Annotated in this window: 57 protein-coding genes and 1 pseudogene (1 of these 58 cut by a window edge); 30 read left to right on the top strand and 28 right to left on the bottom strand. The window is 70.8% G+C overall.

The genetic code is table 11. The annotated features are described in order from the left end of the window. A protein-coding gene (locus ACWCPM_RS23410; protein ID WP_450978185.1) for a glycoside hydrolase family 3 protein crosses the window boundary here: on the top strand, positions 1-376 show its end. The gene continues 1,130 nt to the left of window position 1, outside the view; only the last 376 of its 1,506 coding nucleotides appear in the window; the start codon falls outside the window, past its left edge; it ends in the stop codon at positions 374-376. A gap of 146 nt (positions 377-522) precedes the next feature. Continuing rightward, positions 523-1,074, top strand: a complete 552-nt coding sequence (locus ACWCPM_RS23405; RefSeq protein WP_450978184.1) for a DoxX family protein — start codon at positions 523-525, stop codon at positions 1,072-1,074. A gap of 67 nt (positions 1,075-1,141) precedes the next feature. On the opposite strand, the gene nagB is transcribed toward ACWCPM_RS23405, so the two are convergent. Then, positions 1,142-1,927 carry a glucosamine-6-phosphate deaminase gene (nagB, locus tag ACWCPM_RS23400; protein WP_450978183.1) on the bottom strand — a complete coding sequence of 262 codons (786 nt, stop codon included), beginning with the start codon at positions 1,925-1,927 and terminating at the stop codon, positions 1,142-1,144. 1,083 nt (positions 1,928-3,010) lie between these two features. On the opposite strand from nagB, the gene ACWCPM_RS23395 reads away from it, so the two are divergent. Next, the gene (locus ACWCPM_RS23395) at positions 3,011-4,477 is read left to right on the top strand and encodes a sensor histidine kinase (RefSeq protein ID WP_450978239.1); all 1,467 of its coding nucleotides are present in this window, start codon (positions 3,011-3,013) and stop codon (positions 4,475-4,477) included. Between the two features lie 238 nt (positions 4,478-4,715). On the opposite strand, the gene ACWCPM_RS23390 is transcribed toward ACWCPM_RS23395, so the two are convergent. Together ACWCPM_RS23390 and ACWCPM_RS23385 are read right to left on the bottom strand one after the other, a co-directional pair. Then, positions 4,716-4,973, bottom strand: coding sequence for a WhiB family transcriptional regulator (locus tag ACWCPM_RS23390; protein WP_016639615.1), 258 nt, complete (start codon positions 4,971-4,973; stop codon positions 4,716-4,718). Between the two features lie 319 nt (positions 4,974-5,292). Further along, on the bottom strand, positions 5,293-6,261 hold the full coding sequence (locus ACWCPM_RS23385; protein WP_450978182.1) for a diacylglycerol/lipid kinase family protein: 969 nt from the start codon (positions 6,259-6,261) through the stop codon (positions 5,293-5,295). Between the two features lie 158 nt (positions 6,262-6,419). On the opposite strand from ACWCPM_RS23385, the gene ACWCPM_RS23380 reads away from it, so the two are divergent. Next, the gene (locus ACWCPM_RS23380) at positions 6,420-6,869 is read left to right on the top strand and encodes a hypothetical protein (RefSeq protein WP_450978181.1); all 450 of its coding nucleotides are present in this window, start codon (positions 6,420-6,422) and stop codon (positions 6,867-6,869) included. Positions 6,870-7,152: 283 nt separating this feature from the next. Here the strand turns inward: ACWCPM_RS23380 and ACWCPM_RS23375 are convergent, their stop codons facing one another. From ACWCPM_RS23375 to ACWCPM_RS23365, 3 genes are all read right to left on the bottom strand, one after another. Continuing rightward, positions 7,153-8,328, bottom strand: coding sequence for an RNA polymerase sigma factor SigF (locus ACWCPM_RS23375; protein ID WP_450978180.1), 1,176 nt, complete (start codon positions 8,326-8,328; stop codon positions 7,153-7,155). Positions 8,329-8,345: 17 nt separating this feature from the next. Continuing rightward, the gene (locus ACWCPM_RS23370) at positions 8,346-8,759 is read right to left on the bottom strand and encodes an ATP-binding protein (RefSeq protein WP_004925829.1); all 414 of its coding nucleotides are present in this window, start codon (positions 8,757-8,759) and stop codon (positions 8,346-8,348) included. Positions 8,760-9,017: 258 nt separating this feature from the next. Continuing rightward, complete coding sequence (locus ACWCPM_RS23365; protein WP_450978179.1) at positions 9,018-9,278, bottom strand: UBP-type zinc finger domain-containing protein; 261 nt, start codon at positions 9,276-9,278, stop codon at positions 9,018-9,020. A 62-nt stretch (positions 9,279-9,340) separates the two neighbouring features. On the opposite strand from ACWCPM_RS23365, the gene ACWCPM_RS23360 reads away from it, so the two are divergent. Then, on the top strand, positions 9,341-10,954 hold the full coding sequence (locus tag ACWCPM_RS23360) for a Na+/H+ antiporter (protein ID WP_450978178.1): 1,614 nt from the start codon (positions 9,341-9,343) through the stop codon (positions 10,952-10,954). Between the two features lie 33 nt (positions 10,955-10,987). On the opposite strand, the gene ACWCPM_RS23355 is transcribed toward ACWCPM_RS23360, so the two are convergent. Both ACWCPM_RS23355 and ACWCPM_RS23350 read right to left on the bottom strand, forming a co-directional pair. Continuing rightward, positions 10,988-11,890 carry a 1-aminocyclopropane-1-carboxylate deaminase/D-cysteine desulfhydrase gene (locus ACWCPM_RS23355; protein WP_450978177.1) on the bottom strand — a complete coding sequence of 301 codons (903 nt, stop codon included), beginning with the start codon at positions 11,888-11,890 and terminating at the stop codon, positions 10,988-10,990. A 23-nt stretch (positions 11,891-11,913) separates the two neighbouring features. Continuing rightward, positions 11,914-12,504 (bottom strand): N-acetylmuramoyl-L-alanine amidase, encoded by a 591-nt coding sequence (locus tag ACWCPM_RS23350; protein WP_450978176.1) that lies wholly within the window; start codon positions 12,502-12,504, stop codon positions 11,914-11,916. Between the two features lie 291 nt (positions 12,505-12,795). On the opposite strand from ACWCPM_RS23350, the gene ACWCPM_RS23345 reads away from it, so the two are divergent. From ACWCPM_RS23345 to ACWCPM_RS23310, 8 genes and pseudogenes are all read left to right on the top strand, one after another. Next, entirely contained in the window at positions 12,796-14,202 is a 1,407-nt protein-coding gene (locus ACWCPM_RS23345) for a family 2B encapsulin nanocompartment shell protein (RefSeq protein WP_450978175.1), read from the top strand. 118 nt (positions 14,203-14,320) lie between these two features. Continuing rightward, positions 14,321-15,466 (top strand): family 2 encapsulin nanocompartment cargo protein polyprenyl transferase, encoded by a 1,146-nt coding sequence (locus tag ACWCPM_RS23340; protein ID WP_450978174.1) that lies wholly within the window; start codon positions 14,321-14,323, stop codon positions 15,464-15,466. A gap of 265 nt (positions 15,467-15,731) precedes the next feature. After that, positions 15,732-15,956 (top strand): hypothetical protein, encoded by a 225-nt coding sequence (locus ACWCPM_RS23335; protein WP_450978173.1) that lies wholly within the window; start codon positions 15,732-15,734, stop codon positions 15,954-15,956. A gap of 18 nt (positions 15,957-15,974) precedes the next feature. Further along, positions 15,975-16,232: pseudogene (locus tag ACWCPM_RS23330) on the top strand (hypothetical protein); the annotation flags it as partial. Next, entirely contained in the window at positions 16,229-16,477 is a 249-nt protein-coding gene (locus ACWCPM_RS23325) for a hypothetical protein (RefSeq protein ID WP_450978172.1), read from the top strand. The pseudogene ACWCPM_RS23330 and the gene ACWCPM_RS23325, both read left to right, overlap by 4 nt. A 223-nt stretch (positions 16,478-16,700) precedes the next feature. Then, positions 16,701-17,855 (top strand): anion permease, encoded by a 1,155-nt coding sequence (locus ACWCPM_RS23320; protein WP_450978171.1) that lies wholly within the window; start codon positions 16,701-16,703, stop codon positions 17,853-17,855. 19 nt (positions 17,856-17,874) lie between these two features. Beyond that, on the top strand, positions 17,875-18,108 hold the full coding sequence (locus tag ACWCPM_RS23315) for a hypothetical protein (RefSeq protein WP_450978170.1): 234 nt from the start codon (positions 17,875-17,877) through the stop codon (positions 18,106-18,108). A 350-nt stretch (positions 18,109-18,458) separates the two neighbouring features. Beyond that, positions 18,459-18,911, top strand: coding sequence for a hypothetical protein (locus tag ACWCPM_RS23310; RefSeq protein ID WP_450978169.1), 453 nt, complete (start codon positions 18,459-18,461; stop codon positions 18,909-18,911). A 106-nt stretch (positions 18,912-19,017) separates the two neighbouring features. Here the strand turns inward: ACWCPM_RS23310 and ACWCPM_RS23305 are convergent, their stop codons facing one another. The 7 genes from ACWCPM_RS23305 to ACWCPM_RS23275 form a co-directional block, all read right to left on the bottom strand. After that, complete coding sequence (locus ACWCPM_RS23305; protein WP_450978168.1) at positions 19,018-19,605, bottom strand: immunity 21 family protein; 588 nt, start codon at positions 19,603-19,605, stop codon at positions 19,018-19,020. Between the two features lie 119 nt (positions 19,606-19,724). Beyond that, positions 19,725-20,507 (bottom strand): S1 RNA-binding domain-containing protein, encoded by a 783-nt coding sequence (locus ACWCPM_RS23300; RefSeq protein ID WP_450978167.1) that lies wholly within the window; start codon positions 20,505-20,507, stop codon positions 19,725-19,727. A gap of 46 nt (positions 20,508-20,553) precedes the next feature. Beyond that, the gene (locus ACWCPM_RS23295; RefSeq protein WP_450978166.1) at positions 20,554-21,084 is read right to left on the bottom strand and encodes an NUDIX domain-containing protein; all 531 of its coding nucleotides are present in this window, start codon (positions 21,082-21,084) and stop codon (positions 20,554-20,556) included. Between the two features lie 75 nt (positions 21,085-21,159). Then, positions 21,160-21,780, bottom strand: a complete 621-nt coding sequence (locus tag ACWCPM_RS23290; RefSeq protein ID WP_450978165.1) for a DUF5753 domain-containing protein — start codon at positions 21,778-21,780, stop codon at positions 21,160-21,162. A gap of 102 nt (positions 21,781-21,882) precedes the next feature. Then, a complete protein-coding gene (locus tag ACWCPM_RS23285; RefSeq protein WP_450978164.1) occupies positions 21,883-22,236 on the bottom strand; it encodes an ASCH domain-containing protein in 354 nt (117 codons plus the stop codon). Further along, complete coding sequence (locus ACWCPM_RS23280; protein ID WP_450978163.1) at positions 22,233-23,348, bottom strand: hypothetical protein; 1,116 nt, start codon at positions 23,346-23,348, stop codon at positions 22,233-22,235. Before ACWCPM_RS23280 ends, ACWCPM_RS23285 begins: the two co-directional genes overlap by 4 nt. Next, on the bottom strand, positions 23,345-23,845 hold the full coding sequence (locus ACWCPM_RS23275) for an ATP-binding protein (RefSeq protein WP_450978162.1): 501 nt from the start codon (positions 23,843-23,845) through the stop codon (positions 23,345-23,347). The genes ACWCPM_RS23280 and ACWCPM_RS23275 overlap by 4 nt, the downstream gene beginning before the upstream one ends. Before the next feature lie 68 nt (positions 23,846-23,913). Between ACWCPM_RS23275 and ACWCPM_RS23270 the strand changes: the two genes are divergently transcribed. Together ACWCPM_RS23270 and ACWCPM_RS23265 are read left to right on the top strand one after the other, a co-directional pair. Beyond that, a complete protein-coding gene (locus ACWCPM_RS23270) occupies positions 23,914-25,287 on the top strand; it encodes a helix-turn-helix domain-containing protein (protein ID WP_450978161.1) in 1,374 nt (457 codons plus the stop codon). Further along, positions 25,284-26,102, top strand: coding sequence for a class I SAM-dependent methyltransferase (locus ACWCPM_RS23265; RefSeq protein ID WP_450978160.1), 819 nt, complete (start codon positions 25,284-25,286; stop codon positions 26,100-26,102). The genes ACWCPM_RS23270 and ACWCPM_RS23265 overlap by 4 nt, the downstream gene beginning before the upstream one ends. Before the next feature lie 2 nt (positions 26,103-26,104). Here ACWCPM_RS23265 and ACWCPM_RS23260 read toward each other — a convergent pair whose 3' ends face one another. Continuing rightward, entirely contained in the window at positions 26,105-27,181 is a 1,077-nt protein-coding gene (locus ACWCPM_RS23260; protein ID WP_450978159.1) for a hypothetical protein, read from the bottom strand. Between the two features lie 144 nt (positions 27,182-27,325). On the opposite strand from ACWCPM_RS23260, the gene ACWCPM_RS23255 reads away from it, so the two are divergent. Both ACWCPM_RS23255 and ACWCPM_RS23250 read left to right on the top strand, forming a co-directional pair. Beyond that, positions 27,326-27,991, top strand: coding sequence for a hypothetical protein (locus ACWCPM_RS23255; protein ID WP_450978158.1), 666 nt, complete (start codon positions 27,326-27,328; stop codon positions 27,989-27,991). A gap of 85 nt (positions 27,992-28,076) precedes the next feature. Next, complete coding sequence (locus ACWCPM_RS23250) at positions 28,077-28,610, top strand: SMI1/KNR4 family protein (RefSeq protein WP_450978157.1); 534 nt, start codon at positions 28,077-28,079, stop codon at positions 28,608-28,610. A 59-nt stretch (positions 28,611-28,669) separates the two neighbouring features. On the opposite strand, the gene ACWCPM_RS23245 is transcribed toward ACWCPM_RS23250, so the two are convergent. From ACWCPM_RS23245 to ACWCPM_RS23230, 4 genes are all read right to left on the bottom strand, one after another. Next, a complete protein-coding gene (locus ACWCPM_RS23245) occupies positions 28,670-30,367 on the bottom strand; it encodes a relaxase/mobilization nuclease domain-containing protein (RefSeq protein ID WP_450978156.1) in 1,698 nt (565 codons plus the stop codon). Beyond that, positions 30,357-30,926 (bottom strand): hypothetical protein, encoded by a 570-nt coding sequence (locus ACWCPM_RS23240; RefSeq protein WP_450978238.1) that lies wholly within the window; start codon positions 30,924-30,926, stop codon positions 30,357-30,359. The genes ACWCPM_RS23245 and ACWCPM_RS23240 overlap by 11 nt, the downstream gene beginning before the upstream one ends. A gap of 315 nt (positions 30,927-31,241) precedes the next feature. Further along, complete coding sequence (locus ACWCPM_RS23235) at positions 31,242-32,498, bottom strand: DUF3631 domain-containing protein (RefSeq protein WP_450978155.1); 1,257 nt, start codon at positions 32,496-32,498, stop codon at positions 31,242-31,244. Between the two features lie 517 nt (positions 32,499-33,015). After that, complete coding sequence (locus ACWCPM_RS23230) at positions 33,016-33,210, bottom strand: helix-turn-helix transcriptional regulator (RefSeq protein WP_450978154.1); 195 nt, start codon at positions 33,208-33,210, stop codon at positions 33,016-33,018. 120 nt (positions 33,211-33,330) lie between these two features. On the opposite strand from ACWCPM_RS23230, the gene ACWCPM_RS23225 reads away from it, so the two are divergent. Together ACWCPM_RS23225 and ACWCPM_RS23220 are read left to right on the top strand one after the other, a co-directional pair. Then, complete coding sequence (locus ACWCPM_RS23225; RefSeq protein ID WP_450978153.1) at positions 33,331-33,831, top strand: helix-turn-helix transcriptional regulator; 501 nt, start codon at positions 33,331-33,333, stop codon at positions 33,829-33,831. A 24-nt stretch (positions 33,832-33,855) separates the two neighbouring features. Next, on the top strand, positions 33,856-35,010 hold the full coding sequence (locus ACWCPM_RS23220; protein WP_450978152.1) for a tyrosine-type recombinase/integrase: 1,155 nt from the start codon (positions 33,856-33,858) through the stop codon (positions 35,008-35,010). 7 nt (positions 35,011-35,017) lie between these two features. Here the strand turns inward: ACWCPM_RS23220 and sodN are convergent, their stop codons facing one another. Then, positions 35,018-35,413: a superoxide dismutase, Ni gene (gene sodN / locus ACWCPM_RS23215; RefSeq protein WP_450978151.1), complete on the bottom strand. Its 396-nt coding sequence runs from the start codon at positions 35,411-35,413 to the stop codon at positions 35,018-35,020. Positions 35,414-35,558: 145 nt separating this feature from the next. On the opposite strand from sodN, the gene sodX reads away from it, so the two are divergent. Next, positions 35,559-35,993, top strand: a complete 435-nt coding sequence (gene sodX, locus ACWCPM_RS23210) for a nickel-type superoxide dismutase maturation protease (protein ID WP_450978237.1) — start codon at positions 35,559-35,561, stop codon at positions 35,991-35,993. Here the strand turns inward: sodX and ACWCPM_RS23205 are convergent. After that, entirely contained in the window at positions 35,897-36,526 is a 630-nt protein-coding gene (locus tag ACWCPM_RS23205) for a CGNR zinc finger domain-containing protein (protein WP_450978150.1), read from the bottom strand. The genes sodX and ACWCPM_RS23205 overlap by 97 nt on opposite strands. 99 nt (positions 36,527-36,625) lie before the next feature. Here ACWCPM_RS23205 and ACWCPM_RS23200 point away from each other — a divergent pair, with 99 nt between their 5' ends. Continuing rightward, positions 36,626-37,384, top strand: a complete 759-nt coding sequence (locus ACWCPM_RS23200) for a class I SAM-dependent methyltransferase (protein ID WP_450978149.1) — start codon at positions 36,626-36,628, stop codon at positions 37,382-37,384. A 67-nt stretch (positions 37,385-37,451) separates the two neighbouring features. Here the strand turns inward: ACWCPM_RS23200 and ACWCPM_RS23195 are convergent, their stop codons facing one another. Genes ACWCPM_RS23195 through ACWCPM_RS23185 form a run of 3 tightly spaced genes read right to left on the bottom strand, consistent with a single transcriptional unit; the run spans position 37,452 to position 40,188 of the window. Next, positions 37,452-38,204, bottom strand: coding sequence for an amino acid ABC transporter ATP-binding protein (locus ACWCPM_RS23195; protein WP_450978236.1), 753 nt, complete (start codon positions 38,202-38,204; stop codon positions 37,452-37,454). A gap of 44 nt (positions 38,205-38,248) precedes the next feature. Continuing rightward, positions 38,249-39,190, bottom strand: coding sequence for an amino acid ABC transporter permease (locus tag ACWCPM_RS23190; protein WP_450978148.1), 942 nt, complete (start codon positions 39,188-39,190; stop codon positions 38,249-38,251). Between the two features lie 38 nt (positions 39,191-39,228). After that, positions 39,229-40,188 carry an ABC transporter substrate-binding protein gene (locus ACWCPM_RS23185; protein ID WP_450978147.1) on the bottom strand — a complete coding sequence of 320 codons (960 nt, stop codon included), beginning with the start codon at positions 40,186-40,188 and terminating at the stop codon, positions 39,229-39,231. Positions 40,189-40,826: 638 nt separating this feature from the next. On the opposite strand from ACWCPM_RS23185, the gene ACWCPM_RS23180 reads away from it, so the two are divergent. The 5 genes from ACWCPM_RS23180 (at position 40,827) to ACWCPM_RS23160 (ending at position 44,929) form a co-directional block, all read left to right on the top strand. Beyond that, a complete protein-coding gene (locus tag ACWCPM_RS23180) occupies positions 40,827-42,050 on the top strand; it encodes an NAD(P)-dependent malic enzyme (RefSeq protein ID WP_450978146.1) in 1,224 nt (407 codons plus the stop codon). A gap of 174 nt (positions 42,051-42,224) precedes the next feature. Further along, positions 42,225-43,190 (top strand): zinc-binding dehydrogenase, encoded by a 966-nt coding sequence (locus ACWCPM_RS23175; RefSeq protein ID WP_450978145.1) that lies wholly within the window; start codon positions 42,225-42,227, stop codon positions 43,188-43,190. Positions 43,191-43,373: 183 nt separating this feature from the next. Then, entirely contained in the window at positions 43,374-43,583 is a 210-nt protein-coding gene (locus ACWCPM_RS23170; RefSeq protein ID WP_393105425.1) for a helix-turn-helix domain-containing protein, read from the top strand. After that, the gene (locus ACWCPM_RS23165; protein ID WP_450978235.1) at positions 43,583-44,164 is read left to right on the top strand and encodes a Clp protease N-terminal domain-containing protein; all 582 of its coding nucleotides are present in this window, start codon (positions 43,583-43,585) and stop codon (positions 44,162-44,164) included. Before ACWCPM_RS23170 ends, ACWCPM_RS23165 begins: the two co-directional genes overlap by 1 nt. 126 nt (positions 44,165-44,290) lie before the next feature. Further along, entirely contained in the window at positions 44,291-44,929 is a 639-nt protein-coding gene (locus tag ACWCPM_RS23160) for a hypothetical protein (RefSeq protein ID WP_450978144.1), read from the top strand. A gap of 69 nt (positions 44,930-44,998) precedes the next feature. On the opposite strand, the gene ACWCPM_RS23155 is transcribed toward ACWCPM_RS23160, so the two are convergent. The 3 genes from ACWCPM_RS23155 to ACWCPM_RS23145 all read right to left on the bottom strand — a co-directional run bounded on the left by ACWCPM_RS23155 (position 44,999) and on the right by ACWCPM_RS23145 (position 47,525). After that, entirely contained in the window at positions 44,999-46,054 is a 1,056-nt protein-coding gene (locus tag ACWCPM_RS23155) for a helix-turn-helix transcriptional regulator (protein ID WP_450978143.1), read from the bottom strand. A gap of 1 nt (position 46,055) precedes the next feature. Further along, entirely contained in the window at positions 46,056-47,000 is a 945-nt protein-coding gene (locus ACWCPM_RS23150; RefSeq protein WP_450978142.1) for a DUF4097 family beta strand repeat-containing protein, read from the bottom strand. A 345-nt stretch (positions 47,001-47,345) separates the two neighbouring features. Continuing rightward, a complete protein-coding gene (locus ACWCPM_RS23145; protein ID WP_003992906.1) occupies positions 47,346-47,525 on the bottom strand; it encodes a DUF6104 family protein in 180 nt (59 codons plus the stop codon). A 126-nt stretch (positions 47,526-47,651) separates the two neighbouring features. On the opposite strand from ACWCPM_RS23145, the gene ACWCPM_RS23140 reads away from it, so the two are divergent. From ACWCPM_RS23140 to ACWCPM_RS23125, 4 genes are all read left to right on the top strand, one after another. Continuing rightward, on the top strand, positions 47,652-48,002 hold the full coding sequence (locus ACWCPM_RS23140) for a CU044_2847 family protein (protein WP_450978141.1): 351 nt from the start codon (positions 47,652-47,654) through the stop codon (positions 48,000-48,002). Continuing rightward, complete coding sequence (locus ACWCPM_RS23135) at positions 47,999-49,963, top strand: VMAP-C domain-containing protein (RefSeq protein ID WP_450978140.1); 1,965 nt, start codon at positions 47,999-48,001, stop codon at positions 49,961-49,963. Before ACWCPM_RS23140 ends, ACWCPM_RS23135 begins: the two co-directional genes overlap by 4 nt. Positions 49,964-50,421: 458 nt before the next feature. Beyond that, positions 50,422-51,462, top strand: coding sequence for an AAA family ATPase (locus ACWCPM_RS23130; protein WP_450978139.1), 1,041 nt, complete (start codon positions 50,422-50,424; stop codon positions 51,460-51,462). Positions 51,463-51,465: 3 nt separating this feature from the next. Further along, complete coding sequence (locus ACWCPM_RS23125) at positions 51,466-54,717, top strand: SAV_2336 N-terminal domain-related protein (protein ID WP_450978138.1); 3,252 nt, start codon at positions 51,466-51,468, stop codon at positions 54,715-54,717. Positions 54,718-54,832 lie beyond the last annotated feature (115 nt).

The following is a 54,832-nucleotide window of genomic DNA, read 5'->3' as shown; positions in this document are numbered from 1 at the left end:
CACCGCGGCGCCCTACGTCGCCGCTCTGACGCCCGTCGCCAACATCGCCGTGGGCGACGAGACCCCCTGGGGCGTGGCGGCGGAGCTCACCGCCCTGCTCCCCGGCACGGAAGCGGGCACGTTCGGCGGGCCCGACGCGGGCGCCGACGTCCTCACCGCGGCCGGGGAGCGCCGGATCGTGGCGGTCGTCCGCGACGAGCACCGGCACCCGTGGATGGGCGACGCGCTCGACACGCTCCTGAGGGCCCGGCCGGACACGATCGTGGTCGAGATGGGCGTGCCCCAGGCGGCCCCCCGGGGTGCGCTGCACATCGCGACGTACGGCGCGGCCCGGGTCTGCGGGCGGGCGGCGGCTGAGGTCATCGCCGGGGTGTGAGCCGGGCGGGACCCACCTGGCGTGAGCGGCGCGGCGAGCCTGGTGGGCGAGCCGCGCCGCTCCTCCTTTGGACGTCCTCCGCGCGGGAGAGGAGGATCGGAAGGAGGGGAGTCCCCACCTGGGCCTTGCCCGGAGGTGATGCCGCGATGACGCCCCCTACACGACGTTCACGCCGCCCGACCGATGCCTTCGGGGCGAGACCGGCGCCGCGGGCCATGGGCGCCGCCGACGTGGGAATTCTGCTGCTGCGGCTCGCGGTGGGTCTGATCCTCGCGGGACACGGCGCGCAGAAGCTGTTCGGCCTGTTCGGCGGACGGGGTCTGGACGCCACGGCGCAGGGCTTCGACGCGCTGGGGTACCAGCCGAGCACGTTCTTCGCCGCCCTGGCGGGAATCTCCGAGCTGCTCGGCGGGCTGGGCCTAGCGGTGGGGCTGCTCACCCCGCTGGCGGCGGCGGCAGCGATCGGGGTGATGTTCCAGGCCATGACGGTGGCGCCCCAGTACAGCCTGTGGCCCGCCGGTCCCCCGTCGTTCGTCTACCCCATGCTCATCTGCGTCGCCGCCGTCACCATCGCCGCGGTAGGCCCAGGCCGTATCTCCCTCGACACGTTCTTCCCCTGGCGCGACGGCGGCTGGGTCCCGTTCTGCGTGGCGCTGGGCCTGGGCGTGCTCGGGGGCGCACTCGTACTGGCGCTGTAGGCGCGCGGGACGGTGACCTTGGGCGGCACGAGGCTTCAGGGGCCGGTCACGGCGGTGACGCGGTCCGCTAGATGCCCTGCCACTCCGGCTTGTTGTCGTACGTGTGCCGGAAGTAGTCCGCCAGCTTCAGCTTGGACGCGGCGGCCTCGTCGACCACCACGGTGGCGTGGGGATGCAGCTGCAACGCCGAGGCCGGGCACACCGCCGCGACCGGTCCCTCCACCGTCGCCGCGACCGCGTCCGCCTTGCCCTCACCCGTGGCCAGCAGCACCAGGTGCCGCGCCTCCAGGATCGTCCCGATGCCCTGGGTGATGACGTGGTGCGGCACCTGATCGATGTCGCCGTCGAAGAACCGGGCGTTGTCGACGCGCGTCTGCTCCGTCAGCGTCTTGATCCGGGTGCGCGACGCGAGCGAGGAGCACGGCTCGTTGAACCCGATGTGCCCGTCGGTCCCGATCCCCAGCAACTGCAGATCCACGCCCCCGGTCCCGGTCAGCGCCGTGTCGTACGCCGCGCAGGCGGCGGGGATGTCCTCGGCGGTCCCGTCCGGGCCCATGAACGCGTCCATCCCGATCCCGAGCGGCTCCAGCACCTCACGCCGCAACACCGACCGGTACGACTCCGGATGCTCCGCCGGCAGCCCCACGTATTCGTCGAGCTGCGCTATCCGTACCCGGGACGTGTCCACCGCGCCGGACCGCACCTTGGCCGCCAGGGCCTGGTAGACGGGCAGCGGAGTCGAGCCGGTGGCCACGCCGAGCAGGGCGTCGGGCTTGCGCCCGAGCAGCTGCGCCATTGCCTCGGCGATCAGCTCGCCGCCCGCCGCGGCGTCGGGAACGATGACAACTTCCACGCTGGGCCTGCCGATCTGAAGAGGGGACTCGAGGGCACCCGGAGGGGCATGTGGTTTAGACCAATCTAACAGAGTGGTGTCCCCGTCCCACAGGCGAAGACAAGCCCACCTGGGCGCGACCGCACGCGGTGGGGCGCGCGGGGGAACGGCCCGTGAAGACGCGCCGGAATCCAGGTGAAGGCGCGCCCTCGGAGGCGCCCTTGGGGAGGCACGAGGGGCCGCGGGGGAGTGGAATGGGAGCAGCGGGCACCGGCGCCGGCGAGAGTCCGCCCGTCAGCCGTCAGCCGTCAGCCGTCAGCCGTCAGCCGTCAGCCGGTCCTGCATCCGCGAGACGGCGGGCGGCGGCAGCCGTCCGACGAGCGCCGGCGGCCGACAGCCGACAGCCGACAGCCGGCGACCGGCGAGCAGTGAGCCACTCGCAGGCCACCGGCGACGGACCTCCGGCGCTCCGGCGGAGGACGAACGGAGCCGAGCAACCGGCGGACCCGGCACCGAAGCGCGACAGCGGACCACCTACCGGCCCTCAGCGGCACGCACCTCCCGAACCCGCCGACCCCGCCACCCGACCCCGCCACACCGGGCGCGCTGACCCAGTCGGTGTCCCCACAAGCGTGCGACGGCGTGCGTCGCGCGGAACCGGAGGCTCGCGGGCAAGCCACCACGGCGATCTGCTCCCGCCGGTGAGTCGGGCGGGTTAGGCTGCGAGGCGCCGACAACACACAGTCCTCGACAACGAACCGACCCCGACGCATGGACACCAGTAGTGGTCTAGTCCAGAATGCGGGGGAGGCGCGTAGAAACGAAGAGCCTCCGTCTTCCCCGCACAGGAAGGCGGACCGAGGAACCGGTGCTCTCTGCCCTGACTGCCCCGGCTCCTCATCCTTCGGCCGAGCGGGACCGCACACCCCGTGGCCGATGCTGCTCCGGGCTGCGGTGCCGGGAGGGTTGAGGGTCCCTCCCAGGCGCCGCGGCCCGCGGGTGTTCTCAGCCCCGTACGGTTTTCAGCCCTGTACGGTTTCGGCCCCGTACGGACACTTTTAGGACCTGCACAAACCGCCGGGTACGCTCGCAGACGTGCCCTCCATGAACGAACTGGTCCGCCAGCACACAGCCCTCGACGACTCCGATCTCGAGTGGCTCCATCTGCTGGTCTCGGAGTGGCAGCTGCTCTCCGACCTCTCCTTCGCCGACCTGGTCCTGTGGGTCCCGACCCGCGACGGCACGCGCTATGTCTCCGTCGCTCAGATGCGACCCAACACCGGCCCCACCTCCTACCAGGACGACATGGTCGGCCACCTCGTCCCGCGCGGCCGCCGCCCCATGCTCGACGCGGCGCTCGACGAGGGCCGGATCGTGCGTGAGGGCGACCCGGAGTGGCGCGAGGAGGTCCCGGTCCGCGTCGAGTCGATTCCGGTACGACGGGACGGCCGCGTCCTCGGTGTCATCGCGCGCAACACCAACCTGCTGACCGTCCGCACCCCGAGCCGTCTCGAACTCACGTACCTCCAGAGCGCCTCGGACCTGGCCCAGATGATCGCGGCCGGCGCCTTCCCCTTCGCCAACCAGCAGGTGGACATGGACGCCTCGCCCCGTGTCGGGGACGGCCTGATCCGGCTCGACGCGGAGGGCCTCGTCCAGTACGCCTCCCCGAACGCGCTCTCCGCCTACCACCGGATGGGCCTGGCCGCCGACCTCGTGGGCCACCATCTCGGCCGGACGACCGCCGAACTCGCCCCGAGCCGCGGCCCGGTCGACGAGGCACTGGCCAAGGTGGCCAGCGGCTGGGCGCCGCGCGAGTTCGAGATCGAGGCCCGCGACGGGGTCATCCAGTTCCGGGCCATTCCGCTCAAACCCAAGGGCACCCGCATCGGTTCCCTCGTCCTGCTCCGGGACGTCACCGAACTGCGCCGCCGCGAGCGGGAGTTGATCACCAAGGACGCCACCATCCGGGAGATCCACCACCGGGTGAAGAACAACCTCCAGACGGTGGCCGCCCTGCTGCGCCTCCAGGCCCGGCGCATCGAGTCCGAGCGTGGCCGCGCGGCTCTCGAGGAGGCGGTGCGCCGGGTCGGCTCCATCGCGATCGTGCATGAGACGCTGTCTCAGAATCTGGACGAGCGGGTGGAGTTCGACGAGATCGCCGACCGGGTGCTGGCGATGGTCGCCGAGATCTCGCCCGGCAAGGTCGCCGGCCGTCGCACCGGCCGCTTCGGCATCCTCGACGCCGAGGTCGCCACCCCGCTGTCCATGGTGCTCACCGAGGTGCTGCAGAACGCGCTGGAGCACGGCTTCCGCGAAGGCGACACCGGCACGGTCGAGGTGTCGGCGGTGCGTGGCGGGACGACGAAGGCGACCCGGCTCCTGGTCACGGTGCAGGACGACGGGGTCGGCCTGCCCGAGGGCTTCGACCCGCACACTTCCGGCAACCTCGGTCTCCAGATCGTCCGCACACTGGTGGAGGGCGAGTTGGGCGGCACGTTCGACATGGTCCCGGCGCCGGAGCGCGGCACGCGGGTCATCCTGGACATTCCGGTACGCGCGCAGAAGTGACCGGCCCGCGCGGGGTGAAGCGCCCATGAGTGAAGGGCCCGATCGGTGAAGTGCCGATCGGTGAAGGACCCCATCGGTGAAGGACCCTGGAGAGCAAAAAGTCCCGGACCAGAAGGTCCGGGACCAGTTGCTCGCTGCGTAAGCACATCGGGGGGTACTGCGCGCTGCGGCTCGGGGGCGGGAGATGCGTACTCGCTGTACGCGCCGCCAAGCTCAGGCTGTCAGCGGGGTGGGAATGTCAGGCGGAGGCCTGACGAGCCCGGTTGCGGGCGGCGCGGCGCTTCATCGCGCGGCGCTCGTCCTCGCTGAGGCCACCCCAGACGCCGGAGTCCTGGCCGGACTCGAGCGCCCACTGCAGACACTGCTCCATCACAGGGCAGCGACGGCAGACGGCCTTGGCTTCCTCGATCTGCAGCAGCGCAGGACCGGTGTTGCCGATGGGGAAGAAGAGCTCGGGGTCTTCCTCGCGGCAAACGGCGTTGTGACGCCAGTCCATGGCTGCTACCTCTCCTTGGTATTACGTGAAGATTGCTTGTGAATGTGAACGCTTTCACGAATCCCTCAACAAGTGAAGGGCCGACCACCGAGTCTTCCTCGGCGTGGTCCTTGATTGGAGAGGGGTTCCGGTGATCTGTGGAGGCCGGTGTTGCGGGCCGTCCCGATCGCCATGTAGAGACTCGCAAACCTCGGCGACGGATACAACCCCTTCCGAAAAGTTTTTTTTGATTCCTCGGTGTCGACTAGGTCACAGCCGTACTTCCATGGGGTGGACCCTGGTCTAAACGTTCGAGTGAAAGGACTTTGGCCTCTTCTGCTCACACAATCACACGCAGTGCACGGCGTACGCCTGTGAACGTCACGCTGGTGCGCAGTCCCAGGTGGTCACCGTCCATCTGAAGGGGGAGTGGCGCCTTCGAATGCAAGGTGAACTCATCCAGATCGTGCAGAGACACGGCGTGCTTGCCACGGGGTCCGCGCTCGGGGGACGAAGTGAGCAACTGGGTGCCATACCGGGCGACCGAGGCCGTCGACATCCGGCTGAGACCGAATACGTCGAGTCCGGTGTCGAACGACGCCTCGGGTGAGGCGTACATCGGGCGGTTGCCGAGGAACGTCCAGGGGGCGGTGTTGGACGCTATGCACAGCAGCAGGTCCGTCACCGCGTCCTCGCCCGCCCGCTCCAGGGTGATCGTGCCCTGCCGGCGGCTCGGCTCGCCCAGCAGCTGCCGCAGCACCTGGCGCACATAGAGCGCGTGTGTCGACTTCCTGCCGCGCTCGCGCTGCTGCTCGACCCTGCCGACGACACCGGCGTCGAAGCCGAGTCCGGAGTTGAAGGTGAACCAGCGGGACGGCACCGCCTCGTCCTCGGTGCCCGGCGGGCCCGAGGTGAGACCGAGTCCGACGGTGCGCTCGCGGCCCTCGCGCAGGGCGTCCAGCAGCGCGCCGGTCGCCTCGACGGCGTCGTTGGGCAGCCCCAGGGCGCGCGCGAAGACGTTGGTGGAACCACCGGGGACCACGGCGAGTCCGGGGACGTGGCCGGGGGCGGGACCGTTGTGCAGCAGACCGTTGACGACCTCGTTGACCGTGCCGTCGCCGCCGAGGGCGACCACGAGGTCGATGTCGTCGCTCTCCGCCGCCTGCCGGCCCAGGTCGCGGGCGTGTCCGCGGTACTCGGTGGTGACCGCGTCCAGCTTCATCTCGCTCGCCAGCGCATGGATGAGGACATCGCGCGTACGTGCGCTTGTGGTGGTTGCCGCCGGATTGACCACGAGAAGTGCACGCATGACTCGCAGGGTACCTACTGGGCGGTACCGGGCACAGGCCGGACCGGGTATCCGGTGGAGATCGACACGTGAGCCTGGACACGGGTGACCGGATGTACGCGTGGGACGCGGCCCGGGGTCCTCCGGGGCGGGGACGGGCCGAGGGCTACCCTTCTGGGGTGAGCGCTGAGCAGAACCGCACCGACTCCGATGCCGCGGCCGAAGCCGGTCCCCGTCCCGTCCGGCTGACCGTGGCCGCGGCGCTGGCCGCGCTGGAGGGGCTCGCGCTGGTGGCCGGCGGGGTCTGGGTCCTCGTCCTCGGACTGACCGGGCACCCGGACGACCGGCAGCAGGCCGTCACCGGGGGCGTCACCCTGATGGTGCTCGCGCTGCTGCCGCTGCTCGCCGCGCGCGGGCTGCTCGCGCGGCGCGGCTGGAGCCGTGGCCCGGCCCTCATCACACAGGTCATCTCGTTGCCCGTGGCCTACAACCTGCTCCAGGCCGACAGCATGGCCATTCCCGGCGGTATCGCCCTGGGGGCGGCGGCGGTCGTGTCCCTGGTCCTTCTTCTCCACCCGGAGACGACCCGGGCTCTTGGAATTCGGGGACCTGGAAACGCCGGGAAATAGCGGGCGTCCGGGGCGGGTTGCGTGTGGTTCCGCGGTACCGCCCCATCGCCGGCCCTGAAATTCCGCGCCGTTTCCGGGAGCTTTCCGGGGCGGTGATTTCCCCGCGGGCCGGATCGTGTTCCGCCCGCCTGCGGGATTTCCGCACGGCCGGGCGGACAGCCGATGTGCGCTGTTCACGCTGTCGGCGAATTGTCGCCCGGCAGCCGGGCACGCTTTTCACGCGGGCGGTGAACTCGCGGGCCGTGAACTCCCGATCCGTGAACTCCCGCGCCGTGTCCGGCGCCTACTCCTCCACCAGCAGCTTCTCCCGCAGCTGGGCCAGAGTGCGGGCCAGCAGGCGGGAGACGTGCATCTGCGAGATGCCGACCTCCTGCGCGATCTGCGACTGGGTCATGTTGCCGAAGAAGCGCAGCAGCAGGATCCGCTTCTCGCGAGGCGGGAGATCCTCGAGGAGCGGCTTGAGCGACTCCCGGTACTCCACGCCTTCGAGTGCCTCGTCCTCCGCGCCGAGGGTGTCGGCGACGGCGGGGGACTCGTCGTCGGTGTCGGGGACGTCCAGCGACAGCGTGGAGTACGCGTTGGCGGACTCCAGTCCCTCCAGGACCTCCTCCTCCGAGATCGCCAGTTTCTGGGCGAGCTCGTGGACCGTGGGGGAGCGGCCGTGCAGCTGCGAGAGCTCCGCGGTCGCCGTCGTCAGCGACAGGCGCAGCTCCTGGAGCCGGCGCGGCACGCGCACCGCCCAGCCCTTGTCGCGGAAGTGCCGTTTGATCTCGCCGACGACCGTCGGTGTCGCGTAGGTCGAGAACTCGACGCCGCGGTCCGGGTCGAAGCGGTCGACCGACTTGATCAGGCCGATCGTGGCGACCTGGGTCAGGTCGTCCAGCGGCTCCCCGCGGTTGCGGAAGCGGCGCGCGAGGTGCTCGACGAGCGGCAGATGCATCCGGACCAGCTGGTTGCGCAGCTCGGCGTACTCCGGGCTGCCCTCCTTCAGTCCTCGCAGCTCCACGAACAGGGCGCGCGCACCACTGCGGTCCTGCGGGTGGTGGTGGCCGGGCTGCGTGCCGCGCGTGGTCGCCGGGCCGGGCGCGGCATGCGCGTCGGGCACGTTCTGCACGTCCTGCTCCGCGTGTCGCTCGTGCTCGCTCATCGTCCCGCCCGTCGCCCTTCCCCGAGCCCTCGTCTCCGCTCGGACAGGGGACACTCCGATCCGTCGCTGCGCAGGCGCGCTCTGCACGGCACCGTCCTCGTCCCGCTGCCCGTCGTCCAGGAAGCCGGAATCCGTCGCCCCGGAGTCGTCCTCCGGATGCGGCCGGGCCTGCTCGGGGATGCCGTCGATGTCGTCCGCCGTGCGACGGGCACCGATCTGACCGTCCCCCGAACTCTCGGCGCCGCTCGAGCCGGGGACGCCTCCGGGCATCCCCGCCGGCAGCCCCCGTGTGCCGCGCTCTTCGTCCCGCACCGGCCCGTCCCCGTTCCTCACGCCGGCCCGGGTCCCGCGCCGCGCTGTTTGTAGAGGCTGATCGAAACGGTTTTGTCTTCGTCCACGGCCGAGGAGACCTTGCCTGCCAGAGCGGACAGCACGGTCCAGGCGAAGGTGTCCCGCGAGGGGGCGTGGCCGTCGGTGGTGGGCGCCGAGACGGTCACCTCCAGCGAGTCGTCGACGAGCCGGAAGACACAGCTGAGCACCGAGCCGGGCACGGCCTGCTGGAGCAGGATCGCGCAGGCCTCGTCCACCGCGATGCGCAGATCCTCGATCTCGTCGAGGGTGAAGTCCAAACGGGCCGCGAGGCCGGCCGTGGCCGTCCGCAGCACCGACAGGTAGGCACCCGCGGCCGGCAGCCGGACTTCCACGAAGTCCTGGGTCGCCGGCTCGCCTGCGATCTGGGACACCCTCACCTCCAAGGTGGTACAAGCTCTACGGGGCCGGGGTCGCCCCTCGGGGTAACGCGAAGTGTGTTCTGCGGTGACGCTACCGCGCTCGGAACCTACCTGTCCCCGGGACCCCGACCCCCTGCTGTCACTCATAGTAAACACATGAACACGCACAGTGGCTAGAGGGTGGGCGCCCCCAATTGGGAAGAGCGCGCGCCGGGTTGACGTACCCAGACGTCAGACGCTCGAACCGTCGTCCGGACGCCACGAACCGGGTCAGGCCAGGACGTGGTCCACGAAGCACCACCGCCAATTCTCCCCGGGTTCGAACGTACGCATCACCGGATGACCCGACTCCTTGAAATGCCCCGTCGCGTGCTGTCCCTCGGAGGAGTCGCAGCAGCCGACATGGCCGCAGGTCAGGCACAACCGCAGTTGCACCGGATGCGATCCGTCCGCCAGGCACTCGGGGCAGGTGTCCGTACGGGCCTCGGGTGCCGGGTGCGGCAGCTCGTCGGCGTGCGTGCACTGTTTCATGATTGCCAGGTTACGACGGGCGCGCGGGCAACCGCGCGGAAAACGAGGGTGGGCGAGGAACCATGGACGTGATGCCACTGCTGTTGCTGGTGGCGGGCAGCGCCGTGATCGCCGCGGCGGGCCGACGTACACCGGTACCGGCGCCGCTGTTGCTGGTCGCGGCCGGTCTCGCGTTGTCGTACGTGCCCGGAGTCCCGGAGTACCACCTCGACCCGCACATCGTGCTGCCGTTGATCCTTCCGCCGCTGCTGCACACCGCGGCCACCGAGAGCTCCTACCTCGACCTGCGCGCGCAACTGCGGCCGGTGGCGCTGCTGTCGGTCGGGTACGTGCTCTTCGCGACCTTCGTGGTCGGCTGGGCCGCTTATGTGATCGTCCCTGGCCTGCCGTTGACCGCGGCCCTGGTACTGGGCGCGGTGGTGGCGCCGCCGGACGCGGTCGCCGCCACCGCGATCGCCCGCAGGGTCGGGCTGCCGTCCCGGATCACCACGATCCTCCAGGGCGAGTCGCTGGTGAACGACGCCACCGCGATCACCGCCTACCGCGTGGCCCTCGCGGCGGCCGTCGGTGAGGGCGCGACCTGGGCCGGCGGCATCGTCGAGTTCCTGGTCGCAGCGGTCGGCGGCATCGTCGTCGGTCTGGTCCTCATGGTCCCGATCCACTGGCTGCGCACCCACCTCAGGGAGCCGCTCCTGCAGAACACGCTCTCCCTGCTGATCCCGTTCGTCGCCTACGCCGTCGCCGAGGCGGTGCACGCCTCCGGTGTCCTCGCCGTCGTCGTGGTCGCCCTGTACCTCGGTCATCGCGCGTGGGAGGTCGATTTCGCCACCCGGCTCCAGGAGAGCGCGGTCTGGAAGATGGTCGCCTTCGTCCTGGAGTCCGCGGTCTTCGCCCTGATCGGACTCCAACTGCCGGTGGTCCTGGAGGGACTCGGCGAGTACGAGGGGCCGGAGGCCGCCTGGTACGCGGTCGCCGTCTTCCTGGTGGTCGTCGTGACCCGGTTCGTGTGGGTGTATCCGTCGGTCTGCCTGCCCCGGATGCTGTCTGCGCGGATCCGGGAGCGGGAGGAGGGCGCCGACGGGGAGACGGGCGCCACCTGGAAGGGCGCGTTCATCATCTCCTGGGCCGGGATGCGCGGTGTGGTCTCGCTCGCCATCGCCTTCTCGATCCCGCAGGTCGTGGAGGGCGGCGAGCCCTTTCCCGGCCGTAACCTGATCCTCTTTCTGACCTTCACGACGGTCATCGGCACCCTCGTCCTGCAGGGGCTCACCCTGCCGCCGCTGATCCAGCTGCTCAAGCTGCCCGGCCGGGACGTGCAGGCGGAGACGCTGGCCGAGGCCAACGCCCAGGCACAGGCGTCCCGGGCCGCCGAGCAGCGACTCGACGAACTCCTCGCCGACGACCGCAACTCCCTGCCCGAACCCCTCGCCGCCCGGCTGCGCTCGGTCCTGGAGCGTCGCCGCAACGCCGTCTGGGAGCGTCTCGGCCAGTCCAACCCCGTCACCGGCGAGTCCGCCGACGACACCTACCGCCGCCTGGCGCGACAGATGATCAGCGCCGAGCGCGAGGTGTTCGTCAGGCTCCGCGACGGCCGCTTCATCGACGACGAGATGCTGCGGACGCTGCTGCGCCGCCTGGACCTGGAGGAGGCGGCGGCGTACCGCGAGTCGACCTAGTCGTATTGCCCTGTGAGGTAGGGAACTGCCTGGTCAGGGGAAGGGGCGGCCGGTGACGACGGCCGCCACCGTGCTCCCGCGCGCGAAGGCACCCTCCTCGGCGAGGGCGACAAGTCCGTACAGCATTTTGGCGACATAAAGACGCTCGACGGGCAGCCCGTGCCGGTCCTCGAAGTCCGCTGCGAAGGCGTCGAGTTCCGGGGCGGTGCGCCCGTAGCCGCCGAAGTGGAAGCGGTCGTCGAGATGCCAGTCGCCGCGCGGGCCGCCGAAGGCCGCCTCCTGGAGTGTCCGTATCTCCGCGTTCAGGAAGCCGCCCTTGAGCACCGGTACGCCGAGCGCGCGCCGGCCGGGTCCCAGCCCCGCCGCCAGGCCCGCCAGGGTGCCGCCGGTGCCGCAGGCGACCGCCACGACGTCGGCCTGCCCGCGCAGCTCCTCGCCCAGCGGCCGGCACCCCCGCACGGCGGAGGAGTTGCTGCCGCCCTCGGGGACCACAAGGGCGTCCTCGGCGCCGACCGCGCGCAGCAGGGCGGCGAGCGCGGCCGGGTCGGTCTTGCGTCGATAGGTCGATCTGTCGACGAAGTGCAGCCGCATGCCGTCGGCGGCGCACCGGGCGAGGGACGGGTTGAGAGGCCGGTCGGCCAGTTCCTGGCCGCGGACCACGCCCACGGTGGCAAGGCCGAGAAGCCGGCCCGCGGCGGCGGTGGCGCGCAGATGGTTGGAGTACGCGCCGCCGAAGGTGAGGATCGGGCGGCCGTGCGCCGCCGTGAGGTTCGGCGCGAGCTTGCGCCACTTGTTGCCGACGAGGTCGGGGTGGATCAGGTCGTCGCGCTTCAGCAGCAGCCGTACGCCGTGCCGCCCGAAGCGGTCGTCGTGCACCTCGCGCACCGGGGAGGGGAGCCGCGGGTGCAGCGTGGCGAGTGCGTCTGGGCCGGTCACCCGGCCATTGTCGCTCTTCCGGGCTACTTCAGTCGCTCGGCGATGCGCTCTCGCATCGCGGCCATCGTGAACCCGCGCGGGTCCACCTTTCCCGGCTGCCACTCCAGATGGCCGATGACCGACCGGTGTGTCCAGCCGTGCTGCCGGCAGATCGCGGCGGACGCCCGCTCGATGGCCTCCAGCTGCACCTCGGGCCAGGGATCCTTGCCGTCGCCGAGGTTCTCGCACTCGAAGCCGTAGAAGTGCCGGTTGCCGTCGGTGTTCGCCTCGTTGTCCGGCGGCAGCGCCTTCTCCGCGATCACCGCGCGCAGGACGTCGTCGTCGCCGAGGCCGGCGTGGTTGGCGCGGCCGTAGCCGACGAGGTGGACCCTGCCGTCCTTGGTGATGACGCCGTGGCACAGCGGGCCGGGAAGCCCCTCGTAGCCCTTGCGGCAGATCTCGACGGTCAGGGCGCTGCCCCGGGTCACGGTGTGGTGGATCATGACGCCGTGCACAGGGGCCCAGGGACCCTTGTGGTTGCGGTTGTGTTCCCTCCAGTTGCCCACCTCGACGACGGTGAGGCCCTCGTCCCGCAGGCAGTCGAGGAAACGGTTCGCGGACAGGGGTGAGGCCATCGGTGCCTCCTTCACGGCGCGACGGCCGCCCGGCGCGGCCGCCTCGTACACGCTGCTTGTACCGAACCGGGGGGAACCGGAACCTCCCGTTCGTACAGCGAGCGAGCAGATCCGGCCAGTGCGGCGAACGGATGCCGTTCGAGGCGAAACCCATGTATGCCCAGGGGGAGTTGATCCAATCCCGCTCTTTCGGGTAATAGCACCATCGGGGTCCGTACTGGAAGGCTTCGTCGCGGAGATCGGTGCCCGGGGCAATCCGTTGCCAGGGCATGACCGGGAGGGCAATTCCTTATGTCGGTAGGCGATGAGGTCCGCACGGAACAGACCAAGCCGCAGCAGAGCCTCGGCACGGCGGCCGCGCGGAACCTGGCCACCACCACCAAGTCCGTACCCCAGATGCAGGAGATCAGCTCGCGCTGGCTGCTGCGCATGCTGCCGTGGGTGGATGTACAGGGCGGCACGTACCGCGTGAACCGGCGTCTCAGCTACGCCGTGGGAGACGGACGCATCACCTTCGTGAAGACCGGCGACCGTGTCGAGGTCATCCCCGCGGAGCTGGGCGAGCTGCCGGCCCTGCGGTCCTACGAGGACGACGAGGTGCTGACCGAGCTCGCCCGGCGCTGTGAACAGCGCGAGATCGCCGCGGGCGAGGTGATCGCCGACTTCGGCAACCAGACCGACGAGGTGTACCTGCTGGCGCACGGCAGGGTGGAGAAGATCGGCACCGGCCCCTACGGCGGCGACGAGAGCCTCGGTGTGCTCGCCGACGGCGCCTACCTGGGCGAGCAGGCGCTGCTGGACCCGGACGCCATCTGGGAGTTCACGGCCCGCGCCATCACCCCCTGCACGGTCCTCGTGCTGTCCCGGCAGCACGTCGAACAGCTCGCCGAGCGCTCGGACTCGCTGCGCGAGCACCTGGAGGAGCGGCGCGCGGTTCCGCAGCAGCACACCAACAAGTACGGCGAGAAGGCGATCGACCTCGCGGCCGGTCACGCCGGAGAGCCGGACATCCCGCACACCTTCGTGGACTACGACGCGCGGCCCCGCGAGTACGAGCTGAGCATCGCCCAGACGGTGCTGCGCATCCACTCACGCGTGGCCGACCTGTACAACCAGCCGATGAACCAGACCGAGCAGCAGCTCCGGCTGACGGTCGAGGCGCTGAAGGAGCGCCAGGAGCACGAGCTCGTCAACAACCGTGAGTTCGGGCTCCTGACCAACTGCGAGTACGACCAGCGCATCCAGCCGCACGATGGTGTGCCCGGCCCGGACGACATGGACGAGCTGCTCAGCCGCCGGCGCGGGACCAAGATGTTCCTCGCCCACCCGCGCGCGATCGCCGCGTTCGGCCGTGAGCTCAACAAGCGGGGCCTGGTGCCGGAGACGATCGACGTCGGCGGCAACCGCATCCCGACCTGGCGCGGTGTGCCGATCTACCCGTGCGGCAAGATCCCGGTCACCGAGGCCCGGACCACCTCGATCATCGCGATGCGTCTGGGCGAGTCGGACCAGGGTGTGATCGGTCTGCGCCAGTCCGGCATCCCGGACGAGCTCGAGCCGAGCCTGTCGGTGCGGTTCATGGGCATCAACGAGCAGGCCATCATCAAGTACCTCGTGACGGCCTACTACTCGGCGGCGGTCCTCGTGCCGGACGCGCTCGGCGTGCTGGAGAACGTCGAGATCGGCCGCTGGCGGTGACCTGCCCGATCCCAGTGTTGTGTCCCCGCCCGGCAGGGCGGGTACACCTCGGGGTACGCGCCCGGCCGGAGCGGAAGCGCCGCTGCCCGCAGACTCTCCGAGGGGGGACCTCGTCGTCATGACCGAGTCCGTGACCGAGCCGCAGGAGCAGTCGCCGACGGCCGCCGTGCGGCGCCGGGCCGGTGTACCCGGGAGCCGGAGTGCCGTCGAGCCCCGAACGGACGGCGGTCCGGGGCCGCTCGAAGGTCCCGAGGCGGTGGTGATCCTGGAGCGCGCGCGGGCGTCGGTCGACCCCGAGCTGCACTCGGCGATCGACTCGCTGCCCGCCGCGATGCGCCGGGTGGCGCGCTACCACTTCGGCTGGGAGCACGCGGACGGCAGACCGGCGTCCGGCAACGCGGGCAAGGCGATCCGGCCCGCGCTCGTCCTCGCCGCGGCGTCGGCGCTCGGCGGTTCCCCGGCGCAGGAGAGTGCGGTCCGTGCGGCCGCGGCGGTGGAACTGGCACACAACTTCACGCTGCTGCACGACGACGTGATGGACCGGGACACCACACGCCGGCACCGGCCCACGGCGTGGACGGTGTTCGGCAGCAACGACGCGATCCTCGCCGGGGACGCCCTCCATGCGCTCGCCCTGCGACTGCTCGCGGAGGACCCGCACCCGGCGTCCTCGGCCGCCTCCGCCCGGCTCGCCTCCTGCGTCGTCGAGCTGTGCGAGGGGCAGCAGATCGACACGGCCATGGAGCGGCGCGGGCCCTCGGAGGTCACCCTCGACGAGGTGCTCGCCATGGCCGAGGCGAAGACAGGGGCGCTGCTGGGGTGCGCGTGCGCGGTCGGCGGGCTCTACGCCGGGGCGTCCTCGGCCGACGTCGAGGCGCTGGACGCGTTCGGCCGTCAGGCCGGGCTCGCCTTCCAGCTCATCGACGACGTCATCGGCATATGGGGCGACCCGAGCCGCACCGGCAAGCCGGCCGGTGCGGATCTGGCGGCCCGCAAGAAGTCCCTGCCGGTGGTCGCCGCGCTGGCCTCGGGGACACCGGCCGCCGTCGAGCTCGCCGAGCTGTACGAGGCGCCATACGAGGGCGGTGACCTGGAGCCCACGGTGCTGGCGGTGGAGCGGGCGGGCGGACGGGACTGGGCACAGGTCCAGGCGTCCGAGCGGATGGCGCGGGCGATGCAGGAGCTGGCCCGTGCGATTCCCGACCCTGAGGAGGCGGGCGGACTGCTCGCCCTCGCCGAGTTCGTGACGCGCCGCAGTACCTGAGCGCGCGGCGCGCCATGAGAAGGCCCCGGACCAGCCCGGGCCCTGCGGTTCCTGACCGCACGGCCCGGCCGGTCCGGCTCGGTCGGGTCCCGCACATCCCCACGGTGTGCGGGGCCCGCCTCTGTCCGCGGTCCTGCGGTTCGCCGTGTCTGCCGTGCCCGCCGTGGAGGTTCGCCGCGCCCGCCGCCCGCCGTACTGCGGCGGGAAGCCTCGGGAGGGCGTACAGCGGGAAGCGCTGCGCCGCCGTCCGCCCTACGCTGAGGGCATGGACAGCGCACAACATGTCTGTCCCGACTGCGGACAGCCCGTCGACACGATCGTCCGGCGTCACAAGACGCTGGGCGCGTGGGTCCCGGTGTGGGTGGCCGGACCGTGCCACAACCCCCGATGCGGAGCGCCCGCCACGAAGGGCGCCCCACCCGAGCAGGAGCGGCCGGCGACGACCGGTACCGAGCGCCCCGAAACCGAGACAGTGGCCGAGAAACCCTGAGAGCCTGAGCGGCGGGGCATGGTGCATGGCCCGCGGGCCGGGCTCGCCGCACTGGACTCACTGGACGACGACCTGGGCACGGGTCACCGCCTGGACGCGGTGCGCGCGCATCTGCTGGAGCGTACGGGCGAGTACGAGGCCGCCCGCGCCGCCTACGAGTCGGCGGCCGGAAGGACGCTGAGCCTGCCGGAACAGCGGTATCTCCGGGCACGGGCGGCACGGCTCAAGCGCTGGCGTGCCGTCACATGGGTCGTGGGCGGGGGAGGTTCGGCTTGACGAGGGAAGCCGGTGGCCGGCGTCGCCGGGGGTGGCGGTGGGCCGTGCTGGTGTGGGCGGTGACCGCGGCAGCCGGGGGCGGTCTGACGTTGTGGTTGCAGGACTCGGCGGAGACGCCGGGTCCGTACGGCTGGGAAGAGGCGACGCCGGTGTCGCAGGACCCCGAGGCCGTGTGCCCCGTACCGACGCCGCTGCCGCCCGGCGGCGGCGTGGTCGACTACTCCTGCATCGTCACGGACCCGTAGGCGGTCCGCCCGTCTCCGGGTCCCGGCCGGTCAGCAGGTGCCGCACCGCCGGGTCACGCAGCACCGTCCGGCGGGCGCCGACGGCGACGGACGTGCCCCGAGCCGTTCGTGCACGCCCAGGGCGTCAGGCGGGGGTGCGGGCCTGCCCGGCGGCCCGGGAGAGCAGACACAGCCTTTGCCTTTCGTTCAGCGGCAGTTGGGACAAAGCGGAATACATCGATATATGGACCACATCACGTTTCTCGTGGCGGTCGTCATCGTCACCGCGCTCGCCTTCGACTTCACCAACGGATTCCACGACACGGCGAACGCCATGGCCACCTCCATCGCCACCGGCGCACTGCGGCCGAAGGCGGCGGTCCTGATCAGCGGCGTCCTCAATGTCGTGGGCGCCTTCCTGTCCACCGAGGTGGCGAAGACGATCTCCGGTGGCATCGTGGACGACTCCCTGGTCACCCCAGGGATGATCTTCGCGGGACTGGTCGGGGCGATCCTGTGGAATCTCCTGACCTGGCTGCTCGGCCTGCCGTCGAGCTCGTCGCACGCGCTGTTCGGCGGGCTGATCGGAGCGGTGTGGGTCGGCGCGGGCGCCCACGGAGTCAACTTCGACATGGTGATCGAGAAGGTGATCATCCCGGCGCTGGCCTCCCCGCTGGTCGCCGGCGTCACCGCGCTGGCCGCGACCTACCTCGCCTACCGGATCACCGCCCGCGCCCGCCGCGGCCCGGTCGAGAAGGGGTTCAGGACCGGGCAGGTGGCCTCGGCCTCGCTGGTCTCGCTCGCGCACGGCACGAACGACGCCCAGAAGACCATGGGCGTGATCACGCTGACGCTGATCTCCGCGGGCGCGCTCAGCCCCGGCTCGGGTCCGCCCCTGTGGGTGATCGCCTCCGCGGGCCTGGCCATCGGCCTCGGCACCTATCTCGGCGGCTGGCGGATCATCCGCACGATGGGCAAGGGGCTGACGGAGATCCAGTCACCGCAGGGTTTCGCGGCGGAGACCGCCTCCACCGCCGTCATCCTCTCCTCCGCGCACCTCGGGTTCGCGCTCTCCACCACGCAGGTCTGCTCCGGGAGCATCCTCGGCGCGGGCCTCGGACGTCGACTGGCGGAGGTGCGCTGGGGAGTGGCCGGCCGGATGCTGATCGCCTGGATGGTGACGCTGCCCGCGGCGGCCCTGGTCGGCGGCCTCGCGGCGAGCGCGGTCACGTACGGCGGCAACCTGGGCACCGCGCTGGTCGCGCTGGTCGGCCTGGCCCTCGCCGCCGGCATCTTCGTGCTGTCGCGCCGCAATCCGGTGGACGCCCGCAATGTCAACGAGTCCCACGAGGTGACCGTTCGCGCCGCCTCGCACGACAAGGCCAGGACGGCCACCTGAGTCAGGGAGTTGAGCAACGATGGAACTGCACTGGAGCGCGCTCGGAGAGGTCGCCGCGGTGAGCTTCGGCGCCACCGTGGCGGTGGTGGTCGTCTTCGCCCTCGGCGTCCTCGGACTCGACCGGGTGGAGGACGGCCGCGACAAGGGGCGCGGGACGCCGGTACTGGCTCTCACACAGGCGGGGGTGTGCTTCCTCGCGTGCGCGGCCGTGGTGGCGTACGGGATCTATCTGCTCGTACCGCACTTCCACTGACCGCGACGCCGACGGGGCCCGGCCGCCGGCGCGGTCGGACCCCGTCACTCGCCCCGACCGGCGGCGGTACACCGACCGCCGGCCCTGTGCGGGACTCAGGCCTTCTTGGTCCCCTAGTAATCGGCCAGGTGGGTGACCTGTGGGGATCTTCCCTGTGGGGTGCTGACCTGGCCTTTTGCTGATGGCTGGCGATGGGGTGCGACGGTCTTGATCGGGTGTCCTGCGGACTGTGTGCGGACTGGCCGAGGGTCCGGCACGAGCGACACTATGTTCAGGCTGGCCTGGCGGGCGCAGCGTGGTGGCGGCGAATGCAGATGCCCAGTCAGGTGCCCATCGGGCACGATCTCGGCATGTCTACCGAAGTCAGCGGGATGATTGAGTGTCGACCCGGCGCCCGCCTTTGGGGCCCTGATGACGAGGACTCCGTATGGCAGGCCGCCATCGACCTCTTCCTCCTCAACAACGGCAACGCCTACGACGCCCTCGCCTGCCTTTTCGGCATCCGCAACTCCTTCGGCTTTCGTCCGCTGACCGAAGGCCGCGGCTTTCCGGCTGACGCGTCCGAGGTGCTGCGAACCGAGTACGCCACTTACGGCGGCCCTCCTGACGTACACGGCACAACGTGGATCACCTGGTCCGAGCTCGCCGCCGCTAACTGGAGCGAGACGGACAGTTCCGGTACGCGCAGTCGCGACGGTGTTGCGGGGAACGAGACCGACTGGGGACCGGTCTGGAGCGTGATGCGAACGCTCGGCGAGCTTCACGGAGCGGACCAAGTGCGGCTCGTCGTCTGGTTCCACTGATCGCAAGATTGGCAGCCGGACGGGCCAAGGGGTAAGAGCTCCCGCCTTCTTCACGTCGCCCCTGCATGCCTTCTCCGAATTCTCGCCCCCCGCTGCCTCCAACTGCTCAGTCCTCGACGGCAAGGAGCTGGACCAGGCCAACCCAGTTCTCCTCGTCGGCCTCGGTGTGGGTGGCGCGGACGCTCCAGCGGCCAGGAGGCAGGGAGACTCCTGCCTGTGCAGGAAGTCCACCACCCGGATACTGCACGTTCAGCTCAGCACCTGCTTCGGCGGAGTCCATGAGTACAGCTGGACCGTCCGTGATCCACATCCCGCACTCCTCCCACTGGGTGGCGGGATCTGCGAGGACAGCTTCGGCCGCGGCCTTGAGCCCGGTTTCAGAGTCGGCGGCGAGCCAGCGGAGGAAGGCGTGATGCTCAGGCATGTAACAGGTCGTGGCGGGTTCGTCCCCCAGGACCAGCGCCTGCACCCCGTCCTCGCCGACGGCGATCGCACCGGCCAGATCGTCCACCGCGCAGGCCCTGTCGTAGTCGTCCGGATCGACTCCGCCGCCCACGAGCATCCCGCTCTCCGTGCACCCGCGCCATGCATCCAGCGCGGAGACGGGAATCACGATCAAGGGACCGCCCATCGACTCCACCCAGTCAAAGGGGGCGTGTGACGTCTCGGCTGCGACGGACGAGGAGGATCTCATAGCGGCAGTGTGCACTCAGGCACCGACAACGTTCCTCCGCGGGCACGTGCCGACCGGTTTTGGGCGGCTCAGGCCCGACGCAGTACGTGACAGCCGATGCGTGATTCAGCGGGCCAGCGTTAACTGCCCGCCCCGTCAGCAACGCACAACCGCACCCGGTGACGCTGAAGGTCGACCTCGGCGACCTTCACTGCGATCAGCTCGCCTTCGCGGACGAGTTGGTCAGGGGTCTCAACAGGCTCGTCGGTCAGCTCTGAGATGTGAAGGAGCCCTTCGACCTCCGGAGCAAGCTGCACAAACACGCCGAAGGGAATGATCTTAGTGATCCGCCCTGTGACGACGCGGCCGGCCTGGTCCGCGAAGCGGATGAGTGGATCTTCCTGCAGGGCTTTCCGTGAGAGGGTGACTTGTCCGGATCGCGTCTCGGCGACAATCACCTCCGCCGTGATCCGCTGGCCGGCTTGAACGGCTTCGGAGGGGTGGTCGATCCGAGACCACGTCAGGTCTGGCACTCGGATGAAGCCGGTACACAAGCCATCAGGCTCGCCGTCGAGGTGGACGAAGACCCCGAAGTTGTGCACTTCCGCGACGGTCCCGGTGACAACCTGTCCGCGTTCCATGGCGAGGAGGAAGGATCGCAAGGATGGAATCTCGCATGCCCTGCTAGAGAGATGAAGCTGACCTTCACCCCAACGTCCGATCTCCTCAGCGTCAACCTCTTGGCCGATCTTGAAGAGTTCGGATGGGTGCTCCGCCCGACGCATCGAAGCCTCATGCCTAGGGATCCGACCGATCTCGGCTTTCTCTCCTTCGCCATCCACGAGCTCCACGACGACATCCGCTCCGTCGAACCCGATGACCGCCACCCTTCTTACAGGGCCCGGCCGGAGCTGGTTGGTCAAGGCTTGCAGGCGAGGGTCAGGAGCTGGATCAGGCATGGAGGTGAGCCTAGCTCCAGCCGTTGAGGGAGACCTGTGGCCCGCCTCCGAGATAGCGGTCGAGGGCGCTGGCCGTGGTCTCCACGAATTCTTCGGGGATGGCGGCGGCGTCGACCCAGCGGACCTGGGAGTGCTTGTGGGGTTCGCGGTTCTCTGGTTCGCCGGTCCACTCGTGCGTGGCGAAGACGACGGTGAAGAAGCCGTTGGGGGCCTCCACGCCCCAAGATCCGTGGATGACGTGGGCAACCTTGAGGGACTCGGGCTTCACCATGAGTCCCGTCTCTTCGTGTAGCTCGCGGACCGCGGTTTCGGTGATGGGCTCGCCCGGCTCGCTCTTGCCGACGGGGAGGTCCCACATGCCCTGGGCGAACTTGGCGTTCTCGCTGCGCTGGAGGAGGACGACGCGGTTGGTGGCCTTGTCGTGGACGATGACGGCGGCGACCAGCAGGGTCATGGATTCGAGCGCCGGCTTGTGGGCCTTCGGTTGGCCGTCGGCCTGCTGGGTCACAGGGTTCCCTTCGTCGGACCGGCTGTCGGGCATGTGAGGGGCGGGACGGTCTTGATCGGGTGCGCTGCAGACCGTTGCGGTGCTCCGGCCGCTGGTGTGTCGAGGGGCCTACTGCGGGAGCGGGGTGTTGGTCCAGAAGGAGTGGGCCTTCTTCAGGAGCTGCTCGGCGGCGTCGCCGTACGATGCCGCGCTGCTCAGCGCGGCGAAGGCTTTGTTGTAGAGGTCGAGTTCGCTCTGTTCCGTGATGTCCACGGAGGAGGAGACGAGTTCGACGTGGGCCCGGTCGCCATCGCCGTAGATGTTGAACGCGTGGACGGGGAACAGGTCCACCTGTGCGGTGGAGGGAAGGATCCCGAGGGTGAGAGAGGCCAGGCCGAGCTCTCGCAGGAGGCGCTCGATCTGTTCTTGCATGACTTCGGGTCCACCGATGTTCGTGTAGAGAGCCTGCTCCCCGAGGACGACGTCGTAGTGGTGCTCGCCGTCGTACAGCACTTGCTGTCGCTGCATGCGCTTGGCGACGCCCGCCGGCACGTCGTTCGGGATGCCGAGGAAGTTGACGACCTGGCCGAGGATCACGGTGGCGTACGCCTCGGTTTGGAGCGTGCCCCAGATCACCGTGGGCACGTACGCCTTGCCTTCGCGCGTGCTCTGGTACCAGCGCACCACGTTGTCCTGAGTCGCTTCTGTACCGGTGGACAGACGATCCGTCCAGGGAACTGAACTGGTCACCGCATCCCCTCCTGGGTGGTGCCGCTTGGGCGGCTTCGATGGGCGTTGCCGTTCCGGTCGAGGATGGCTCCGAGTGTCCGATCTTGTAAGAGCGGGAATCGGTCAGGCCATGCGCTTGATCTCGATGGCGAGGGCGCCGAGCGCTTCCTTCTCGGGGCCGTAGATGGTGCGGATGTTGGCCAGCTGCTGGTCGCGGGTGGCGGTCGGGTTGACGTTTGGCGAGCCTTCGCCGTCGAGGAGGGCCTCGAAGTCGGGGTACTCGGTGACGCGGAGGACCGTCACGTCGCAGGTCTCGTCCGTGCCCTTGATGCGGAAGCGGATGGTGTCGCTGGCGGCGAGGTCCGCGAGGTGCGGGTACTTGACCCGCACCTCGATGGTCTTGGTGCCCGCGGCGACGAGTTCGAAGTACTGGCGGTAGAGGTTGAGCTCGCGGACGCGGGCGGTGCGGTCGGTCATCGGGAAGGAACGCTCCTGGGGGACGGTGCGGTGATCAGGCGGCCGATCTCGGCAGCCGAGTACGAGCGGAAGAAGTGGCGGGGGTCGGAGAGCAGGGTCTCAGCCATGGCGAGCAACTGGTCGGCGTACTCGGTGACGGTGCCGGGCCACTGCCGGGTGTCGAGCATCCAAGGGGCGGCGCCCTCGGGCAAGGGGGCACGGCCTTCTCGTATGAGGGATTTCGACAGCTTGGCGCCGGTGTCGGTGACGACCTGGGGGCAGAACAGGCGGGCCGGCAGCTGGGCGCGGGTGAGGCCCACGGCCTGGAGGGCCTCGTCGACGAGGTGGGAGCCGAAGACCCAGTCGCCACCCTTGACCATGACGTGCAGAGTGCCCTGGGGGCTGGTCAGGGCGAGTTCCTTGACCAGGTTGCGGTAGAGGGTGGCCAGGTCGAGGTAGCCGCCGGTGGTGGGTGTGAGGGTGGTCTCGTACGGGCCGTGGTGGAGGCAGACGGCGGAGACTCGCGCGGACTCGGGGCCGACGAGGTGGGCACGCGTGCGTTCGGCGTGCTTCTCCGCCCAGCCGCAGCCGAGGTGCGGGCAGGGGACGCGGAGGTGCGGGGTGCCGGTGGAGGGGGCGAGCCAGCAGCGGGCGGCGTCGATGCGGGGAAGGAGCCGGAGCCAGGTGCGACGGTAGTGCTCGCCGGCCTGCTGCTGGGTGTACGTCTCGATGCGGTGCGGGATGCCCAGGCGCCTGGACAGAGCCGTGAAGAGGGGCTGATAGAGGGCGGTGACCAGGTCGCGCAGGGCCTGCTCGCCGAGGGCTTGGGCGTAGGCGCGCTGGTAGCGGTTGCCGCTGGCGGGGTCGGTGGCCAGCTCGTACGGGGCGTTGTCGAGAGCGCTGAAGAGGACCTCGGCGGGGAGACCGAAGCGGTCGCGCAGTCGGGCCGCCATGGCGAAGGCCAGGGACTGAACGAGCGAGGTGCCGATGTGCGGGGCGCCGTTGATCTGGGTGCCGACGACCAGCACGATCCGCTTGGGCGGGGCAGCCAGGATGCGCGGGGTCAGGACGTCCTCGGCGTGGTGGAGGGCGTTGGCGAGAACGGTGTTCGGCGAGACGGGGTGTGTGGTCATGAGGTGTCTCCCTGGGGGCCGGCGGTGTGGGGCGGCAGGGGAGCGGCCCTGCTCTTGGCACGGTCGAATGCGGCCCAGACGCACTTTCCAGCGCCCGTCCGCTCCTTCACGCCCCAGCTGTCGGCGGTCGCGGCGACGATCAGCAGACCGCGGCCGGCGACGGCGGACTCCTCGGGAACGCGCTTCGTCGGCCTGTTCTCGCCGCTGTCGTGGACCTCGATCCGCAGCTCTGCGTCGAGGGACTCGACCTCTACCAGGACCAGTCGGCCCACGGGCACCCCGTGAAGCACGGCGTTGGTGACGAGCTCCGAGGTGCACAGGCGCATGTCGTCGAGGCGGCTCGTCTCACCCCATTCGGTCAGCGTGGCGGCGACCAAGTCGCGAGCGGTACGCGGGGTGGTCCGGCGGCAGGGGAAGAGCATGGTGCGGTGCCGACCCGTGCCCGGAAGAAGATCAGGGGCGGCGTCGGTCGCCTCGTTGGTGAGTCTGCTTGCCATGGTTAACAGCAAAGCGACTTAACTCATTTGGGTCGGGAGCCAGCACGGAGGCCAAGACGGGGGCCACTATGGGGGCCAGAGGCCACGTGTTCCTGGGGGACGGCATGGGCGACACCGGGATCGGTGCCTTGCTCGTACGGCTGCGTACCGCACGCGGCTGGAGCCAGCAGAGGGTTGCCGACGAGTACAACGTCCTGGAGGGGCGTTCCGCGAAGACCGGCAAGGAGATCGGGCGGTACGAGCGTGAAGCCCGAGTCCCTGTTCCCTACGCCCGGAAGTACCTGGCGCAGGTCTTCGGTATCGATGTCGCCGTGCTCGACCAAGCTGTTGCCGTCAGCAAGAGGCAGCGGGACGGGTCCGATGCCGCTGAGGTCGAGATTGCGCCGCCGGTGCTGCCACCCGAAGACACCCACGGCCGTGGAGACCCACTCACGGAGGACGCGGTGCGTTCGGCGGACTTCGCCCGCTTCATCGCGCAGCGGAACGCCGACGAGTTCGTCGTGGAGCAACTGGAAGCGGACGTCGGCCGGCTCGCTCGTACGTACGTCAGCCACCCGTTGATGGAGCAGTACGTCGAGATCAAGCGGTTATGGGACGGGGTGTTCGAGCTGCTACGCGGGCGTCAGCACCCCTGGCAGACCACCGATCTCTACCTCTCTGCTTCTCGCCTCTGTGGCCTGTCCGCGCACGTCTGCCTCGACCTCGGTGACTACGACTCCGCCGCGACCCACGCCCGCACCGCACGCGCCTGTGCCGAAGCGGCTGGGCACGGGGGGATGCTGGCCTGGGTACGGTCTGTCGAGTCGTTGATTGCGTACTGGACCGGGCGGTACGAGCAGGCGGCGCGGCTGGCGCAGATCGGCCGGCGGCACCGGGCGAGCGGCAGCATCGGTGCACGGCTGGCGAGTCTGGAGGCGCGGGCGTTGGCGATAGTAGGAGATTCGGCAGGTGCACTCGCTGCCCTGTCGGATGCCGAACGATCTCGTGAGGCGATCTCAGGTCGGGACGAGGTACTGGGAGTCTTCGACTTCCCCGCGGCCAAGCAGTTCGCGTACGCCGGAACGACCCTCCTGGCCGTGGCCGGGCAGGAGTACGTCCACCGGGCCATCCTCAGCGCGGAGACGGCGATCCGCCTCTATCGCAGCGCGGACGGAGATGACCAGTCGGTCGGTGACCTGTTCGCCGCGCACCTCGATCTCGCCCGCGGGCACATGCTCCTAAGTGACCTGGACGGCACTGAGAAGATGCTTGGCTTCGTTCTCCAGTCCGCGCCGGAGCGCATGTCGGCCAGTATTGTGCGCCGGCTCACCGTTCTCGGGCGGGAGCTGGAAGGGCCGCAGTACGGTGGAGCCGCGCAGGCGGTACACCTGCGCGACCGACTCCAACACACGGCCGCCCGTGCGTCCCTGTCCGCCGCTCGCCCTCCGGAGTTGCCGACGTGACCGACCTGTCCGACGCCCACAACGCCGCCGTCACCGACCGTGCCCGCCTGGCGGGCAGCGCCTACAACGGAGACCGGGACCTGGCAGCCCGGCAGTCGCTCTACCAGTGGCAGACGCCCCGGTACGACCTGCCCGGCCTCGTCGCTGAGCGGATGGGCGACGTACGCGGCCGGGTCGTCGACATCGGCTGCGGCAACGGCAAGTTCATCCAGCGGCTCCGCCAGGACCGCCCGGACCTGTCCCTGCTCGGCTTCGACATCGCTCCCGGCATCCTTGCCGGCGTCCTCGGCCCGGTCGCCGTGGCGGACGCTACGCGGCTTCCGCTGGCGGCGGGCAGCGTCGACGCCGCTCTCGCGCTCCACATGCTGTACCACGTACCCGACATCCCCCAGGCGGTCAGGGAGCTGGCCAGGGTCGTCGCCCGTGACGGGCTGGTGGTCGCCTCCACCAACAGCGACCGCGACAAGACCGAACTCGACGACCTCTGGCAGCGGGCCGCCGCCGACGTCCTCGGCGTCGAGCGCGGCCCGGCCCGTATCTCGCTCAGCGCCCGCTTTTCCCTGGAGCAGGCTCCGGCCTTCCTCGGCGAGGAGTTCAGCCGAGTGGATGTCGTTGAACTGCCGGGGACCATCACAGTCCGGGAACCCGACCCTGTCATCGCCCACATGACCTCGTACCGAGCCTGGGCAGACCAGCACGACGTGCCCTTCGACGCGACCATCGACCGGGCCCGAGCCCTCGTCGCCGACGACATCGCCCGCAATGGCGCGTACGAGATCACCTGCCTCGGCGGCATCCTCGTCTGCCGCCGGTGAGGTCAGCCCAGTGGCGGCCAGGGCCCGGCGAGCAGGCGGCCTGCCTCCTCGGTGATCTCTTCCGCCAGAGGTTCCCGGTCGCCGCGTTGGATCGCTGCCCAGTCGTTGTAGGCGTCGGTCTTGTCGACCAGGGGTCTGAGTGACTGCGGGTGGGTCAATGCGCCCCATCCTTCGTACGTGACCAGGTCACCGCCGGCGCCGGGGTCCAGGCTGCCGTTCACGATCAGCTGGAGCCACCAGCGGACGAGTTCCCAACGCGCCGCTTCCCATGGGAGGTCGGTGGTGTCGGCCGGGAGGTCCCGGAGCAGGCCGAGTTCGTCCAGCACTTGCTCGAAGAAGGCGTCGGCCTGCGCGTGCTCGGAGCGTGACAGGCCAGCGAGGAGGGGGAGAGACTCCGTCTCGACGTTGAGGACCAGCGCCGTGAGGCCGGCCTCGATGAGTTGCCCTGGGTGGTGCCGACGGCCGATCAGGCGTTCCAGGGCCAGCATCCTGATGCAGCCGACAGCCTCCTGCGCGCTCCTGGCGTACGGCGTGAACGGCGTGGGCAGGGAGACGTCGATGCCCGGACCGCCCTCGACGAAGTACGACCAGAAGTCGACTGTCGTACGAGCGAGGAGGTCGCTCGGTCGGCCGGTGAACTCGTGGTGGAAGTAGTCGGCGAGGTCGTTCCCGTACAGGACGATGTCGGTCTGGTAGACGGATAGGACGGGGTGCCCGTGCTCGCCTGCCGCGCCGGGCAGATAGCGGTGTCCGTAGACCGGGACCAGCTGCGGCACGCTCTCCAGCTCGGTCCTTGCGACCCGTAGTGCCTCGGATGTCTCTGCTGGCCTCGACGGCCAGGCAGGATGCCAGAACACGTTGTGCTCCACGTCGAAGAGCACGCCCTCCACCGGCCACGCCAGTCGCTCGGCCAGGTCTTCTGAGCTGCCGTTTCGCCAGTCGGGCCACCGTGACGAGCCGTGCGGGAGCCCGGCGGCGAGGAAGACGCGGTGGTCTGCGGAGAAAGTGAAGCCGAACCGTGTCTCGACCGCGTCGAGCTCTCGCTCGGTGAGCCCCGGCCCGATCTCGGTTCGGAGCATGCCCTGAAGAGCACGGGCGGCGTCCAGAGTCAGTCGTGGGGTCGACGGCGTGTTCACGCCTGCCAGCGTAGTGAGCGGTACGACCGCACATGCCACGAGGTTGTGAGCATGCTCTCCCCACGGCTACTGGGTAGCGTCCCTCGGGTGAATCTTCACCTCATCAATGATGTGCCCGACGGCCTGACGCGCCGAGCGCGATCCTTTGTCGCGGCGCATGGCGTCAAGGTCGACGTTCGCCTCGTCGAGGGGCACAGGCAGTGGTGGCTTGAGCGGGACATCCCAGCAGCGGTGATCGATCGGATGGCGGCCTACCAGGAGCGATGGGGCGGTCTGCTCTTGCCGCCCGCACCGCAGTACGACGGAGGCCCCAAGTACCTCGATCCGGACTCGCCCGAAGCGGACTCCGCAGGGTGGTGGTTCGAAGCCGGGATGCAGCGGACCGCAGTCCCCTACTCTTTCATGATCAGTCCGTCCGGTGAGTTCGGTATCCAGGCAGACAGGTGGGCACCCCTCCACGCAACCATCGAGGGCTGGGTGGAATCGCTCGCCTTGGCTCACCACGCATCTATGTGGGCAAAACGGGTCACCAAGCTCGTCGGTGATGACGTCGAGGGCGTAGGGCTGAACGGCTATGCGCCGGTGCGCGAGGTGATGGGTCTGGCGGACACCTGGTGGAGAGGGCCCGACTCGCTGGTAGCCCTCTATAGCGGGGAGGCCACGTCACTCGACTTCCCCAGGGGCCGCATCGCAGTGATCTACTCCGGCCTCGATGAGTGGGGACTGCGAGGAGGCGTGGACGATGACGGCTGACCTTGCCGTTTGACCCCATCTCGGCTGGAGGTGGACGTCGGGCAGGCGGTGCTGCCAAGCCCAAACCGATCGCTACTGTCTTCGCATGACCACGAACGGAGATCGCCGGTTCCCTGCCGCGCTCGCCGCTGCCATGGCGGTCCGGCTTGAGTGCATTGGCGAGGACGGTGTCGACTTCGAGCCGTACAAGTCTTTCCTGACTGCTGGTGAGACCACCGAGTGGTTCCGCGCGTGGACGGGTAACGGCGAGCTGATCGGCGACGACTTCCGCGTGTTCGGACAGGACGGCACCGGTGGGTACGCCGCGTTCTGGCTGGTCCGTCCGGGTCGGGAACTGGTGGAGCAGCCCATCGTCTTTCTGGGCTCCGAAGGAGAGACAGGCGTCGTCGCTCGCGACCTGGGTGCCTTCCTGTGGCTTCTGGCTGACGGCTTCGGCCCGTGGGAAGCGGCGACCTCGTATGATCCTGAGCCCGGCTGGTCTCCCCGGGTCAATTGCGACCTGGTGGCCATCGCGGAGCAATTCGCTCCGGGCCGCTGCACGTCGGCGGCGGAGATCATCACGCAGGCCGCGCGCGAGTTTCCTGACTTCGACGACACCGTCATGAGGCTTTGCCGCTGAGCCCAGACTCGATGCCCCGCCGCGACGCGTGGCAGGGCATCTGACCGCGGTGACCGGGGTCACCGGTGGCGACCGCGTTCTTCGGGCTTCATGACCCTTGGCCTGGTCGGAGGGTGTGGCGCGGCGGACGTGGACGATGTGGCGCTGGCGGTGCTTCGCGTGCGAGCCGCTTGCGCCCGCTTGTTCGGTTGAGCGGTGATGCGCCAGTTGAGGACTTCGGCGGGTCGCTCGGCGCTGTCGAGCTCCCGCTGGGAGCCCAATTCGGCCAGGAGGCGTCGGGGGTTGTGGCCGGCGGTTTCGGCTTGGGCGAGGGTTGTGGTCAGGGCGGGCCAAGCGGGGTCGGTGAGGATTCGGTCGGCGTGGTCGGGGAGGGTCGCGTGTATGTCCTGCTCGTAGCGGCGGGCGGTTGCGGCTCGTGGTGCGTGGCGGGTCAGGTCAGCCAGGACGGGTGGGGCGGCCTGCTGGTAGCCCGTCTGGAGGTGGCGGAAGGCTTCCTCGGCCGCTGCGGCTTGCTGCTCGTGACCGCGCTGCTCGTGCCACTTGGCGGCGGCGCGGGCCAGGTGCACGGTGGCGAAGAGCAGGGCGATGGCGAGTCCGCCCGGCTCGCCGGAGGCGTAGGCGAGTTCCTTGGCGGCCTGGCGTAGGGCGGTGGCGGCTTGGTGGTCGGCGCGGGTGGCGGAGCGGCGGGCGCGGTTGAACGCCGTCGCTGCCGCTCGTAGTTCCGCCCGGTGTGGGCCGGTCGTGGCGTCGGCGATGTTGTACAGGGCGTCGCCGAAGGCGGCCAGGTGGCCCTGGGCGGCGGCATCGTCACCGGAGTCGAGTACGGAGCGTGCCGTGTGTATTGCGGTGGTGGTGTGGCGCCATGGGTCGGCGGGGTCCGCCGCATATCGCGGGCGGTCGGTCACTTCCTGGTCGGGGAGGCGTTCGCGTAGGCGGTTGATGGAGAGGTCGGGGGCGAGTTTGGAGCCGCCGTACCAGACGGGTTCGCCGGCTGCGTTGGTGTCGCCGGGTGCGGCGAGGCTGTAGCCGATCACGTCGCCGGTTTTGGGGCCGAGGCGTGTCTTGACCTTGATTCCGAGGGACTGCAGCACGGTGAAGTAGTCGGCTTCGGTTCGTACGGCGGCGGCGACCGCGTACGCCTGCTCGCGCAGCCACTGCCGTGCCGTGACCGTCTGGCCCTGGCGTTCGGCCTTGGCGCGTTCGGCGCCGGTGGGGGTGCGGGGCGCGGTGAGGTCGCCGGACTTCAGGCGGCGCAGGCCGAACTCGGCCTCGATCTTCCGGCACTCGGCTTGGGCCCGCTGTCCGTCGCGGTGGGTGCGGGGGCGGCGCCCGTCGGCGCGGACGGTGGTGGCCATGATGTGGATGTGGTCGCCGGCGTGGCGCACCGCGATCCACCGGCATGCCTTCTCGTCGCCTTCGGGGGCGATGCCAGCGGCGTGAACGATGCGGCGGGCGACCTCTGCCCACTCGGCGTCGGTGAGGTAGCGGTCGCCGGGCGCGGTGCGGACCGGGCAGTGCCAGACGTGCTGCGCGGGCTTCCTGCCGCCGAGTTCGCGGGTGCGCATGTCGACGTGGTGGTCGAGGCGCTTGGCGAGCAGCGTGTAGGTGGCCTCGGGGTCGCCGCCGGGGTCGGGGGCGCCGGCCATGTCCCAGGCGGCGACGATGTGCTGGTTGGTGTGTTCGTCGCGGCGGCCGGGGCCGAAGAGGTAGGCGATCAGTCCGCGGGTGTCGGAGCCGGTGGAGACGTCAGGAACCATGCGCGGTGCCTTCCGTCAGGAGCTGGTCGATCAGTCGGTAGCTGCTCTTGGCCGCTTGTTCGACGCGGTCCAGCACCGCCTCGGCGCGCTCGGGCACTGTTCCTCGGTGGATGGCTGCGGTGATCTGGTTGAGGTTGCCGCCGATGCGGTTGAGAGCGACCGTCTGTGCTTCGACGGCTTCGATCAGCGGGCGGACCGGGTCGTCCTCCGGGCTGCCGACCAGCCCCGCCTTGCCGAGGGCGACGGCCAGGGCGGCGTCGCCGACGAATCCGGCGAACTTCTGACCTCGTTGGTGAGCGGCGGCGCTGATCACGGCGGTCCGCGTGAAGCGGATGGTCTTCTCCTGGTCGCGCTTCTCCACGGTGCGCTTGCGGTTCATCAGTGCGGGCAGGACGGGGGCGTCGGGATCCCGCCAGGAGGGCTGCTCGGCGGGTGGTTGGACATCGGCCGGCGGCTGAGGGCGAGGGGCGACGGAGTCAGTTGCGGGCTGACAGCTGGTCTCGCCTGCACCCTCCTCCGGCTCGGGCGCCCCCTGGCGCTCGGCCTTCTCCTCCGCCACCCCTGGGGCGGGGGCAAGCGCGGACGAAGCCTCGTTAGAGGCTCGTTCGCTCCAGCTTGCTGCTGATCGGCGGGACAGGCCGAAGAATCCCTTGCGGCGGCGAGTGGGGGAGTTGTCGGCGCTCGTTTCGGGCATGGTGCTGCTCCGGTGGTCGTGTGCGGTGAGGCTTCGTCACGTCCGTTGCATCCGTCCCGTAGCTGGTCAGGACAGGTACGGAGGCGGTCGCAGGTACGGAGTGATCCGTATCGGCGAGGAAGTCCGTCCCCGCGCTGACCTGCGCGGGGACGGATGCGACGGATTGATACGGAGCTGGTGTCAGTGCGTGGGCCTGGGGCTGGCAGGAGGCCCGCCAGGCGAGCCGATGGGCGGCGTCCCGGACGGAGGGGCCGGTGGCTTGCCCTGGGCTCGACGTGCGAGCGCGGTCTCCTCTGCTGTGGAAGCCGGTTGGGCAGGGTCGGGGCAGTAGCGGGCCCAAGCGTCGAGGAACTGGTTGCGGGCGTACGCCTTGGCCTGCCTGCCGTTCTCGAAGCGGTGGTTGGCCGGGCTGATGCCGAAGTCGCGCAGCAGGTTGGCCAGGTGGTAGGCGTTCAGGCCCTTGGTGCCGTACTCGGCCCACGGCGCCTCGGCGTCCTGGAGGAGGGCGGCGAGCAGGTCCTGGCTGCGCAGAGCCTCCTTGTTGTCTTCCTGCTCGAACACGCGGCGGATGTCGCGCAGCAGTCGCGTTTTCAGCGTCGTCTGCTCGTCTTGAACCACTTCGTTGCGGGTCATCGCCAGGCAGGCGGCACGGGCCCGCGAGGGCCAGTGTCCGCCGCCCAGGTCGGCGACGATCACCAGGGGCTCCCACGTGTCGGCGGCGCGGTCCTCGACCGGCATCAGTGGCACCAGTCGGTGCGCCGTCCCGCGTAGTGGGGCCAGCCACGCGGTCAGCCGATCGCGCAGCGCGTTCAGTTCCGGGACGGAGTACCGGGAGCGGAAGGCTGCGATCTTCTCACCGGGCTTGCGCTTCTGCATGCGGATGACGACCGCCCGGTCCATGATCGTGTCCGGCAGGTCGCCGATCCCGGCGAGCGCGGCCATGGCGAAGGTGGGAAACGCCGTCGGCTTGTGTTCCGGCCCGGAGATTCGCCAGGCGGGCCGGTTGCGCTGATGCCCGGCGTTCAGCAGACCCCGCAGGTCCTCCTTGTCGCCGGCCTTGGGGCCGAAGATGGTGTCGGCCTCGTCCACCAGCAGCGTCGGTGGGTTCTTGCCGATGACGCGGAACACCACGGCAGGCGAGGTGTTCACGGTCATCATCGGCTGGTGCACGGTTTCATGGAGCACGTCCAGGACGCGGGACTTGCCGCACCCCTTGGTCGGCCCCACCACCGCCAGCCGAGGGGCGTGCTGGAGGGCGGGCTGGATGTGGGAGGCCGCCACCCAGAGGGTGACCGCCGTCAGGGCCTCGTCGCTCGGCAGCACCACATACCGGCCGATCGCCGCACGCAGGTCATCCAGCAGCACGGCTCCTTCGTCGGCCGTCCCGTCGCTCGCGCCGGCGCGGTCCCCGGCCCTCGATCCGCCGTTGGGGACCACGGTCCCCGCAGACGCGTGGGGACCGTGAGCCTCACCATCGGCTCGGACTGCGGTGTGCTCGCCCGTGATTCGGGGACCGGGTTCGGGCACCGGCGAACCGTAAGTCTTCGCCCTGCCCCCGGCTTCCGCTCGGGCGGGACCGGACCCCAGGGTGCTGAGCGGTACGGATGCCGCGCTGGGGGTGTTTCGGTCCCCGACTGGAACACCCGCCGAAGCATCGCCGCTGGCGCGTGCAGCAGGGGATCGTGACTTCGTTCGGTCCCCGCTCCGGTCCCCGTTGTGCCAGGGGATGCCCTGGCCGGGGACCGCGGCGACGGGCCAGCCAACTTCGGATGTGTTCGGGGTGGCGGGGGACGTAGAGTCCTCCATCGACGTTCCTCTCAGGTGAGGGACGGGACGGGCAATGTCCCGCCCCTCACCGGTTCGTTCGTTCAGGGATGGGCGACGTGCAGGGGAATCTCCGGCCCTCGGCGTTGGCGCGCCGGGGGCCGTTGCTGTGTCCGGGGCTGACGGAGGCTCATGAGGCCAGGCCCCACTCGTCTCCGCCGTCGGTCAGCGCGCGCTCGTAGCGCAGCAGTTCGGCCTCGGGGTAGAGCACCCGCTTGCCGACCTTGATGCCGCGCGGCCCCTTCCTCAGCTGGCGCCAGTAACGGACGGTGCTCTCTGCGGTGCGGTAGCGCTCGGCGACCTCGGCGGTGGTCAGGTATCGCATGCGTTCCCATTCGGTTAGGTAGTAATTCGATCTGCATAATCAGTACCTCATGATCGGCGATTAGCCAAAACGGGAAGCCCATGTTTCTATCCGGATAGCGATGGTCGCGATGGAGGTTCGATGGACGACGACATGACCGGGGGCGGCGAAGTGCCCCTGCTCTACAGCGAGGGCAACGTGGCGGGCCGCGTGGCCCTGGAGCGCGAAGTCAGGGGGTGGAGCACGACCGAGCTGGCCGAGCGCGTGACCAGAGCCGGCGTGAAGATGAACCAGACGGCCGTGTGGCGCATCGAGAACGGCTCGCCCCGCCGTCGGATCAACCTCGACGAGGCGCTTGCCTTCTCCCGCGTCTTCGAGCTTCCCCTCGAAGAGTTGATGTCCCCGCCCCTGGAGGGGCTCGACATCGACAGTCGACGGCTCGTCCAGGAAGCCGTTGAAGCGTTCTACGAAACCCGCGACGCCCGGGACCGTCTGCACCGCGCCGTAGTCGCCGTCGCCGACCACATCAAGGCCCACCCGGACAGCTCGCGGGCGATCCACGAGCAGTGCCTCCGCCTCATGGGTGACGAGCGGGACGCTCGCATCCTCAGTGGCGACATCGAGGACGGCGGCCACTACTGACAACCGACATGAAGGAGCAGCCACTTGGCGAACATCCAGAAGCGTCCCAACGGCAAATGGCGAGCCCGCTACCGCGACCTCGACGGCAAGGAGCACGCCCGCCACTTCGACCGGAAGCTCGACGCCCAGCGCTGGCTCGACGAGGTCACGGCCAGCGTGATCACCGGTCAGTACGTCGACCCGCGCGCAGGCCGCCTCACTTTCGAGAAGTACGCCGAGAAGTGGGAGGGCTCGCTCATCGCCAGCGAGGCGGGCGAGCGCATCACCGACAACGCGCTACGGCTCCACCTCGTACCGGCGCTGGGCGCCCGCTCCATGGCGGCGATACGCCGCAACGACATCCAGGTGCTCTTCAAGCACCTCTCCGACCAGCTCGGCCCCGGCAGCGTGCGGAACGTCTTTGACGTCCTCGTACGCCTCATGGCGGCGGCAGTGGACGACAAGATCATTGCCTCCAGCCCGTGCCGCCGGATCACCCTCCCGCCCATGTCGGACGAGGAGGTCACGCCACCCACGGTCGCCCAGGTCGAGGCCATGGCCCGGGCGATGCCGCCATACATCCGCGCGGCGGTCGTCACGCTCGCCGGGTCAGGGTTGCGCATAGGCGAGTTGCTCGGCCTCAAGGTGTCCGACGTCGACTTCAAGGCCGGCACCATCCGCGTCGACCGGCAGCGGCTCCAGTCGGGGAAGACCGGCCCGCCGAAGACAGCGAAGTCCCGGCGTACGGTCCCGGTCGGTGAGGTCGTCACCGACGCGCTCCTCACACACCTCGCCGCACGCCCGTCCAAGGAGTGGCTGTTCACGATGGAGGAGGGGGAGCCGCTCAACTACCGACGGTGGAAGACCGAGTGGAACTGCGCCCGCAGGGAGCTCCAGACGGCGGAGACAGCGGCGGCTGAGCGCGAGGGGCGCAAGCCCGTCGAGCTGCCGCACATGGTGACGCACGACCTGCGCCACTTCTACGCCTCCGCGCTCATCGCCGGCGGCGCGAGTGTCAAGCAGGTCCAGCTGGTCCTCGGCCACGCGTCCGCGGTCATCACGCTGCGGATCTACGCGCACCTGTGGCCGGGCGAAGAAGACCGCACCCGGGCCGTCATGGACGCCGTGCTCGGCGGCCTGCGGACCGGGTGCGGACAGGTAGGCGATGCGACCCGCGTAATCGCAGGTCAGACGGCCTAGCCATAGATCAAGCCTTCTTGGTCTCCCAGAAGATCTTGTCGATCTGGGCGATGTAGTCGAGGGCCTTCTGGCCGGTGGCCGGGTCCGTGGACGCCTTGGCGGCCGACAGGGCCTTCAGGGCGTCGTTGACCAGCTGGTGCAGCTCCGGGTACTTCTCGAAGTGCGGGGGCTTGAAGTAGTCGCTCCAGAGCACCGAGACGTGGTGCTTGGCGAGCTCGGCGCGCTGCTCTTTGATGGTGGTGGCACGAGCCCGGAAGTGCGGGTCGTCGTTGCCGGCCATCTTTTCCTGGACGGCCTTGACCGACTCCGCCTCGATGCGGGCCTGGGCAGGGTCGTACACACCGCAGGGCAGGTCGCAGTGCGCGCTGACCTTGACCTTGGGGGCAAACAGGCGGGAAAGCATGGAGCATTCCTTCCTCGTGATCGTCTTCTCAGGGGGGACATTACTCCCTGACCGACGTGATTTCGCGAGTGCCCCCATGGGCCTAGGACAAAAGTCCGGCGTCAGACTGGGACCGGTGGAGGATCGGACCGGGGAGGTGCCGGGGATGCCGGAGCTGTCGCAGGAGACCGAGCGTGAAGGGGGCGTCCCGCCCTTCGGACTGGCCGAGGTGACCGGGCCGTCGATGGTCCCGACGCTGTACCACGGGGACCGGCTCCTGCTGCGCTACGCCGCCCGGGTCAGGCAGGGTGACGTCGTCGTGCTGCGCCATCCCTTGCAGCAGGACCTGCTCGTCGTCAAACGGGCCGCGGAGCGCCGTGAGGGCGGCTGGTGGGTGCGGGGCGACAACGCGTACGCGGGCGGGGACAGCACCGACTACGGAGTCGTGCCCGACGAGCTGGTCCTGGGCCGGGTGATGTTCCGGTACCGGCCGCGCAGGCCGGGTCAGCGCTCGCCGATGGCGGTGCTGCGGTGGGCGCTCTCGGCGGCCAGGCCCGTCTCGTCCGGCCGGTCCGCCTCCCGGCGTTTGCGCGCCCGGTAGGCGGCCACGTTGGCGCGGGTGGCGCAGCGGTCGGAGCAGTAGCGCCGGGAGCGGTTGGTGGACGTGTCGAGGTAGGCGTTGTGGCAGGGCGCCGCCTCGCACAGGCCCAGGCGGTCCACGCCGTGCTCCGTGAGGTGGAAGGCGAGCCCCATCGCCGCGATGGCCGCGTAGCCCGCCGTCGCGTTGGACGGGTGGTCCGCGAGGTGCATGTGCCACAGCGGGCGGCCGTCGTCGTCGCGGGTGTCGTGGCCGGAGATCTGGGGGCTGACCGGGAACTCCAGCAGCAGGGAGTTCAGCAGGTCCACGGCCAGGGTCTCGTCGCCGCCGTCGGCCGCCTCGAAGACCGCGCGCAGCCGGGCCCGGACCGAGCGGAACCGTGTCACGTCCGCCTCGGTGGCGCGACGGGCCGCGGACTGGTTGGCGCCGAAGAGCCCCCGGACGGCCTCGACCGACGTCAGCGAGTCCTTCCCCCGGGCCGGCTCCTCGCTGTTGACGAGGCGTACGGCGTAGTCCGAGTAATAGGCCAGTTCCACTTGTAGTCCTTACGGAGGGGCTTTATGGTCATGTCTGCGGTGACGTAACAGCCGATCGTGCTTCCAGGGTATTACGCGACTGAGCCGGAGAGGGTCCCCATGACGACGAGTATCGGAACGGACTGGAACGCCTGGCAGGAGAGCTGGGACCGGCAGCAGGAGTGGTACATGCCGGACCGCGAGGAGCGCTTCCGGGTCATGCTCGACATGGTCGAGGCGCTGGCCGGCACCGCACCGCGCGTGCTGGACCTCGCCTGCGGCACCGGCACGGTCACGGCCCGGCTGCTGGCCCGCTTCCCCGACGCCACGAGCACCGGAATCGACCTCGACCCGGCCCTGCTGACGATCGCCCGCGGCACGTTCGACGGCGACGAGCGCGTCTCCTTCGTCGAGGCCGACCTGAAGGACCCCGACTGGCCCGCGCTGCTGCCGCACGAGACCTACGACGCCGTCCTGACCGCCACCGCCCTGCACTGGCTCCACGCCGAACCCCTGCGGGCGCTGTACGGCCGGATCGGCGGACTTGTGCGGGCCGGGGGCGTCTTCATGAACGCCGACCACATGATCGACGACACCACGCCCCGTATCAACGCCGCCGAACGCGCCCTGCGCCACGCGCGCAGGGACGAGGCACGGCGGGAGGGCGCCCTCGACTGGGCCGAATGGTGGCAGCTCGCCGCGAAGGACCCGGCCCTCGCCGGGCCCACCGCCCGGCGCTTCGAGATCTACGGCGAGCACGCGGACGGCGACATGCCGTCGGCGGCGTGGCACGCGGGCGTGCTGCGCGAGCAAGGGTTCGCGGAGACGCGGGCGGTGTGGTGCTCGCCGTCGGACACGCTGCTGCTCGCGGTGAAGTAGGCCCCGCGCACGCGAAGGGGCGGTACGGAGAGTCCGTACCGCCCCTTTTCCGTGGTGCCCGCGTGCCTTACAGCACCTTCGACAGGAAGGCCTGCGTCCGCTCGTGCTGCGGGTTGGTCAGGACCTCGCGGGGGTCGCCGGACTCGACGACCACACCGCCGTCCATGAAGACCAGGCTGTCGCCCACCTCGCGGGCGAAGCCCATCTCGTGGGTGACGACGACCATCGTCATGCCGGACTCGGCGAGGTCGCGCATGACGTCGAGGACGTCACCGACCAGCTCCGGGTCGAGGGCCGAGGTCGGCTCGTCGAAGAGCATCAGCTTCGGGTCCATCGCGAGTGCGCGGGCGATGGCGACGCGCTGCTGCTGGCCGCCGGAGAGCTGCGAGGGGTAGTTCTCGGCCTTGTCGCCGAGGCCGACCTTCTCCAGCAGCTCCCGCGCCCGCTCCTTGGCCTGCCCCTTGCTGACGCCCTTGACCTGGATGGGCGCCTCCATGACGTTCTCGACGGCCGTCATGTGCGGGAACAGGTTGAACCGCTGGAACACCATGCCGATGTCCCGGCGCTGGCGCGCGACCTCGCTGTCCTTCAGCTCGTGGAGCTTGTCGCCCTTCTGGCGGTAGCCGACGAGGTGCCCGTCGACGTACAGCCGCCCGGCGTTGATCTTCTCCAGGTGGTTGATGCACCGCAGGAAGGTCGACTTGCCGGAGCCGGAGGGGCCGATCAGGCAGAAGACCTCGCCGGTCTTCACCTCCAGGTCGATGCCCTTGAGGACCTCGATGTGACCGAAGGACTTGTGGACGCCCTCGGCCTTCACCATCGGGACGGATGCCGAACCGGGGGAAGGCTGCTTCGTCATGTCCGTCATGCCGTGACTCCCTTCGGACGACGCACGGGCAGGACGGCTGCCTTGAGCCGCTGCATGGGCGTCGGGGGCAGAGTCCGGGAGGAGCCGCGCGCGTAGTAGCGCTCGACGTAGTACTGGCCCACGCTGAGAATCGAGGTCATGATCAGGTACCAGGCGGCAGCGAGGAAATACATCTCCACTGTGGAGCCCGCGTTCTGCCCGATGTCCTGAGCCTCTTTGAACAAGTCCGCGAACTGCACCGCCGAGACGAGCGAGGTCGTCTTCAGCATGTTGATGACCTCGTTGCCCGTCGGGGGCACGATCACGCGCATCGCCTGCGGGATGACGATACGGCGCAGCGTCTTGGTGTGGCTCATACCGAGGGCATGCGATGCCTCGGTCTGACCCTCGTCGACCGAGAGCAGACCGGCACGGCAGATCTCCGCCATGTACGCGGCCTCGTTGAGTCCGAGTCCGAGCAGCGCCGTCAGCAGCGGCGTCATGAAGGACGACCAGTAGTCCTTGTAGATCGGGCCGAGGTTGATGTACTCGAAGACCAGGCCCAGGTTGAACCAGACGAAGAGCTGGACCAGGACCGGAGTGCCGCGGAAGAACCAGATGTAGAACCATGCGATCGATGAGGTCACCGGGTTCTTCGACAGGCGCATGACGGCGAGGAGGATGCCGCCCGCGATGCCGATCACCATGGACAGCACGGTGAGCAGCAGGGTGTTCCAGACGCCGTGCAAGATGCGGTCGTCGAAGAAGTACGCTGGAATCGCGTCCCAGTTGATGTTGCCTTGCGCGAAGGCGTAGACGATCGCGCCGAGAATGGCGATCGCGAGAGCCGCTGACACGTAGCGCCCGGGGTGCCGGACCGGGACGGCCTTGATGGCCTCCGGACCGGCGGGCGGCGTGGGGTCTGCGGGACCGTCCGTCTTGTTGACGTCAACAGTCACGGGTGGAGCCTTTCAGAACGGTGGTGCCGAGACGGGGATCAGGAACCGCCGTTGACCTTGGCCTCGGTGATTGCACCGTCTTCGACGCCCCACTTCTTGATGATCTTCTCGTACTCGCCGTTGTCGATGATGGCCTGGAGGGCGGCCTGAAGCGCGTCACGCAGCTCGGTGTCGTCCTTGGACACCGCGATGCCGTACGGGCCCGCCTCGACCTGCTCGCCGACGATCTCGAAGTACTTGCCGCCGCCCGCGTTCTTCACAGCGTACGCGGCGATCGGGAAGTCGGCGGAGACGACGTCGGCGCCCTTGGAGCGCATCCTGGTCTCGGCCTCCGGGTTGGTGGCGAAGTCCTCGATCTTGAGTTCCTGCTTGCCGTCGTCCGTGCACTTCTTCGCCTGGTCCTTGGCGAGGTCGTGCGAGAACGTGTTGCGCTGCACGGCCATCGTCTTCCCACACAGGTCGTCCCAGGTGCTGATGCCCTGGGAGTCGCCCTTGTTGGTGTACAGCGAGACGCCGGCGGTGAAGTAGTCGACGAAGTCGACGCCCTTGCCGACCTTCTTGCCGGTGTCGCCGTCGATGCCCTCCTGGCGGTCCTTCGTGTCGGTCATCGCCGACATGGCGATGTCGTACCGGTTGGAAGCCAGACCGCCGATGAGGGTGTCGAACGTGGCGTTCTGGAACTCGAACTTCACGCCGAGCTGCTTGCCCATCGCTTCGGCGATGTCAGGGTCGATACCCACCGTTTTGCCGGAGTCGTCCTTGAATTCCACCGGTGCATATGCGATGTCGGAACCGACCTTGATGACGCCCTTGCCGGCGATGGCCGCCGGCAGCTTGTCGGCCAGCGGAGCCGAGCTCTCGGTCTCGGTCCCGCTGCTGCCGTCCTTGGTCTGGTCACCGCAGCCCGTGAGAATCAGGGCGCCTGCGACCGCGATCGAGCCGACCGCTGCCAGCCGGGAGCGTGTGGCGGTCGTACGACGGGTGGAGCTTGCGGTCATGGTGGGTTCCTCCGGCGGATGGGTGGAGTTGCCGATGGGGCGGACAGCTGCCGATGGGGTTCGGCAGTGCCGTGGGTCGACGAGTGCACACGCCTTCGAGTGTCGCGACCTTGTGTGATTAGGGCATCTTGCCATTCGGACCGGGCCGTGCAGGACGCCCGCCATGTCAAAATCGGATAACGGGTCACCACCCGAACCACCTCAGGCCGGTACATCAAGGCCGGACCTTCTGCGGGAATCCGCGCTTCCGTCCGAAAGATCTTCGGCGCACCCGCGGGGTGACGTCATCATGCGCGCTCCTCGCGACCGCAGGCGCGTTTCGTGGGAATTGCGTCGATTGCCGTTTATCGGCTTGCGCGCCATGGTGGTTCCGTCGCTCAGTTGTGTCCGATTCGTGTCGTCGGTGGCGGTGTTTCCCCCTCTGTCATGTGATCTTGCGCGTAGGGGACTCGTCGCCACGCCGTCCGTCCGGTAAGAAGGTTCTTTACACCCCTCATCCGGGGCTCAGGGCGCGTGTGCGGCGCGCCCGTCGCGTAGCTGCCCGTACGCATCACCGACCGGGCCTGCGTGGTGCCCGCCCGCTCCTCACCAGGAGTGGAACCCACCCTCAACCATGAACACTTAAGGGGTCAGACAAAGTGGCAGCGGAGATCGTCAATCCTCGCAGCGACGACAGTACGGACCAGGAGGGAGGGGCGGTGCCCCTCGGCTCCTTCGATCCGGCGTTCGCGCTGCACCGCGGCGGCAAGATGGCCGTGCAGGCCACCGTGCCGGTCCGTGACAAGGACGACCTGTCCCTGGCGTACACGCCCGGCGTCGCGAAGGTGTGCACCGCGATCGCCGAGCAGCCGGACCTCGTCCATGAGTACACGTGGAAGTCGTCCGTCGTCGCCGTCGTGACCGACGGTACGGCGGTGCTCGGACTCGGTGACATCGGGCCCGAGGCATCCCTTCCGGTGATGGAGGGCAAGGCGATCCTGTTCAAGCAGTTCGGCGGGGTGGACGCGGTGCCGATCGCGCTCGCCTGCACGGACGTGGACGAGATCGTCGAGACCGTGGTGCGCCTCGCTCCCTCTTTCGGCGGTGTGAACCTGGAGGACATCTCGGCACCCCGGTGCTTCGAGATCGAGCGCAGGCTCCAGGAGCGGCTGGACATCCCGGTCTTCCACGACGACCAGCACGGTACGGCGGTCGTGACGCTGGCCGCCCTGCGCAACGCGTCGCGGCTGACCGGCAGGACCCTCGCCGAACTCCGGGCGGTCATCTCCGGCGCGGGCGCGGCCGGTGTCGCGATCGCGAAGATGCTGGTCGAGGCCGGTATCGGGGACGTCGCGGTCGCCGACCGCAAGGGTGTCGTCTCCCTCGACCGTGAGGACCTGACGCCGGTCAAGCGCGAGGTCGCCGGGTTCACGAACAAGGCCGGCATCTCCGGGTCGCTGGAGGTGGCGCTGGAGGGCGCGGACGTCTTCATCGGCGTCTCGGGCGGCACGGTGCCGGAGGAGGCCGTCGCCTCCATGGCCAAGGGCGCCTTCGTGTTCGCGATGGCCAACCCGAATCCCGAGGTGCACCCCGACGTGGCGCACAAGTACGCGGCGGTCGTCGCCACCGGCCGGTCGGACTTCCCGAACCAGATCAACAACGTGCTGGCGTTCCCGGGGATCTTCGCCGGGGCGCTGCAGGTGCGGGCGTCCCGGATCACCGAGGGCATGAAGATCGCGGCGGCCGAGGCGCTGGCGGGCGTCGTCGGGGACGACCTCGCCGCCGACTACGTCATTCCGTCGCCGTTCGACGAGCGCGTGGCGCCCGCGGTGACGGCCGCCGTCGCGGCGGCGGCGCGGGCGGAGGGCGTGGCCCGTCGCTGAGACGTGCCGGAGTGGCCCCGTCCTTCCGGGCGGGGCCCTTTCCTTTGCCCTCGCGGCCACCCGTTCGGGTGGTCGGGGGCATCGGGAGCCCCGCCGAGGGGGCCTGGCAAGTGGGCATGTGTCACAGGGGCGTGTGGTTCCGCCCGGGCCGGGGCGGAGCCTATCGTCGGGCCCATGTTCGCTGTCTACGCCGCCCGAATCGACCGCGACCGGCCGCTCAGCGGCCTGGAGTCGGGGGAGCGCCCCGCCCCCGGGGCCAGGCCCGGCTGGAGTGTCGTCGACGTCAGGGCCGCCTCCCTCAACCACCACGACCTCTGGTCCCTGCGCGGGGTGGGCCTCGCCGAGGACAAGCTGCCGATGATCCTCGGCTGTGACGCCGCGGGCGTCGACGAGGACGGCAACGAGGTCGTGCTGCACTCCGTCGTCGGCCAGACGGGGCACGGGGTCGGCCCCGAGGAACCCCGTTCCATCCTCACCGAGCGCTACCAGGGCACGTTCGCCGAGCAGGTCGCCGTGCCGACCTGGAACGTCCTGCCCAAGCCCAGGGAGCTGTCCTTCGAGGAGGCCGCCTGTCTGCCGACCGCCTGGCTGACGGCCTACCGCATGCTGTTCACGAACGCCGGGGTCCGCCCCGGTGACTCGGTGCTTGTGCAGGGGGCCGGCGGTGGTGTCGCCACGGCCGCGATCGTCCTCGGCAAGGCCGCGGGGCTGCGCGTGTTCGCGACCAGCCGGGACGAGGCCAAGCGCAAGCGCGCCCTGGAGCTCGGTGCCGTGGAGGCGCTGGAGCCGGGGGCGCGGCTGCCGCAGCGCGTGGACGCCGTGATCGAGACGGTCGGCGCCGCCACCTGGTCGCACTCGGTGAAGTCGCTGCGCCCCGGCGGCACGCTCGTCATCTCCGGCGCCACGAGCGGTGACCGGCCCTCCCACGCCGAACTGACCCGGATCTTCTTCCTGGAGCTGAAGGTCGTCGGGTCCACGATGGGCACCAAGGACGAGCTGGCGGATCTGCTGTCCTTCTGCGCCGTCACCGGCGTCCGCCCCGTCATCGACGAGGTGCTCCCGATGGACCGCGCCCGCGAGGGCTTCGAACGGCTGGAGTCGGGCGAGCAGTTCGGGAAGATCGTGCTCACCAACGGCTGAGGTTCACTGCCGCCCCCACGCGGTGTGCCCGTCGGTACGGCGGCCGGTCCGGAAGCGGACCGGCCGCCTTTCTCTGTCCGGTCACCGTCGGCCGCCCTTCTTTGTCCACCCGTCGGCGGCCCGCGCCCGGCATGGTGTCAACCAAGGTTGACGAGACCCCTGATGTCAACCTAAGTTGACGTCATGACCGATGCTACGGAACTCGCCGAGCGAGCCGGTGATCGCGATCCACGGGTGGGGCTGCGTGCCGTTGCCGCGTTGCGCAGACTGCTGGAGCAGTTGGAGGCCGTGCAGGTGCGCAGTGCGCGCCACCAGGGCTGGTCGTGGCAGGAGATCGCCGCGGAACTCGGTGTGAGCAGGCAGGCCGTGCACAAGAAGTACGGGAGGCGATGATGTTCGAGCGGTTCACGAAGGACGCGCGCGCCGTGGTGAAGGGCGCCGTCGAGCATGGCGAGGAGGCGGGGGCGGGGACCGTCGACGCGGAGCACCTGCTGCGCGCGCTGCTCGATCACGGAGCCGGCCGGGGTGCGTTCGCGCTGGCGGCGCTCGGCCTCGACGAGCGCCGGGACTCCGTGCTCCGGGCGCTGGACGAGGCGCGACGGCGGGCGGGACTGTCGAAGGCCGACGCCGACGCGCTGGCCGGACTGGGGATCGACGTCTCGGAGATCGTCTCCCGGGTGGAGCAGGCGCATGGCGTGGGCGCGATGTCCGGTGACCGGAAGGACCGGCGCGGGGACAAGGAGAAGAGCTGGTGGGGCGCGCATCGCCCGCTCGGCCGGGACGCCCGGGAGGTGCTGGAGAAGGCCCTGCGCATCGCCGTCGCCCGCCGTGAACGCACCGTCGGGGACGAGCACATCCTCCTCGCCCTGACCGCCCGTCCGGGCGTCCCCGCCGAGGTGCTCGCCGACCACGGCGTCACCTACGAGTCGGTGACGCGGGTGATCGGCGGCGGGGGAGAGGTGAAAGCGGGCTGAGCAGGCAGCGCCGCTCGCAGCTGGACGAGCGGCGCCGGGGCCTGGCTGTCAGTGCGGGGTCCTACCGTGGGTGGTGTCGACGTCGATTCCAGGACGTCGCGGCAGTCGCGTCGCCAAGGAGCCTCCATGACCGTGTCCGAGCCCGTGCCGATCGCTTTCGTGCGGACAGGGGACGTCGTCCGGGAAGCCGTGACAAAGGTCGGCGGGCAGCCGGTCTGGCTGGCGGAGCCGCAGTGGCCGTTGTCGCGCACGACCGGCGAACCGATGGAGTTCGTGGGGCAGTTCGCCCTGGAGGGCGGGCGCCTGGCCTATCTCTTCATCACGGGCGACGAGCGCGGGTACATCGAAGGCACCTACGAGCCGGAGGCCGGGGAGAACGCTCTCGTGATCCAGCCCGACGGCCGCGTCCCCGAGTTCCTGACGGTGGACGGACGGGCCGTCGGTCCGAGCGTGGGCACCGACCATCTGCCGCATCCCTCCCCGGACGGCACCGGTGACGACGCTCCTGGTGAGGGCGGCGGGACCGGCGGCACCGATGGCCCGGAGGGCGACGGCGAAGGGCGGCCGCTGCAGTTCCTCGGTGGACCGGGCATCGAGCCGAACTGGCTCCAGGGCGAGGAACTGCCGGGCGAGGGCTGGACCCTCGTCGCCCAGCTGGACTCCTGCGACCTCCCCGTCGCCGTCAACTTCGGCGACGCCGGCATCGGCTACGCCTTCGAGTCGCCGGACGGCACGGAGGGCCGCTTCCTCTGGCAGTGCTGCTGAGGGTTCCCGCCCGGCAGTGCTGCTGAGGGTTCCCTCCTGCCGCGCCAAGGGCCCGGAGGCCGCCCGTTCCTACGCCCGCGGCGCCCGCAGCAGTGCCCCGATGTGCGCCGCCGCCGTCGACAGATGGCTTCGCGCGTCCCGGAGCTGGTCCTGCGTCACCCCGTGGTCGCGGGCCGCGTCGCGGATGTCGTCACGGAAGCGGTCGAGGAGGCGGTCCAGGTCGCGGGCCGGGTCGCCGCCCGAGGAGACCTCGTGGGCCCAGGCCGGCTCGTATTCGGCGGGGAAGTCCTCCGGCGTCGTCGAGTAGTCCGGCGCCGGCCGGGCCGCGCCGCCGCGCCCGAAGCCCAGGTCCTTGCCGAACTCCTTGCCGAAGTCCTTCCCGAAATCGCCGAACTCCTTGGCGAGTTCGGTGAGGCCCTCGCGCAGCCCCGTCGGCCAGTCCCCCCGCGCGAAGTGGTCCTGCACCTGCCGCTGCACCTTCTGGGCGATGCGCTGCACCTCCTCCTGGGCCTGCTCGTGGGCGCGCTCCTGCGCCTCCTTGGCCTGGCGCCGCGCCCGCTGGGCCTCCTCGCGGGCCCGGCGGCTCTCGTCCTTGGCGCGCCGGGCCTGCTCCTTCCATTCCTGCTTGACCCGCCGCATCTCCTCCTTCGCGGCGTGCCAGGCCTCGTTGTCGGAGTGGTCCGGGTCGTCGAAGTGGCCGGTGGCGTCCCCGGCGTCGCCGTTGACCGTGCCGGTCCTGCGGGCCTCGCTCGCCGCCGCGCGCATCTCGCGCCGCAGGTCACCGGCCGCGCCCCGGACGTCGGCGCGGATCTCGGCGGCGAGCTCCGCCACCGACTCACGGATCTCCAGTTCCAGATCGGCCAGTTCACCGCTGCGGTCGGCCAGTTCGGCGCGTCCGGCGTCGGTGATGGCGTACACCTTGCGGCCGCCCTCGGTGGTGTGGGTGACCAGGCCCTCGGCCTCCAGCTTGGCCAGGCGCGGGTAGACCGTGCCCGCCGACGGCGCGTACAGCCCCTGGAAGCGTTCCTCCAGGAGGCGGATCACCTCGTAGCCGTGTCGCGGGGCCTCGTCGAGCAGCTTCAGCAGGTAGAGGCGGAGACGGCCGTGAGCGAAGACGGGGGGCATGTCAGAGCACCTTCTTGTCGGTCGTGCCATCGGCCGGGGCGGCGGACGGGGCCGAGCTCACGCCCGGACCGGAATCCGGATCGTCCCCCGAGGCGGTGCGTCCCTCGGCCGCCGGGGCGGCCCATGGTCCGTCGTCCTCCAGAGGCGGGCGGCGCAGCAGCGCGATCGAGCCGGAGACGGTCGTGGCCTTCAGTCGGCCGTTGCCCGCGCCGAGGCGGCCGGTGATGCGCTTGGCGCCCCACTGGCCGGTGACCCGGAGGTCCTCGAAGGCGTTGGAGACCGAGCCGCTGGCCGTGTTGGCCTCCACCTCCGCGTCGACCGGATGCGGCAGCCGGATCGCGATCTCGCCCGAGACACTGTTCAGGGTGACGTCGCTGGGGCCGCCGGCCGGATCGAGGTCGACGATCATCGAGCCGCTGACCGACTCCGCCTTGACCGCGGAACCCGTGCCCTCGACCACGGTCAGGTCGCCGGAGACCGAGTTGAAGCGCAGATCGCCGCTGAGCGCCTGGGCCTCCACGTTCCCGGAGACGGTGTCCGCGCGGACCGGTCCCGCGAGACCGACGAGCGTGGTGTCCCCGGAGACGCCCCTGACCTCCGCGCGCCCCTCGATCCCGGAGATCACGGCGGCGGCGCCGACGGCGCCGACCTCCACGCGCGTCCCCGCCGGAACCGTCACCGAGATCTCCGCGCTGCGTCGCCAGCCCTTGCGGTCGAGCCACTTGAGGAAGCCCTTCCAGGGCAGGTCCTCATAGGCCACCGTGAGCGTGCCGCCCCGGTGGGTGACGATCAGGGGCGGCCCGACGATCCGGCCGATCTCCAGGCGGGCGGAACCCTCGTCGGTGCCCACCACGTTCACCGTTCCCCCCACGACGCGTACGTGGAGTTCGCTCACGGGCTCGTCGAAGGTGAGCTTCCTCGGCTCGGCGACGGACCATTCGGGCATGGTGCTGACCTCCTCGACCTGCCTGACCGCACGCGGGAAGGGACGGACAGACTCGACACGCCATATCGCGTCTTACGTGATTCACGATATATCGCGGCCGACGGAAGTCAAGACACTCTTCTCGGTGATCGGGCCTCACCGCTTCGGTGATCCGGCGCCACCTCGTTCCCCTCGGGACGGGGCGGACCTGAACGGACGCGCCTGTCGTCCGGGTACGCCGACGGAAGACCTCACGTCGGCGAACGGCCCTTGCGGGCGAGGGTGGGGGCGGGGGCGAGGCGAGGGCGGGGCGGGGGCGAGGCCCCGAGGCCCCTGCCGTCCACGAGCCCCGGTCTGCTGTTCCCGCTACTCGTCGTCCTCGTCGTCCAGTCGCGCCAGCCACGTTGCCAGGCGCTCCACCGGCACCTCGAAGTCCGGGTTCAGGTCGACGAACGTACGCAGCTGCTCGGCGAGCCACTCGAAGGTGACCTCCTCCTCGCCGCGCCGCTTCTCCAGTTCCTCGATGCCTCGGTCGGTGAAGTACATACCCTCAGAATATGCGCCACTCGGTGAGTTGACGGCCTCACCCCCCTGGGCGGTACGGGAGGGTGGCCTCGTCGCACTCCACGGGTGCGCCGGCCGACCGGAACGCAAGCTCGACGGGGGAACACCATGAGTCACATCCAGGACATCGAACTGCCCAACGGCATGGTGGTCACCGCCCGGATCGGAAGCGCGGACGCGTTCGACGACCACGAGGACGTCGGTTTCACGGAGACCGCGCGGGCCAAGGTCGAGCAGCTCCAGGAGCTGATCACCGCGGTGGGCGGCACGGTGCTCGATGCCGCCCGCGCCGCCGGACCCAGTGAGGCCGCCATCACCTTCGGAGTCGAGCTGACCGCCAAGGAGGGCCTGGCCGTCGCCGTCCTCGCCCGGGGTGAGGCCAAGGCATCGCTCCAGGTCACCCTCACCTGGAGTCTCGACCGCGAGGCCGACCGTGCTCAGGGGCCCGCCGGCGCATGACCGAGCCCAGCGAACGCCTGCACGCCCTGGCCAAGGCCGCCACCGTGCACCTCCTCCCGTCCGGCGGCGACGACAGACCCCTGTGGGGCAGCGGGTTCTTCGTGGCGCCGGGCTGGGTGCTGACCGCGGCCCATGTGCTGCGCCAGCACCTGAGGGCGGACCGGGACCTGACCTTCCGGGTGCGCGGCGAGGGCGTCGACGCCGAGGCGCGGCTCGCCGAGTGGCTGCTCACCGACCCCGACCGGCCGGTCGTCCCGCTGGACGAGGATCTGGCGCTGGTGCGGCTGCTGGCTGAGCCCGACGAACAGCCCCACGAGTGCGTGTGGCTCGCCGACCGGGCCGTCCGGCACTCCGGTCCCGTCAGGGTGTACGGCTACTATCCCGAGCCGCCGCACACCCACGCCCGTGCCGTGGACGCCGACATCAACGGCCACGAGGACGGGTACGGCCTGATCATCAAGCCCGACGTCGACTTCCCGGCCGGTGTCTCGGGCGGTCCGCTGCTCGACCCCGTCTCCGGGGCCGTGGTGGGCCTGGTCAAGTCGCGGCGTAAGCAGCAGGACGGCGGGAAGGCGGTCGCGATCGCCGCGCTCCGCCGGTTCGGCGGGACCTACCGCACCGTCATCGCCGCGCACGACCGGTGGCACGGCACGGAACCGGTCTCCGAGAGCGGTGACAACTGGATCGACCAGCAGTCGGGTCCCGGCGCCGACGGCGGCGCCGGATGGACGCCGGCGGACCGCCGGGAGGCGCTGAACCTGCTGGCCGCGCTGCCCGCGCCGCCCGACGCGCCCACCGTGGAGGCACTCGCGACGCGCGCCCGCAGTGGCACCAGGTGGCCGGGACCGCAGCCCGACCTGCGCACCTGGCGGGACGGCCACGGGCTGCTCTACGAGGGGGCGCACCCGCTCGACCCGCTCGCGTTCCTGCGCTACCTGCGGTTCGTCGACGCCTACCTGCGGGCCAGGGGCGAGCCGTGCGCACCGCTCGACGCCTGGATCGAGCGGCGGCTGCGCCGGGATCCGCGCCGCGAGATGCACGCCTTCGTCCGCGACGTGCGACTCCCGGACGAGATGTCCGCCGCCGCGCCGGAACGGACCGGCCGTGTCGTCGTCCCCTACCCCGGCCCGGACGAGGGCCCCACGGTCGCGGTCCTCCTCGACCCGGTGATCGGCTCGGAACCCACCCGCTTCTTCTGGCAGATCTGGCTCGACGACGGCGACGGCACGGGCGAGCCCGAGCTGTACGGGACCGACGACTCCGTTCACGGCCGCCTCCCCGGGGAGCTGGTCCAGGCGTTGCGCGGGCCGCTCGGCGACCTGCTGCGGGCCAAGGACCGGAAGAACTGTCCGGTGCCTCTTGAAGTGGCCCTGCCCGCCGAGCACTTCGACACCGCCGTGCACCGCTGGCGGTTCGACGACATCGCCCAGCTGGACGACGCCGGGCACCTCGGCGCGCGCCGCCGGGTGGTGCTGCGCTCCCTCGCGCGCCGGGGAGATCCGGACAAACTGTGGGCCGACCGCTGGCAGGGCATGACCGCCCAGCGGCGCTTCGCCGGCTGGCGTACCCCGCAGCGCGGCGTCGTCACCACCGGCCGCGGCTACCGGGAGGCGGCCTTCGACCGCATCCCCGTGATGTGCCGCCCCGCGGGCCGCGGACCGGGGCGGGCCGCGCTCGGGCTCGCCCTGGAGAACGGGCACGGCGTCGCCCTCTGGCACGTCGACGGCCATGTCACCCGCACCTGCGCCGAGGACTGCGACACCCTCCACGCCAAGGCGCAGGAACTGCTGGGGACCCTCGGCTCGCTGGCCGAACTCCCCGACCAGCTGCGGCAGTTGCGCCAGGACGTCAGCGAGCGCCGCGCCGCCCACTCCTGGGCCGAACCGCTCGCGCTGCTCTACGACGACCCGGGCCGGCCGCTCCCCGCCGAGGAGACCGGGACCCTGGACTCGCCCATGTGAACACCCGCCCGGCACGACGAGGGGCCGCCCTGCGACCCGGGCGCCGAACAGACCGCCCCCTCGCACCGGAGGGCCGGACAGGTCGCACGCCCCGGTGCGGGGCGTCGACCGGGTCGCGCCCGATCGCTGGGGGCCCACCCCCGCACCGGAAGGCCGAACGGATCGCACCCGCACCGGAAAGTCGAAGGGGTGGCACCCCGGTGCCGGGCGCCGAACGGGTCGTACCCCCGCACCGGTAGGCCGAAGAGGTCGCACCCCCGCACCGGACGGGCCCGAACGATCGCCCCTGATCGCCCCCGCGCACGGCGCGGCCGACATTGATCGCCTCGGGCGGAGGGGGCCGAAAAGATCGGTGCCACAGGTCGGATCTGGGTACATTTCGGTGGGCTCGTCGCGGGTGTGCGACGCCCCCGTCAGCCCGGACGTGGACACCACCGACCGTCGACGAGGAGCGCAGCATGAGCGAGTGGTTCGTCTACCAGGGCGACGGGCGTCCGGATCCGGCCAGGATCGACCGGCTGCCCGACCCGCCGCCGTGGCGGGCCTTCGACGCCCCGGCCGTGCCGTACGACGTGCCCGGTCTCGACTCCGCCACCCACCGCCGGCTCGGCGCCGACACCGCCCCGCTTCCGATCCAGGACCCCGAGACCCTCGAACTGGTCAACGCGGCCCTGTACCTGAGGCGCCCGCTGCTGGTCACCGGCGAACCCGGTGTCGGCAAGTCGACCCTCGCGCACTCCGTCGCCCACGAGCTCGGACTGGGCCGGGTCCTGGAATGGCCCATCGTGAGCCGCAGCGAGCTGCGGGACGGCCTCTACACCTACGACGCCATCGGCCGGCTCCAGGACGCCCAGCTCAGGCGGGCCGGCGAGGACTTCACGCAGCGTGTGCGCCGCCGTCGTCCCGCCGGACCCGAGTCCGAGGACATCGGCCGGTACCTCAGGCTCGGCCCGCTGGGCACCGCGCTGCTCGCCGCCGATCGCCCCCGTGTGCTGCTCGTCGACGAGTTGGACAAGAGCGACATCGACCTGCCGAACGACCTGCTGAACGTGCTGGAGGAGGGCAGCTTCCCGATCCCCGAACTGGAGCGGATCTCCGACCGGACGCCGGTGGTGCGGGTGCTCACCGACGACGGCCGCAAGGTCGAGGTCACCGAGGGGCGGGTGCGCTGTCGCGCGTTCCCGTTCGTCGTCATGACCAGCAACCGAGAGCGCGAGTTCCCCGCCCCGCTGCTGCGCCGCTGCATCCCGCTGGACCTCAAGGCCCCCCGCGACGAACGTCTCGCCGCGCTGGTCCAGGCACACTTCGGCCAGGACGCCCACGAGGTCCACCACGACATCGTCGACCACTTCACGGAGGCCGAGGCGGACGGCGCGCTGCGCCCCACCGACCAGCTGCTCAACGCCATCTTCCTCGCTCGGCACGCCGCCCGGGACGCGGCACGGCGCGAGGAGATCGCGGAGCTGCTGATGCAGCCCCTGGACCGCGGACCCAGGTAGCGGATGTCCTCACGGGCCACCGGTGTCCCCGCCGGCGCCGCGAGCGGCGCGCTCACGGCGCTGGTCGCACGTCTGCGCGACGCGGGCGTCGCCCCCGACGTCGAGGAACTCGCGGACGCCCTCTGGCTGGCCCGCCACCTGCCCGCCCCCGACCGGCCCTGGGGCCCCGCCGACCAGGGCCCCCGGGAGGTCGCGCCCGCGCCGCCGGACGGCGCCGGCTCCGAATCCGTGCCGGCGGGTCCGGACGGCTCCGCCACCGCCGACGGCCGGGACCGGCAGCCCGACGGCGCCCGGCTGTTCGCCCCCGGCACCGCGGGCGACGCCGTCGGTCCGCGGACGGCGCCCGTGAGCGTGCCGGCGGCTCCGGTCCTGCCCGAACCGCTCGCCCTGCAACGCGGGTTACGCCCCCTCCAGCGCTACCGCGCACCCGTGCGTCCCGTGCCGCGCGCCCTCGACGAGCGGGCCACCGCCGAACGGGCCGCCGAGTCCGGGATCGTCCTGCCCGTGCTGCGCGCCGAACGGCGCCGCGAGGCACGGCTGCTGCTCCTGATGGACGTCTCCACCTCGATGACGGTCTGGCAGCAGGTGCTGGACGAGGTGCGCCAGGTCTGTGAGCGGGCCGGTGCCTTCCGCGAAGTACGGGTGCGCTACCTGCACGAGGCCCCCGGCGGCCTCCCCGGCTGCTCCGCCACACCCGAGCGGGTCCGCCCGCCGCACGCTCCCGAGCAGCTCAGCGATCCGACCGGCCGGCGCCTGACCCTCGTCCTCAGCGACTGCGCGGGCCCTCTGTGGCGCAGCGGCCGGATGCAGCGGCTGCTCCACCGCTGGGCGTCGACCGCGCCCGTCGCCGTGGTCCAGCCGCTGCCCCAGCGGATGTGGCTGCGCACCCATCTGCCGGCCCTGCGCGGTCGGCTGCGCCGTCGTGAGGGGCCCGCCGGGACGCTGGAGTTCCGGCCGGACAAGGGCCGCGTCGAGCGGGGCGCGCTGCCCGTCCCCGTGCTGGCGCTGCGCCGGGGCTCGGTGGAGGGCTGGGCCCGGCTGGTGTCGGGCACCACGGGACAGTCGCTGGACGCGGCGGCCGGCTGGGTGCGCGCCGACCACGCAGGGTCCCGTGCGCCGGTGCGGGCCGCGGAGGACGTCAGTGGCGCCCACCGCGTCCATGTCTTCTGGCGGGCGGCCTCCCCGGAGGCCCGCCGTCTCGCCGTGTATCTGTCGGCGGTGCCGCTGTATCTGCCGGTCATGCAGCTCGTCCAGCACGCCATGCTCGCCGGCAGCGGCCCCGAGGCGCTGTCCGAGGTGCTCCTCGGCGGGCTGCTCGGTCGGCGCGAGGACGCGGACGACCCACGCGCCGTGCGCTACGACTTCCTGCCGGGGGTGGCGGGCGAACTGCGGTCCCGGCTGACCCTGGAGGAGGCCCAGCTCCTGTTCCGGCACTGCTCCGACTACGTGGACCGGAAGTTCGGGCGCAGCGCGCGCAACTTCCCGGCTCTGGCCGGGGCGTTCCTGCGGGGCGCGGTGGACCCGCACGTCCCCGGGCCGCCCGTCGGCGCGGTCGAGGAGGAACCGGCCGCGCTGCGCGCGTTCGCCGAGGTGTCGGCCGACGTGCTGCGCGACCTCGGCGCGCGGATCCCGGCGGTACCCAAGCGGCCCGAGCTGACGGCGGGAGAGCTTCTCGGCAAGGGCAAGGAGGCCATGGGCCGGTTCGAGGCGCAGGGACTCACCCGCGCCCTCGACGCCGCCGTCCGGTATCTGCACCAGGCGCTGGAGGTCCCGGCGCCGGACCGGGAACGGCTGTCCGCCGCCGAGGAACTGGCCAACGCCCTGCTGGTGCGGTGGCGGGTGCGCCGGGTCGGCGACGATCTGCGCGACGCCTGGGAGGCGATCAGGGACCCGGACCGGTTCGGGGCGCCCGGAAGCCTCACCCGCGGACTGGTCTGCTGGGCACTCGCCGGTGAACTGAGCGGCCGCGACCTCGGCTTCGAGGGCGTCCCCGCCGGGCTGCGGGAGTGGGCGCGCGAGGCGGCGGACGGCCGGTGCCGGGCCGAGGAGTTCGCCCGCGCCGTGCTGCTGTACGTCGCCGACAGGGACCTCTCCCTGGCGATGCGGGGCGCCGGGTCCTGCCCCCAGGGGCTCAACGGCCCGCGCACCGCCGCGGCGGCGCTGCCCCACGTGCGCCGCGCCGTCGCGGAGGCGGGAGTGGACCACCCCGGGGCACAGGGGCCGTACCGCGCGGGCGACGCCGAGCAGTGGTACCTGACGCATCTGCACCGGGCCGTCGACGCGGCCGACGTACGGCTGACGTTCCCCAGCCGGGAGCGCGCGCAGATCGTACGGGGGCGGCTGCTGCTGGACCTGGCGCGGCAGTACGCCGGGAACGGGCGGGTGCGCACGGCCCGGCCGCTGCCGGAGCGGGCCGCCGAACTGGCGCTGCGCGCCATGGACGACTTCCAGGGCGCGGCCCGCGGCAAGCGCGTCCTGTCCGACGAGGAGCGCTGCCGGACCTGGCTGGCGGCGGCGTCGGCCACCGAGCTCGCCCCGCCCGCGGACGACGAGGACCGGGAGCGGCGGACCCTGTACGCCGTGGACCAGGCGCTGCGGGCCGCCGGGGAGGACCTGGCGCTGCGACGCGAGTGCTACGCGCGGTCGGCGCGGCTCTACCGGGCCGCGTACCGGCGGACCCGTGACACCGCCCGGCTGGACCACGCCGTCGAGGCGTGGGCACAGGCCGAACGGCTGCTGCCCGCCGACGACCCCGACCGCGGCGACCTGCTGTTCGAGTACGGCACGGCCCTGATGGACCGGGGCGCGGCGAGGAAGTCCGCCGACGACGCGGCCCGGGCCGTCTCCGTCCTGCGCACCGCCCTCCAGGACACCCCGCCCGGCCACTCCGGCCTCGCCGGCCGCTGGTCGGGTCTGGGACAGGCCCACTACCGGCGCTACGACATCAAGCGGGTGCTGTCCGACCTCTACGAGGCCGAGTGGACGATCGGCGAGGCCCTGCGCAGTTCCGAGGAGCCGGCGTTCCTCGCGGACCACTGGCGGCTGCGCGCCTCCATACTCGCGCGCCTGCACCGCCGCACGGACACCCGCACGCATCTGCACCGGGCGATCGAGGCGTACGGACGCGCCGCCGAACACGCCGAGGAGGCGGGCCTGGACGACGTACTGGACGAGGCGCGGCGGCAGCGCGTCCGGCTCGGCGAGCGACTCGGACGCGGCCCTCGCACGGTGGGCCCCGAGGCGGTCCCGGAGTGACGAGAAGGGTCCGGCCCCGAGTTCTGGGGGGACGGGGGGGGGACCCGGGGTGGGCGCCGCCGTGGGAGGGGGAGCGCCCGCAACCCACACCCCACCCACGCGACAGGACACCCCG

Source organism: Streptomyces sp. NPDC002309, from assembly GCF_053593375.1.
Note: the sequence above shows the minus strand (reverse complement) of the source record. Positions and strands in the feature narration are given on the sequence as shown.

Coding starts and splice junctions, on each gene's coding strand:
- ACWCPM_RS23405 (WP_450978184.1), top strand. CDS start 523: ATGACGCCCCCTACACGACGTTCACGCCGCCCGACCGATGCCTTCGGG.
- ACWCPM_RS23395 (WP_450978239.1), top strand. CDS start 3,011: ATGAACGAACTGGTCCGCCAGCACACAGCCCTCGACGACTCCGATCTC.
- ACWCPM_RS23390 (WP_016639615.1), bottom strand. CDS start 4,973: ATGGACTGGCGTCACAACGCCGTTTGCCGCGAGGAAGACCCCGAGCTC.
- ACWCPM_RS23385 (WP_450978182.1), bottom strand. CDS start 6,261: ATGCGTGCACTTCTCGTGGTCAATCCGGCGGCAACCACCACAAGCGCA.
- ACWCPM_RS23365 (WP_450978179.1), bottom strand. CDS start 9,278: ATGAAACAGTGCACGCACGCCGACGAGCTGCCGCACCCGGCACCCGAG.
- ACWCPM_RS23360 (WP_450978178.1), top strand. CDS start 9,341: ATGGACGTGATGCCACTGCTGTTGCTGGTGGCGGGCAGCGCCGTGATC.
- ACWCPM_RS23350 (WP_450978176.1), bottom strand. CDS start 12,504: ATGGCCTCACCCCTGTCCGCGAACCGTTTCCTCGACTGCCTGCGGGAC.
- ACWCPM_RS23345 (WP_450978175.1), top strand. CDS start 12,796: ATGTCGGTAGGCGATGAGGTCCGCACGGAACAGACCAAGCCGCAGCAG.
- ACWCPM_RS23340 (WP_450978174.1), top strand. CDS start 14,321: ATGACCGAGTCCGTGACCGAGCCGCAGGAGCAGTCGCCGACGGCCGCC.
- ACWCPM_RS23335 (WP_450978173.1), top strand. CDS start 15,732: ATGGACAGCGCACAACATGTCTGTCCCGACTGCGGACAGCCCGTCGAC.
- ACWCPM_RS23320 (WP_450978171.1), top strand. CDS start 16,701: ATGGACCACATCACGTTTCTCGTGGCGGTCGTCATCGTCACCGCGCTC.
- ACWCPM_RS23315 (WP_450978170.1), top strand. CDS start 17,875: ATGGAACTGCACTGGAGCGCGCTCGGAGAGGTCGCCGCGGTGAGCTTC.
- ACWCPM_RS23310 (WP_450978169.1), top strand. CDS start 18,459: ATGTCTACCGAAGTCAGCGGGATGATTGAGTGTCGACCCGGCGCCCGC.
- ACWCPM_RS23305 (WP_450978168.1), bottom strand. CDS start 19,605: ATGAGATCCTCCTCGTCCGTCGCAGCCGAGACGTCACACGCCCCCTTT.
- ACWCPM_RS23295 (WP_450978166.1), bottom strand. CDS start 21,084: ATGCCCGACAGCCGGTCCGACGAAGGGAACCCTGTGACCCAGCAGGCC.
- ACWCPM_RS23285 (WP_450978164.1), bottom strand. CDS start 22,236: ATGACCGACCGCACCGCCCGCGTCCGCGAGCTCAACCTCTACCGCCAG.
- ACWCPM_RS23280 (WP_450978163.1), bottom strand. CDS start 23,348: ATGACCACACACCCCGTCTCGCCGAACACCGTTCTCGCCAACGCCCTC.
- ACWCPM_RS23275 (WP_450978162.1), bottom strand. CDS start 23,845: ATGGCAAGCAGACTCACCAACGAGGCGACCGACGCCGCCCCTGATCTT.
- ACWCPM_RS23270 (WP_450978161.1), top strand. CDS start 23,914: ATGGGGGCCAGAGGCCACGTGTTCCTGGGGGACGGCATGGGCGACACC.
- ACWCPM_RS23260 (WP_450978159.1), bottom strand. CDS start 27,181: ATGCTCCGAACCGAGATCGGGCCGGGGCTCACCGAGCGAGAGCTCGAC.
- ACWCPM_RS23250 (WP_450978157.1), top strand. CDS start 28,077: ATGACCACGAACGGAGATCGCCGGTTCCCTGCCGCGCTCGCCGCTGCC.
- ACWCPM_RS23245 (WP_450978156.1), bottom strand. CDS start 30,367: ATGGTTCCTGACGTCTCCACCGGCTCCGACACCCGCGGACTGATCGCC.
- ACWCPM_RS23230 (WP_450978154.1), bottom strand. CDS start 33,210: ATGCGATACCTGACCACCGCCGAGGTCGCCGAGCGCTACCGCACCGCA.
- ACWCPM_RS23225 (WP_450978153.1), top strand. CDS start 33,331: ATGGACGACGACATGACCGGGGGCGGCGAAGTGCCCCTGCTCTACAGC.
- sodN (WP_450978151.1), bottom strand. CDS start 35,413: ATGCTTTCCCGCCTGTTTGCCCCCAAGGTCAAGGTCAGCGCGCACTGC.
- sodX (WP_450978237.1), top strand. CDS start 35,559: ATGCCGGAGCTGTCGCAGGAGACCGAGCGTGAAGGGGGCGTCCCGCCC.
- ACWCPM_RS23200 (WP_450978149.1), top strand. CDS start 36,626: ATGACGACGAGTATCGGAACGGACTGGAACGCCTGGCAGGAGAGCTGG.
- ACWCPM_RS23195 (WP_450978236.1), bottom strand. CDS start 38,204: ATGGTGAAGGCCGAGGGCGTCCACAAGTCCTTCGGTCACATCGAGGTC.
- ACWCPM_RS23185 (WP_450978147.1), bottom strand. CDS start 40,188: ATGACCGCAAGCTCCACCCGTCGTACGACCGCCACACGCTCCCGGCTG.
- ACWCPM_RS23175 (WP_450978145.1), top strand. CDS start 42,225: ATGTTCGCTGTCTACGCCGCCCGAATCGACCGCGACCGGCCGCTCAGC.
- ACWCPM_RS23170 (WP_393105425.1), top strand. CDS start 43,374: ATGACCGATGCTACGGAACTCGCCGAGCGAGCCGGTGATCGCGATCCA.
- ACWCPM_RS23165 (WP_450978235.1), top strand. CDS start 43,583: ATGTTCGAGCGGTTCACGAAGGACGCGCGCGCCGTGGTGAAGGGCGCC.
- ACWCPM_RS23160 (WP_450978144.1), top strand. CDS start 44,291: ATGACCGTGTCCGAGCCCGTGCCGATCGCTTTCGTGCGGACAGGGGAC.
- ACWCPM_RS23155 (WP_450978143.1), bottom strand. CDS start 46,054: ATGCCCCCCGTCTTCGCTCACGGCCGTCTCCGCCTCTACCTGCTGAAG.
- ACWCPM_RS23150 (WP_450978142.1), bottom strand. CDS start 47,000: ATGCCCGAATGGTCCGTCGCCGAGCCGAGGAAGCTCACCTTCGACGAG.
- ACWCPM_RS23145 (WP_003992906.1), bottom strand. CDS start 47,525: ATGTACTTCACCGACCGAGGCATCGAGGAACTGGAGAAGCGGCGCGGC.
- ACWCPM_RS23140 (WP_450978141.1), top strand. CDS start 47,652: ATGAGTCACATCCAGGACATCGAACTGCCCAACGGCATGGTGGTCACC.
- ACWCPM_RS23135 (WP_450978140.1), top strand. CDS start 47,999: ATGACCGAGCCCAGCGAACGCCTGCACGCCCTGGCCAAGGCCGCCACC.
- ACWCPM_RS23130 (WP_450978139.1), top strand. CDS start 50,422: ATGAGCGAGTGGTTCGTCTACCAGGGCGACGGGCGTCCGGATCCGGCC.
- ACWCPM_RS23125 (WP_450978138.1), top strand. CDS start 51,466: ATGTCCTCACGGGCCACCGGTGTCCCCGCCGGCGCCGCGAGCGGCGCG.